This window comes from Streptomyces flavusporus (genome assembly GCF_046267975.1).
Taxonomy (GTDB): Bacteria; Actinomycetota; Actinomycetes; order Streptomycetales; family Streptomycetaceae; genus Streptomyces; species Streptomyces flavusporus.
Genome location: NZ_CP176503.1, coordinates 5,551,856 through 5,607,934, shown reverse-complemented (window position 1 = coordinate 5,607,934; position 56,079 = coordinate 5,551,856). Strand labels below are relative to the sequence as shown.

51 protein-coding genes and 2 pseudogenes (2 of these 53 only partly in view) are annotated in these 56,079 nt (G+C 70.0%); 27 read left to right on the top strand and 26 right to left on the bottom strand.

Annotated elements, in window-relative coordinates:
• The 3 genes from ACKTSN_RS26640 to ACKTSN_RS26630 all read left to right on the top strand — a co-directional run.
• A protein-coding gene (locus tag ACKTSN_RS26640) for a D-alanyl-D-alanine carboxypeptidase (RefSeq protein ID WP_409471422.1) crosses the window boundary here: on the top strand, positions 1-875 show its end. Its footprint begins 1,549 nt before the window's first position; only the last 875 of its 2,424 coding nucleotides appear in the window; its start codon lies off the left edge, out of view; its stop codon occupies positions 873-875.
• Positions 876-1,074: 199 nt separating this feature from the next.
• On the top strand, positions 1,075-2,910 hold the full coding sequence (locus ACKTSN_RS26635) for an MFS transporter (RefSeq protein ID WP_409471421.1): 1,836 nt from the start codon (positions 1,075-1,077) through the stop codon (positions 2,908-2,910).
• A gap of 93 nt (positions 2,911-3,003) precedes the next feature.
• Positions 3,004-3,861 carry a hypothetical protein gene (locus ACKTSN_RS26630; RefSeq protein WP_409471420.1) on the top strand — a complete coding sequence of 286 codons (858 nt, stop codon included), beginning with the start codon at positions 3,004-3,006 and terminating at the stop codon, positions 3,859-3,861.
• Positions 3,862-3,891: 30 nt separating this feature from the next.
• Here the strand turns inward: ACKTSN_RS26630 and ACKTSN_RS26625 are convergent, their stop codons facing one another.
• The gene (locus ACKTSN_RS26625; RefSeq protein WP_409471419.1) at positions 3,892-6,327 is read right to left on the bottom strand and encodes a SpoIIE family protein phosphatase; all 2,436 of its coding nucleotides are present in this window, start codon (positions 6,325-6,327) and stop codon (positions 3,892-3,894) included.
• A 362-nt stretch (positions 6,328-6,689) separates the two neighbouring features.
• On the opposite strand from ACKTSN_RS26625, the gene ACKTSN_RS26620 reads away from it, so the two are divergent.
• The 3 genes from ACKTSN_RS26620 (at position 6,690) to ACKTSN_RS26610 (ending at position 8,877) form a co-directional block, all read left to right on the top strand.
• Positions 6,690-6,926, top strand: coding sequence for a response regulator transcription factor (locus ACKTSN_RS26620; protein WP_409471418.1), 237 nt, complete (start codon positions 6,690-6,692; stop codon positions 6,924-6,926).
• Between the two features lie 591 nt (positions 6,927-7,517).
• A complete protein-coding gene (locus tag ACKTSN_RS26615; protein ID WP_409471417.1) occupies positions 7,518-7,742 on the top strand; it encodes a hypothetical protein in 225 nt (74 codons plus the stop codon).
• 127 nt (positions 7,743-7,869) lie between these two features.
• Positions 7,870-8,877 (top strand): IS110 family transposase, encoded by a 1,008-nt coding sequence (locus ACKTSN_RS26610; protein ID WP_409467772.1) that lies wholly within the window; start codon positions 7,870-7,872, stop codon positions 8,875-8,877.
• An 855-nt stretch (positions 8,878-9,732) separates the two neighbouring features.
• Here ACKTSN_RS26610 and ACKTSN_RS26605 read toward each other — a convergent pair.
• A complete protein-coding gene (locus tag ACKTSN_RS26605; protein WP_409471416.1) occupies positions 9,733-11,832 on the bottom strand; it encodes a protein kinase domain-containing protein in 2,100 nt (699 codons plus the stop codon).
• A 209-nt stretch (positions 11,833-12,041) separates the two neighbouring features.
• Between ACKTSN_RS26605 and ACKTSN_RS26600 the strand changes: the two are divergent.
• Positions 12,042-12,440, top strand: a pseudogene (locus ACKTSN_RS26600) (transposase family protein); the annotation flags it as partial.
• 107 nt (positions 12,441-12,547) lie between these two features.
• Here the strand turns inward: ACKTSN_RS26600 and ACKTSN_RS26595 are convergent.
• On the bottom strand, positions 12,548-13,024 hold the full coding sequence (locus tag ACKTSN_RS26595) for a hypothetical protein (RefSeq protein WP_409475132.1): 477 nt from the start codon (positions 13,022-13,024) through the stop codon (positions 12,548-12,550).
• A 363-nt stretch (positions 13,025-13,387) separates the two neighbouring features.
• Between ACKTSN_RS26595 and ACKTSN_RS26590 the strand changes: the two genes are divergently transcribed.
• Positions 13,388-13,477: a hypothetical protein gene (locus tag ACKTSN_RS26590; RefSeq protein WP_409471415.1), complete on the top strand. Its 90-nt coding sequence runs from the start codon at positions 13,388-13,390 to the stop codon at positions 13,475-13,477.
• Positions 13,478-13,936: 459 nt separating this feature from the next.
• Here the strand turns inward: ACKTSN_RS26590 and ACKTSN_RS26585 are convergent, their stop codons facing one another.
• Positions 13,937-14,356, bottom strand: coding sequence for a hypothetical protein (locus tag ACKTSN_RS26585; RefSeq protein ID WP_409471414.1), 420 nt, complete (start codon positions 14,354-14,356; stop codon positions 13,937-13,939).
• Positions 14,357-15,100: 744 nt separating this feature from the next.
• Positions 15,101-15,229, bottom strand: a complete 129-nt coding sequence (locus tag ACKTSN_RS26580) for a hypothetical protein (protein WP_409475131.1) — start codon at positions 15,227-15,229, stop codon at positions 15,101-15,103.
• Positions 15,230-15,302: 73 nt separating this feature from the next.
• On the opposite strand from ACKTSN_RS26580, the gene ACKTSN_RS26575 reads away from it, so the two are divergent.
• Both ACKTSN_RS26575 and ACKTSN_RS26570 read left to right on the top strand, forming a co-directional pair.
• Positions 15,303-16,091, top strand: a complete 789-nt coding sequence (locus tag ACKTSN_RS26575; protein ID WP_409471413.1) for an SDR family oxidoreductase — start codon at positions 15,303-15,305, stop codon at positions 16,089-16,091.
• Between the two features lie 150 nt (positions 16,092-16,241).
• On the top strand, positions 16,242-17,813 hold the full coding sequence (locus tag ACKTSN_RS26570) for a sodium:solute symporter family protein (RefSeq protein ID WP_409471412.1): 1,572 nt from the start codon (positions 16,242-16,244) through the stop codon (positions 17,811-17,813).
• A gap of 23 nt (positions 17,814-17,836) precedes the next feature.
• Here the strand turns inward: ACKTSN_RS26570 and ACKTSN_RS26565 are convergent, their stop codons facing one another.
• Positions 17,837-18,952 carry an ADP-ribosylglycohydrolase family protein gene (locus ACKTSN_RS26565; RefSeq protein WP_409471411.1) on the bottom strand — a complete coding sequence of 372 codons (1,116 nt, stop codon included), beginning with the start codon at positions 18,950-18,952 and terminating at the stop codon, positions 17,837-17,839.
• Positions 18,953-19,073: 121 nt separating this feature from the next.
• Entirely contained in the window at positions 19,074-19,568 is a 495-nt protein-coding gene (locus ACKTSN_RS26560) for a hypothetical protein (RefSeq protein WP_409471410.1), read from the bottom strand.
• Positions 19,569-19,959: 391 nt separating this feature from the next.
• Between ACKTSN_RS26560 and ACKTSN_RS26555 the strand changes: the two genes are divergently transcribed.
• Positions 19,960-20,388: a hypothetical protein gene (locus ACKTSN_RS26555; protein WP_409471409.1), complete on the top strand. Its 429-nt coding sequence runs from the start codon at positions 19,960-19,962 to the stop codon at positions 20,386-20,388.
• Between the two features lie 139 nt (positions 20,389-20,527).
• Here the strand turns inward: ACKTSN_RS26555 and ACKTSN_RS26550 are convergent, their stop codons facing one another.
• Complete coding sequence (locus tag ACKTSN_RS26550; protein WP_409471408.1) at positions 20,528-21,373, bottom strand: IS5 family transposase; 846 nt, start codon at positions 21,371-21,373, stop codon at positions 20,528-20,530.
• Between the two features lie 287 nt (positions 21,374-21,660).
• Between ACKTSN_RS26550 and ACKTSN_RS26545 the strand changes: the two genes are divergently transcribed.
• Positions 21,661-21,984, top strand: a complete 324-nt coding sequence (locus ACKTSN_RS26545; protein ID WP_409471407.1) for a transposase family protein — start codon at positions 21,661-21,663, stop codon at positions 21,982-21,984.
• Complete coding sequence (locus ACKTSN_RS26540; RefSeq protein ID WP_409471406.1) at positions 21,936-22,625, top strand: ISL3 family transposase; 690 nt, start codon at positions 21,936-21,938, stop codon at positions 22,623-22,625. The genes ACKTSN_RS26545 and ACKTSN_RS26540 overlap by 49 nt, the downstream gene beginning before the upstream one ends.
• Here the strand turns inward: ACKTSN_RS26540 and ACKTSN_RS26535 are convergent.
• The gene (locus tag ACKTSN_RS26535; protein WP_409471405.1) at positions 22,525-22,956 is read right to left on the bottom strand and encodes a hypothetical protein; all 432 of its coding nucleotides are present in this window, start codon (positions 22,954-22,956) and stop codon (positions 22,525-22,527) included. The two genes, ACKTSN_RS26540 and ACKTSN_RS26535, sit on opposite strands and share 101 nt — an antisense overlap.
• Positions 22,957-23,452: 496 nt before the next feature.
• Here ACKTSN_RS26535 and ACKTSN_RS26530 point away from each other — a divergent pair, with 496 nt between their 5' ends.
• The gene (locus ACKTSN_RS26530; protein WP_409474924.1) at positions 23,453-23,938 is read left to right on the top strand and encodes a GNAT family N-acetyltransferase; all 486 of its coding nucleotides are present in this window, start codon (positions 23,453-23,455) and stop codon (positions 23,936-23,938) included.
• 174 nt (positions 23,939-24,112) lie between these two features.
• Positions 24,113-24,946, top strand: a complete 834-nt coding sequence (locus tag ACKTSN_RS26525) for a GNAT family N-acetyltransferase (protein WP_409471404.1) — start codon at positions 24,113-24,115, stop codon at positions 24,944-24,946.
• A 17-nt stretch (positions 24,947-24,963) separates the two neighbouring features.
• Here the strand turns inward: ACKTSN_RS26525 and ACKTSN_RS26520 are convergent, their stop codons facing one another.
• The 3 genes from ACKTSN_RS26520 to ACKTSN_RS26510 form a co-directional block, all read right to left on the bottom strand.
• The gene (locus tag ACKTSN_RS26520; RefSeq protein WP_409471403.1) at positions 24,964-25,542 is read right to left on the bottom strand and encodes a hypothetical protein; all 579 of its coding nucleotides are present in this window, start codon (positions 25,540-25,542) and stop codon (positions 24,964-24,966) included.
• A gap of 74 nt (positions 25,543-25,616) precedes the next feature.
• Complete coding sequence (locus tag ACKTSN_RS26515; protein ID WP_409471402.1) at positions 25,617-28,202, bottom strand: bifunctional FO biosynthesis protein CofGH; 2,586 nt, start codon at positions 28,200-28,202, stop codon at positions 25,617-25,619.
• 38 nt (positions 28,203-28,240) lie between these two features.
• The gene (locus ACKTSN_RS26510; protein WP_409471401.1) at positions 28,241-29,089 is read right to left on the bottom strand and encodes an LLM class F420-dependent oxidoreductase; all 849 of its coding nucleotides are present in this window, start codon (positions 29,087-29,089) and stop codon (positions 28,241-28,243) included.
• A 57-nt stretch (positions 29,090-29,146) separates the two neighbouring features.
• On the opposite strand from ACKTSN_RS26510, the gene ACKTSN_RS26505 reads away from it, so the two are divergent.
• On the top strand, positions 29,147-30,646 hold the full coding sequence (locus ACKTSN_RS26505) for a CehA/McbA family metallohydrolase (RefSeq protein WP_409474923.1): 1,500 nt from the start codon (positions 29,147-29,149) through the stop codon (positions 30,644-30,646).
• A gap of 87 nt (positions 30,647-30,733) precedes the next feature.
• Here ACKTSN_RS26505 and ACKTSN_RS26500 read toward each other — a convergent pair whose 3' ends face one another.
• Positions 30,734-31,549, bottom strand: a complete 816-nt coding sequence (locus ACKTSN_RS26500) for an endonuclease/exonuclease/phosphatase family protein (protein ID WP_409471400.1) — start codon at positions 31,547-31,549, stop codon at positions 30,734-30,736.
• An 82-nt stretch (positions 31,550-31,631) separates the two neighbouring features.
• Here ACKTSN_RS26500 and ACKTSN_RS26495 point away from each other — a divergent pair, with 82 nt between their 5' ends.
• Entirely contained in the window at positions 31,632-32,039 is a 408-nt protein-coding gene (locus tag ACKTSN_RS26495; RefSeq protein WP_409471399.1) for a nitroreductase/quinone reductase family protein, read from the top strand.
• Between the two features lie 3 nt (positions 32,040-32,042).
• Here ACKTSN_RS26495 and ACKTSN_RS26490 read toward each other — a convergent pair whose 3' ends face one another.
• From ACKTSN_RS26490 to ACKTSN_RS26465, 6 genes are all read right to left on the bottom strand, one after another.
• Entirely contained in the window at positions 32,043-33,488 is a 1,446-nt protein-coding gene (locus tag ACKTSN_RS26490) for an aldehyde dehydrogenase family protein (protein ID WP_409471398.1), read from the bottom strand.
• The gene (locus ACKTSN_RS26485; protein ID WP_409471397.1) at positions 33,485-35,215 is read right to left on the bottom strand and encodes an N-acyl-D-amino-acid deacylase family protein; all 1,731 of its coding nucleotides are present in this window, start codon (positions 35,213-35,215) and stop codon (positions 33,485-33,487) included. The genes ACKTSN_RS26490 and ACKTSN_RS26485 overlap by 4 nt, the downstream gene beginning before the upstream one ends.
• Before the next feature lie 94 nt (positions 35,216-35,309).
• Positions 35,310-36,428, bottom strand: coding sequence for an LLM class flavin-dependent oxidoreductase (locus tag ACKTSN_RS26480; protein WP_385510983.1), 1,119 nt, complete (start codon positions 36,426-36,428; stop codon positions 35,310-35,312).
• A 101-nt stretch (positions 36,429-36,529) separates the two neighbouring features.
• Positions 36,530-37,300: an SDR family NAD(P)-dependent oxidoreductase gene (locus tag ACKTSN_RS26475; RefSeq protein ID WP_409471396.1), complete on the bottom strand. Its 771-nt coding sequence runs from the start codon at positions 37,298-37,300 to the stop codon at positions 36,530-36,532.
• Positions 37,301-37,309: 9 nt separating this feature from the next.
• Positions 37,310-38,230, bottom strand: a complete 921-nt coding sequence (locus tag ACKTSN_RS26470) for an LLM class F420-dependent oxidoreductase (RefSeq protein ID WP_409471395.1) — start codon at positions 38,228-38,230, stop codon at positions 37,310-37,312.
• Positions 38,227-39,450, bottom strand: a complete 1,224-nt coding sequence (locus tag ACKTSN_RS26465; RefSeq protein WP_409471394.1) for an amidohydrolase family protein — start codon at positions 39,448-39,450, stop codon at positions 38,227-38,229. The genes ACKTSN_RS26470 and ACKTSN_RS26465 overlap by 4 nt, the downstream gene beginning before the upstream one ends.
• Before the next feature lie 267 nt (positions 39,451-39,717).
• Here ACKTSN_RS26465 and ACKTSN_RS26460 point away from each other — a divergent pair, with 267 nt between their 5' ends.
• On the top strand, positions 39,718-42,666 hold the full coding sequence (locus ACKTSN_RS26460) for an AfsR/SARP family transcriptional regulator (protein WP_409471393.1): 2,949 nt from the start codon (positions 39,718-39,720) through the stop codon (positions 42,664-42,666).
• 217 nt (positions 42,667-42,883) lie between these two features.
• Entirely contained in the window at positions 42,884-43,072 is a 189-nt protein-coding gene (locus ACKTSN_RS26455; protein ID WP_409471392.1) for a hypothetical protein, read from the top strand.
• A gap of 144 nt (positions 43,073-43,216) precedes the next feature.
• Here the strand turns inward: ACKTSN_RS26455 and ACKTSN_RS26450 are convergent.
• Positions 43,217-43,653 (bottom strand): annotated as a pseudogene (locus tag ACKTSN_RS26450) (ATP-binding protein).
• A complete protein-coding gene (locus ACKTSN_RS26445) occupies positions 43,650-43,889 on the bottom strand; it encodes a hypothetical protein (protein WP_409471391.1) in 240 nt (79 codons plus the stop codon). The pseudogene ACKTSN_RS26450 and the gene ACKTSN_RS26445 overlap by 4 nt, the downstream one beginning before the upstream one ends.
• A 140-nt stretch (positions 43,890-44,029) precedes the next feature.
• Here ACKTSN_RS26445 and ACKTSN_RS26440 point away from each other — a divergent pair, with 140 nt between their 5' ends.
• From ACKTSN_RS26440 to ACKTSN_RS26425, 4 genes are all read left to right on the top strand, one after another.
• Complete coding sequence (locus ACKTSN_RS26440; RefSeq protein ID WP_409471390.1) at positions 44,030-44,881, top strand: helix-turn-helix domain-containing protein; 852 nt, start codon at positions 44,030-44,032, stop codon at positions 44,879-44,881.
• Positions 44,862-45,068 (top strand): DUF397 domain-containing protein, encoded by a 207-nt coding sequence (locus tag ACKTSN_RS26435; protein WP_409471389.1) that lies wholly within the window; start codon positions 44,862-44,864, stop codon positions 45,066-45,068. The genes ACKTSN_RS26440 and ACKTSN_RS26435 overlap by 20 nt, the downstream gene beginning before the upstream one ends.
• Positions 45,069-45,238: 170 nt before the next feature.
• Positions 45,239-46,057, top strand: a complete 819-nt coding sequence (locus ACKTSN_RS26430; RefSeq protein WP_409471388.1) for a hypothetical protein — start codon at positions 45,239-45,241, stop codon at positions 46,055-46,057.
• 272 nt (positions 46,058-46,329) lie between these two features.
• A complete protein-coding gene (locus tag ACKTSN_RS26425; RefSeq protein ID WP_409471387.1) occupies positions 46,330-46,782 on the top strand; it encodes a phospholipase in 453 nt (150 codons plus the stop codon).
• A gap of 94 nt (positions 46,783-46,876) precedes the next feature.
• On the opposite strand, the gene ACKTSN_RS26420 is transcribed toward ACKTSN_RS26425, so the two are convergent.
• Complete coding sequence (locus ACKTSN_RS26420) at positions 46,877-48,466, bottom strand: FadD3 family acyl-CoA ligase (protein ID WP_409471386.1); 1,590 nt, start codon at positions 48,464-48,466, stop codon at positions 46,877-46,879.
• A 93-nt stretch (positions 48,467-48,559) separates the two neighbouring features.
• Here ACKTSN_RS26420 and ACKTSN_RS26415 point away from each other — a divergent pair, with 93 nt between their 5' ends.
• Genes ACKTSN_RS26415 through ACKTSN_RS26405 form a run of 3 tightly spaced genes read left to right on the top strand, consistent with a single transcriptional unit; the run spans position 48,560 to position 50,899 of the window.
• Positions 48,560-49,708, top strand: a complete 1,149-nt coding sequence (locus tag ACKTSN_RS26415; RefSeq protein ID WP_409471385.1) for a lipid-transfer protein — start codon at positions 48,560-48,562, stop codon at positions 49,706-49,708.
• Positions 49,709-49,718: 10 nt separating this feature from the next.
• The gene (locus ACKTSN_RS26410) at positions 49,719-50,129 is read left to right on the top strand and encodes a Zn-ribbon domain-containing OB-fold protein (protein WP_409471384.1); all 411 of its coding nucleotides are present in this window, start codon (positions 49,719-49,721) and stop codon (positions 50,127-50,129) included.
• The gene (locus tag ACKTSN_RS26405; protein WP_409471383.1) at positions 50,126-50,899 is read left to right on the top strand and encodes an enoyl-CoA hydratase/isomerase family protein; all 774 of its coding nucleotides are present in this window, start codon (positions 50,126-50,128) and stop codon (positions 50,897-50,899) included. The genes ACKTSN_RS26410 and ACKTSN_RS26405 overlap by 4 nt, the downstream gene beginning before the upstream one ends.
• A 3-nt stretch (positions 50,900-50,902) precedes the next feature.
• Here the strand turns inward: ACKTSN_RS26405 and ACKTSN_RS26400 are convergent, their stop codons facing one another.
• The 3 genes from ACKTSN_RS26400 to ACKTSN_RS26390 all read right to left on the bottom strand — a co-directional run bounded on the left by ACKTSN_RS26400 (position 50,903) and on the right by ACKTSN_RS26390 (position 54,960).
• Positions 50,903-51,484, bottom strand: a complete 582-nt coding sequence (locus tag ACKTSN_RS26400; protein WP_409471382.1) for a hypothetical protein — start codon at positions 51,482-51,484, stop codon at positions 50,903-50,905.
• 187 nt (positions 51,485-51,671) lie between these two features.
• A complete protein-coding gene (locus tag ACKTSN_RS26395; protein WP_409471381.1) occupies positions 51,672-54,047 on the bottom strand; it encodes a PQQ-binding-like beta-propeller repeat protein in 2,376 nt (791 codons plus the stop codon).
• Between the two features lie 178 nt (positions 54,048-54,225).
• Complete coding sequence (locus ACKTSN_RS26390; protein ID WP_409471380.1) at positions 54,226-54,960, bottom strand: VOC family protein; 735 nt, start codon at positions 54,958-54,960, stop codon at positions 54,226-54,228.
• 122 nt (positions 54,961-55,082) lie between these two features.
• Between ACKTSN_RS26390 and ACKTSN_RS26385 the strand changes: the two genes are divergently transcribed.
• On the top strand, positions 55,083-55,730 hold the full coding sequence (locus tag ACKTSN_RS26385) for a TetR family transcriptional regulator (RefSeq protein ID WP_409471379.1): 648 nt from the start codon (positions 55,083-55,085) through the stop codon (positions 55,728-55,730).
• Positions 55,731-55,788: 58 nt separating this feature from the next.
• On the opposite strand, the gene ACKTSN_RS26380 is transcribed toward ACKTSN_RS26385, so the two are convergent.
• Positions 55,789-56,079: the 3' portion of an acyl-CoA dehydrogenase family protein gene (locus ACKTSN_RS26380; RefSeq protein WP_409471378.1), read on the bottom strand. It continues 921 nt past the right edge of the window; 291 of the gene's 1,212 nt are visible here — the last part of the coding sequence; the start codon falls outside the window, past its right edge; its stop codon occupies positions 55,789-55,791.

The following is a 56,079-nucleotide window of genomic DNA, read 5'->3' as shown; positions in this document are numbered from 1 at the left end:
CCGCCGAGAAGGAGGGCGGTTACGACCAGCAGGGCGAGTCCACGCTGAACACCGTCAAGAAGGGCGACCAGCTCACCGAACGGCAGGCGATCTCCGCCATCATGATTCCCTCCGCGAACAACATCGCCCGCCTGCTGGCGCGTTGGGACGCCGGTTCCGAGGAGGCGTTCGTCAAGAAGATGAACGACACCGCCAAGGAACTCGGCATGAAGAACACGACGTACACCGACCCCTCCGGTCTGCAGGAGTCCACGGTCTCCACCGCCGAGGACCAGGTGAAGCTGGGCAACGAGCTGGTGCGGATGCCGGCGCTGGTGGAGATCACCAAATTGCCGGAGTGGACAGACCCGTCCGGCCAGAAGTGGCGCAACTGGAACACCCTCGTGCCGTACGACGGCGCCATCGGCATCAAGACCGGCACCACCACCGCGGCCGGCGGCAACCTGCTCTTCGCCGCCACCAAGGAGGTCGGCGGCGAGACGGTCACCGCCGTCGGCGCGATCCTCGGTCAGCACACGGCGCCGATCATCGACACCGTGAACGCGGTCAGCAAGACCGCGATGCTCGGCACGCAGGACGCCCTGACCTCGGCGAAGATCCTGAAGAAGGGTGACGTCGTCGGGTATGTGGACGACCAGCTCGGCGGCCGTACGCCGGTCGTCGTGACCGAGGACGTCGCCGCGGTCGGTTGGGCGGGGCTGAAGGTGGAGCTGTCCTTCGCCTCCGACGACGTACCGCACACCGCGAAGGCCGGCACCAAGGTGGGCACGCTCACCGTGGGTGACGGCAGTGGTGGCGCGGTGGAGGTGCCGGTCGCCCTGCAGTCGGACCTGTCCGAGCCGGGCTTCACGGCCAAGCTGACCCGCATCGCCTGATTCCCGCAGTCCCGGCGCACCCCGTCGGCGAGGCCCTCCTCCGGGGGCTCGTCGGCGGGGTGCGTGCTAGCGTCACGAATCGGGACAGGGTGCCCACGTGCCCAACGGGCGCGGAAACCCCCGGCCACAGCGCCGAGAACCGGCCGGGAACGGCACGTACGGCCGCGAACAGAAGACGGGAGACGGGGAGTGCCAACAGGTGGCCACTGCGGAGCCGACACGCACCGACGACACCGGTCCGGGCCGGGGATCAGGCCCGCGAATACGCGGGCGCGCGGAACAGCCGGACGGGTCCGGCCGACCGGGCTGGTCAAAGGTGGCCGCCGCTCTGCGTGAGCGGCTGACCCGGCACCCCGTCCTCGTCGCCACCGGCCTCTCCGGAATCCTCCACGTCATCTGGTTCTTCACGTTCGCGAACAGTGGCGGCGACCTCGCGGCGCAGGACGCCTGGGCCGAGTTCGTCGGCCGGCATCCGGACTCGGCGTACAACCTCGCCTGGTACGGCGGTATGCACCCGGTGTCGTACAGCGTGGTGTCGCCGTATCTGATGTCGGTGCTCGGGGTGCGGACCACGATGATGATCGCGGGGACGCTGTCCGCGGGGCTGCTGACGCTGATACTGGTGCGCAGCCGGGCGGTCCGGCAGCCGCTCGGGCCGGCGCTGGCGGGGGTGTACGCGCTGCTGTGCAACGCGGCGTCGGGGCGGGTGACGTTCGGGCTGGGCACGATGTTCGCGCTGGGCGCGGTGGCCGTCGTGTTCTGCTGGCCGTACCGCTGGCGGTACAAGCGGTGGGCGAAGGCGCTGTGCGCGGCGCCGCTGGCCGCGCTCGCCACCATGTCCTCACCGGTCGCCGGTCTGTTCGTGGGTCTGGTGGCGGTGGCGCTGTTCCTGCAGAAGCGGCGGCCGGGCGCGTGGGCGCTGGGGCTGGCGCCGAGCGCCGTGGTGGCGGTGTCCGCGTGGGCGTTCCCGTTCTCCGGCACCCAGCCGATGTCCTTCGGGTCGGCGTCCCTTCCGCTGCTCTACGCGGTCTTCGTCGTCCTCCTGGTCCCGCACGACTGGAAGACCGTGCGGATCACGGCCGCCGTGTACGCCCTCGCGGTGCTGCTGGTGTGGCTGATCAGCTCGCAGATCGGCTCGAACATCACCCGGCTGGCGATGCTGTTCGCCGGGGTGGCGCTGCTGGCGGCGCTGCCGTTCACGGTGCCGCGGTCGCGCAAGTGGTACGCGATCGTGGTGGCGTTCGCCGGTTTCGTCGCCTGGATCGGCTTCAAGTCGGTCGACGACGTCGTCCACACGACACCGGCGGCGTCCTGGGCACGCGAGCTGGCGCCGCTGGTCAACCAACTCCAGGAGGCCGGCGCCGAGAAGGGCCGCGTCGAGGTGGTCCCGGCCCGCTCGCACCGCGAGGCCTCCGCCCTCGCCCCGTACGTCAACCTGGCCCGCGGCTGGAACCGCCAGGCCGACATGAAGCGCAACCCGCTCTTCTACGACGACACCCTCAACTCGGCGAACTACCACGAGTGGCTCAAGCGCTGGGCGGTGCGCTACGTCGTCCTGCCCAAGGACGACCCGGACGGCGACGGCGGTGAGCGGGAGCGCGAGCTGGTGCAGCGCGGGCTGCCGTATCTCAAGCAGATCTGGGGCGACGCCAACTGGCAACTGTTCGCGGTCGACGACCCGACACCGCTGGCCGATCCGCCGGCCACCGTCGAGCGGGCCGAGCAGGGTGAGATGACCCTCCATGTGACACAGCCGGGCCGGGTCCTGATCCGCGTCCCCTACTCCCCCTGGCTCAAGCTCGTCGACGCCGAGGGCAACGGGGTCGAGGCGCCGCAGGAGACAGAGGCGTCCAAGGACCGCCCCGACGGCGCCCCGAAGACGTACCACAACGTGAACGGCTGTCTGATGGAGACGGAGGAGGACGCGGAGGGCGACAAGTGGACGGTGCTGCTCGCTCCGCGGGCCGGGACGTATCGGCTGGCCTCGCCCTACGACCTGCCGCGCGGGACGCCGTGTCCTCAGGAGCTGCGGTGACGCTCAGCGCAGCCCGACCTGCTTGACGAACTCCGGGCGAAGTCGGACGGAATCGCCCTCCCGATCTGACGTGACGTCAGCTAGACCGGACGTATGACAGACGACGCGGCACACACAGCCGATACCCGCAGCGACATGTACGCGGAACTGGCCGCCGTCGGCCCCTACGGAGCCGACCTCGGGCACGCCCTGATCACCATGGTCGAGCCGCACCCCGGCCGGGAGCGCGAGTACAACCGCTGGTACGAGGACGACCACTACATCGCCGGCGCGATGGCCATGCCCTGGATGTACGCAGGACGCCGCTGGGTGGCCCCCCGCGAACTGCAGCTCCTGCGCTACCCCGAGAAGTCCGCCGTCGCGCAGCCGGTCACGGCGGGATGCTACATATCCGTCTACTGGATCACCGCGGGCCGCTACGCCGACCACATGCGGTGGACCGTCGGCATCAACAAGCGCCTCAACCGCGACCACCGCGTCTTCCAGGACCGCACCCACATCTTCACCGCCTTCCAGGACCACACCACGACCGTCTACCGCGACGGCGACCACGGCCCGCGTGACATCCACGCCCTCGACCACCCCTACGCCGGGCTCGTCGTCCAGGTCATCGACGCCGGCTCCCCCGGCAGACGCGAGGAACTGCTCGCCTGGCTGCGCGACGACCACCTCCCGAAACGGCTGGCGGGCTCCCCCGCGGCCATCGTGACCGTCTTCACGCCGACGCCGCTGCCCCTGGACCGGATGACCTACGTCAAGCAGGTCGAGGGGGTCGGGACCCGACTGACCCTGCTGTGGTTCCTCCAGCACGACCCACGCGACGCCTGGCGGGACCACTTCACGGACCTGGACACGGCAGTCACCGCCTCGGGGCTGGGCGACGTCACGTTCGTCGCACCCTTCATCCCCACCATCCCGGGGACGGACCGCTACGTGGATGAGCTGCGGTGACCCCCTTCCGGGTCGCCTGAATCCCCACTCTCAGCTCCCGGTCAGGGACTGCTCGGCCCAGATGGTCTTGCCGGCGGGGGCGTGCCGGGTGCCCCAGCGGCGGGCGAGCTGGGCGACCAGCAGCAGGCCGCGCCCGCCTTCGTCGAAGATCCGGGCACGCCGCATGTGCGGGGTGGTGCTGCTCGAGTCGGAGACTTCGCAGATCAGGGTGTTCTTCTCGTGAATCAGCCGGAGCTTGATGGGCGGCCGGCCGTAGCGGATGGCATTGGTGACGAGTTCGCTGACCATCAGCTCGGTGACGAACTCGGCGTCGGTGAGTCCCCAGGCCGCCAGCTTGCCGGTGGCCAGCTGGCGGGCCCGGGCGACGTCGGCGGGGTCGCAGGCCAGGTCCCAGGCGGCGACCCGGTCGGGGTGAAGGGCCCGGGTGCGGGCGATGAGCAGGGCGATGTCGTCGTCCGGGCGGTGGGTCAGCAGGGCCGTGAGTACCTGGTCGCAGACCGACTCCGGTGTCGGGGCGGGTCGGGCGAGGGCGGCGAACATCTTGTCCAGGGCCTCGTCGATGTCGCGGTCGCGGATTTCGAGCAGACCGTCGGTGTACAGGACGAGGAGGCTGCCTTCGGGCAGTTCGGTCTCGCTGGTCTCGAACGGCAGACCGCCCAGGCCCAGCGGCGGACCGGCGGGGACGTCGAGGAGGTACACGGCGCCGTCCGGGGTGACCACGGCTGGCGGGGGGTGGCCGGCCCGGGCGAGGGTGCAGCGGCGGGAGACCGGATCGTAGACGGCGTACAGGCAGGTGGTGCCGATGCCTCCGGCGGTCTCGGCGGCGCCGCCCGTGACGGCCTCGTCGGTGGACAGGCGGATGACGAGGTCGTCCAGGTGGGTGAGCAGCTCGTCGGGCGGCAGGTCGACGTCGGCCAGGGTGCGCACCGCGGTGCACAGCCGGCCCATGGTGGCCGAGGCGCGCATGCCGTGGCCGACCACATCGCCCACCACGAGGGCCACCCGCGCGCCGGACAGCGGGATCACGTCGAACCAGTCGCCGCCCACACCGGCTCGGCCGCCGGCAGGCAGGTAGCGGGAGGCGATCTCGAGGGCCGCCTGGTCGGGCAGTGTCTGCGGGAGCAGGCTGCGCTGCAGGGTCATGGTCGTGGTGCGATCGCGGGTGGGTCGGCGGGCGTTGTGGATGCCGACGGCCGCCCGGGCCGTGAGCTGCTCGGCAAGCCACAGGTCCTCCGGTGTGAAGGGCTCCGGGCTCCGGTGACGGCCGAAGAGGGCCACGCCGACCGTGGTGTCCTGTGAGCGCATCGGCACCACCATCAGTGAGTGTGTCCCCACCTCGCGGATCCGGGCGGCCTGGGGGTCCTCGCCCGCCCACCGGGCGACGGCGAAGTCAGCCATCACGTACAGGGCGCCACGGCCCTGGGCCAGGCATTCGGCCACGGGTGACAGTGCCGGGTAGGCGGTCGTCTCGCCCGCCCCGGCCACGGACTCGGGGTGCTCGTCGAGGACCGACTGCACCGCGGTGCGGCGCAGGGTGACGGCCCCGGCCAGCAGGGCGGAGGACAACTCCTCGCCGCTTCCGGGGACCTCGAGCAGGTCGACGACGGTGAAGTCGGCGAGGCGGGGGACGGCGGCGTCGGCCAGTTCCTGTGCGGTGCGTGCGATGTCCGAGGTGGTGCCGATGCGGGCGCCGACGTCCTTCAGCAGGAGCGTGTGCTGCCGGGCGGGCGGCTCCTGCGCCCTGTGGTGCGCCGCCAGGCATACGGCGCGCACCCGGCCGTCCGTGTCTTTCATCGGGGTCAGCGAGGTCGGCCGACCGTGCTGCGGGCCCGGCGGCGTCGCGGGGCGGATGTCGGCCTGCAGGTACTGCGACTCGCCGGTCTCGAAGGCCAGGCGCATCCTTCTGTCGGCCTCCTCGCTCGCGGGATGCGGCGCGATCTCCGGCAGACGCAGCCCGCGCATCTCGGTCTCCGTGAAGCCGAGCGCGCGCTCCATGGCGGCGTTCGCCCGCACCAGTCGCAGATCCGTGTCGAAGACCGCCAGGCCGCAGGGGGACTGGGTGAACACCCATTCCCCCAGCGCCTTTTCGCCGGGGGTGCTGGGCCGGCCCGCCACGGCGGACACCACGAGCCACTCGTCGGCCTGCCCGCCGGGCGGGTGCCGGTTGGCGAGCAGTCGCAGCCGAAGCCGGCTGCCGTCCCGGTGCCGCACCGCCACGCTGCCGCTCCACCTGTCCCGCCCGGGCGCCGCCCGCCGCGCGCTCCCGCCGGGGGCGTCGGCGAGCAGGTGGGCGGCGGGGCGCCCCACGACCTGCGGGGGCTCGTAGCCGAGCAGCCGCCGTGCCCCCTCGCTCCACCCCGTCACGATGCCCTGCGCATTGACGGTGGCCGCGGCCGTGTACGCCGACTCGCCGAAGTCGTCCGCCCTGTCGGGCCGCTCACCAGGAGGAGTGGGAAGTCGCTCCATCGCCGCTCATCTCGCCCTCGCTAGATCCTTTCCCCGCAGCCCCCACGGGAACCTGCACGGCCAGGGCCCTACTGACAAGCATGATCCTGCGAGGCACCCAGCACCAACCCAACTCCGTCACGAGGGGGCCAGGCGGCTGCGGGCGAATCAGGCGACAGGAAGCCGGTCGGCGCGCTGCCCCGCCCCCCGCCCCGGCCGGGCGGCCCGGAAAAATCTTCAGAAAGTGCGCACGGCATGGAACCGCGTCCCGAGCTCTCCGCGTGAAGTACGGCAATAGCGACATCTCTGTACATATCAACCACTTCCAGAGTGTGAGCAGTGACGACCGAGCCGGCCCATCGGAGGAAAGTCCCCGTAATCCCATGAGCTCCACACCCACGCCGTACAACGAAGCCCTCACAGCCGCTCAGGCCCCGCTGGCGCCGCGTGAGCAGGAGGTCCTGCGGCACATCGCCGCAGGGCGCACCTACGCTCAAACGGCCCGTCGCATGGGGCTTTCCCGGCACACGGTCGACGCCTATCTGCGCCGCATCCGGGCCAAGCTCGGCATCAACAGCACGGCAGAACTCATGCGGCTGGCCATCACCCTCGGGCTATGACGCCCGGCCGCCGGATCGCCTGGCCGCCCCGCACCGCAGTGAGGTCGGGTGCTGCCTAGCGGCAGTTGTGCGGGCTCCTACCGGACGCCTCCGGCTCCATCAAGTCCCGAGTTGTCGAGGATTCTGCCGCTCGCCGAACCGCCGGTTCATCCCTGCAAGGCGGTCCCGGCCAGAACCGATCCGCCGGCCATCGCCCCGAATTCCCCGGGCGCGTCGGAAAACCCCTCGGTGCCAGGAGGAGAAAACCCCATGGCCCACGACGTTCACACACAACGACGCACAGGCCAAGCGACGGAGCTTCCGCCTCGCCATGGTCTTCGCCTCGACCGCTTTGATCTCCGGGAGCGCCATCCTTCCGGCGACCGCCGCAACGACGGCCGTGAGCCAGCCCAAGGTCGGGAGCGTCGTCACCGACGGCGGGAAGCCGGCTTCCGCAGTTGAGAGGCAGGCAAGAGGGAAGACCTGCGGAAAGTCACCAATGTCATGGAATGTCCCGATACTGCGACAAGTCCCCAATGGCCGTTGACCCCCTCATGGCCGAGCTTCCACGCTGGTGGGTAAGCAGCCCATCCACCCCCAAAGGAGATCATCATGGCAACAAGCACCCGGAGGCGCCTCCGACACCTCGTCGGCGCGTCCTTCGCTGCTGCGCTGCTCGCCGGAACAGTGGGCGCGGCGAGCGCCGAGGCGGTGCCTCAGACACCGAAGGCCACGGCAGAGTCGTTGAGCGCGGCACCACACGAGACCTGCACGGATTACCACTACGACAAGAACGGCAAGATCATCTGGGACCCGCCGGGCTGCACCCCGCCGTGAGGTGAGGCAAACACCACTGCCCTCGCGTTTTCACAGACCTGACCCTATGAGGGCCGGGCCCCCTTCCCTGCTCAGCCCGGCGATACCTATCGTCCGGGTATGTACGGGCTCAGGAAGGAGGCCCTCGATGTCTGTCTACGTCGGTATCGACGTGCACCGCAAGCGGTCACAGATCGCGGTGGTCGAGGACGACGGTGCGGTGCGGGCCAACCGCAACGTGCCCAACGGGGTCGAACCGGTCCTGTCGGTGATCGGGGATCTGCCGATCGGCGCCCCGGTCGCCTTCGAGGCCGCCTACGGCTGGGGCTGGCTGGTTCAGCTGCTGGAGGACTACGGCTTCGAGCCGCATCTGGTCCACCCGCTGCGCTGCAAGGCGATCGCCTCCGCGCGGCTGAAGAACGACAAGGTCGACGCGGCCACCCTGGCCCAGCTGCTGCGCGCCGATCTGCTGCCGGAGGCGTGGATCGCCCCGCTGGATGTGCGGCAGCAGCGCGCGTTGGTGCGGCACCGCTGCCAGCTGGTGCGGTTGCGCACCCTGCTGCGCAACCGGGTCCACGCCGTCCTGGCGGACTACGGCTGCGACCGTCCCGGCAGCTGTTTCACCGCTCCGGGCCGCATCTGGCTCGACAGCCTTGATCTGCCCGACGCCTCGCGCCGCGTGGTCGACGACCTCCTGGTCCTGATGGACGCCCTCAAGGAGCCGATCGACACGGTGGACCGGCAGCTGCTCGCCACCGCACGGGGCGACCCCCGCATCAAAGCGCTCACCCGGCTGCCGGGGGTGGGCGTACTCACCGCGCAGGTCATGGTCACCGAGATCGGTGACGTCACCCGCTTCCCCTCCGCCCGCAAGCTCGCCGCCTGGGCCGGACTGACCCCCACCGTCCGCGCCTCGGACCTGACCGTGCGGCACGGACACATCTCCAAGCAGGGCTCCAACTGGCTGCGATGGATCCTGTGCGAGGCCGCACAGAGCGCCAAGCGGTCCCCGCAGTTCGCCCCCGCCTACCAGCGCCTGGCCCGCCGCCGCGGCAAGAAGATCGCCACCACCGCGATCGCCCGAAAACTGCTCACCCACGCCTACCACCTGCTGCGCGCCGTCCCGGCCCGGCAGGACCACCGGGGGGCGCGATGACAGCAGCACACGACAACCGCCACAGGCGGTCGCAAACCCCGGGCGAGCTCGCAAAACACCATGAGACGGCCCTGTGGCCGCGCTCGATGACCTGACTGAGCAACCCGGATCCCCGCACCATGGTCATGGCGCCGGCCTGCGGCCGGACGCCGAATGGGTGTGTGTGAGACCACTCCGCCGACCAGCCGGTACCGGGGATGACAACGACCGTTTCTGCCAACATCCGTGACGCTTCCTCGGCCTCCATTCTCGGCCGCCGCTCGTCGGCGTCCAGCTCGTTCGTCCTCGCCCCGCTCGTCCCTCGCGGGGCTCCGGGCGCTCCAACTGGACCCCTCCCACGCGGCGGCCCCCCACAAAGACCGCGAGGAAGGTCCGCAAGGAAAAACGCCCCGGCATCCCACCGAAAAGCCGCAGGCGGGGGCCGTCTACGCCCCCTTGACAGGCCCGGCCCTCATGGGTGGTGTTGTGACCGACCAGCAGCCTCACACTTTCCCGAAGTGTGCCGTCCAAGGCTTGATCGAAAACCCGAGACACGCTTCTGACGTGCAACACCAGGACCTGTTGAGGGTCCTGGTGTTGCACGTCAGAAGCACTTGCACGATTCCCCTGTGCCGCGTACGCATCGGCATCGCCGAACACCGGCCCCTGCCCGCGGACAGCGAACTGGCCCAGGCCAGCACCGTCCTGGCCTGCGCCTGGCAAGACGCCATGGGAGACCGCCGCCGAGCAGGCCACCGGACAAAGAACGTGCCAACGCCTGCGCGGGTCAGTCGCGCTTCCAGGGGAGACGTTTCCTTGTCCGGGCGGGTGGCCATGCTGCTGGTCCGCCGAATCGACCGGGCTCAGTCCTGAGTTTCAGACGTCCTCGAACGTGATCACCGACACCAAACCCGAGATGGAGTTGGCCACGTAGACCCGCCCATCCACGGACACCACCACCCCCTGCGGGCCGCGGTCGACGGAGACGGAGGGGCCCATCTTGCGGTTCGTCGCGGTGTCGATCACCGACACCGAACCCGAGCCCCCGTTGGTCACGTAGGCCCGGTCCCCAATCGAGGACACCGCCACCCCTGCCGGGCCGCGACCGACGGGGATGGGGTCGCCCATCTTGCGGTTCGTCGCGGTGTCGATCACCGATACCGAACCCGAGCTGAAGTTGGTCACGTAGACCCGGTCCCCGATCGGCGACACGTCCACCCCCTGCGGGCCGCGGCCGACGGGGATGGGGTCGCCCACCGTGCGGTTCTTCACGGTGTCGATCACCGACACCGAACCCGAGCCCAAGTTGGTCACGTAGACCCGGTCCCCATTCGGCGACACGTCCACCCCCTGCGGGCCGCGGCCGACGGGGATGGGGTCGCCCACCGTGCGGTTCTTCGCGGTGTCGATCACCGACACCGAACCCAAGCCCAAGCTGGTCACGTAGACCCGGTCCCCATTCGGCGACACCGCCACCCCCTTCGGGTCGCGGCCGACGGGGATGGGGTCGCCCACCGTGCGGTTCTTCACGGTGTCGATCACCGACACCGAACCCGAGCTCTTGTTGGCCACGTAGACCCGGTCCCCATTCGGCGACACCGCCACCCCCTCCGGGCCGCGGCCGACGGGGATGGGGTCGCCCACCGTGCGGTTCTTCGCGGTGTCGATCACCGACACCGAACCCAAGCTCTTGTTGGTCACGTAGACCCGGTCCCCGATCGGGGACACCGCCACCCCCTCCGGGGAGCCGCCAACCCGGATCGAGGACACGGATGTTTCTGGACCCTGCGCCAGGTAGATGCCGACGCCCCCCGCGGCCAGCGCCATCGCCACCACCCCCGCGATGAGCCCGGCCCGCCGGCGTCCGAGTCTCGACAGGCCGGGCCGCGGCCGGACCTCGTCACCTTTGTGCGGCGGCGGTTCCAGGGGCGGGCCGGTCGGTTCCTCCGGCTCGGCCGGCGGCAGTCCCCGGGGCGGACCGGTCGGTTTCTCCGGCTCGGCCGACGGCAGGAGCTCGGTCGGCGGGGACGGCTCCGGGAGGCGCGGCGACTTCGGGCCGGTCGGTTCCTCCGGCTCGGCCGACGGTATGACCGAAGGGGAAGGGCCGGGCTGGGCAGCGATGGAGGTGAGCCGCCGGGTGGCCTCGTCGCCGTCCATCCGCTGCGCGGGATCCTTGGCCAGCAGCCCGAGGAGGACCGGGGTCAGCTCCGTTGCCCGGCTCGGCGGGGTGGGGAACTCGGACAGCACGGCGCTCAGCGTGGTGATGGCGGAGTCGCGGTCGAAGGGGCCGGTCCCCTCGAGCGCGAAATACAGGGTGGCGCCGAGTGAGAACAGGTCGCAGGCCGGGGTGGGCACCTCTCCGTGGGCCCGTTCCGGGGCCATGAAGCCCGGGGTCCCGAGGAAATCCGCGGTGGCGGTCAGGCGCTCTCCGGAGCTCGGCTCCAGCGAGATGCCGTAGTCGATCAGCAGCACCTGGCCGCCCTCCATGGGGTGGGAGGGCTGCGGGCCGGGGTGGGCCAGCAGGACGTTGGCCGGTTTGACGTCCCGGTGCAGGATGCCGAGCCGGTGACCCTCCTGCAAGGCGTCGAGGACCGCCAGCCCGATCCGGGCGACGTCGGCAGGCGGCAGCGGCCCCCGCTCGCGCACCACCGCGTCCAGGTCCATGGCGCCGGGGACGAATTCCATGACGATCCACGGCAGGCTGTCGGCCTCCAGGATGTCGTACACAGTGACCACATGGGGGTGGTTGCGCAGCCGAGCAGCGTGCTGCGCTTCGCCGCGGGCCCTCGTGATCCGGGCGCTCACCTCTTCTTCTGGGATGTCCGGCGGCAGGACGATCTCCTTGAGCGCGACCTCGCACATCAGTCGCTCGTCATACGCCTGCCACACCCGTCCCCTGCCGCCAGTGCCGAGCCGACGCAGGAGCCGGTAGCGCCCGGCGATCACGCGCCCGGCGGCCTCGTGCACTCCCGTCATGGCGTTCCCTCTTCCAGGGCGGCCCAGCAGGGTCCCCGGCGAGCGTTACGGCCCCTCTTCAGGTATTTCATATCGCCTGAAGAGGGGCAAGTCACCCAGAACGGGTAGCCCGCGTATGTCCTGTGCGGCGGTGTCCGGATCACGGGAAAGCGCAAGCCGGATGACATCGATCGCTGCCGCGTACCCGGCCCGACGACGGGCGTGGACCTGTGGTGGTCCGGGAAGCACAAGCACCACGGCGGCAACATCCAGGTGCCGTCCGCCCCGACGGCTTTTCGATCTGGACTTCCCCAGTCCGCCCCGGCCGCGAGCACGACTTCTCCTGTGCGCGCGCCCACGGCCTGCTCGGGACACTCGACCGGACCGCCGCCGACGGGCTGCTGCCCTCGACCGACACCGGCCACGAAGGCGCACCCGTCTCCTTCCGGAGGCCGCACAAGAAGCCCAAGGGCGGCAAACTCACCGAAGACCAACAGCAGTTCAACAAGGTCATCGGCGCGATCCGGGCTCTGGCCGCGAAGGCCAACGCCGGCCTGAAGACCCGCTTCAAGGCACTGCGCCGCGTCAGTCTCGCACCCCAGTGGATCAGCGGCATCGTCGCCGCCGCTCTCGTCCTGTTCCACTTCGAGAAAGGCCGTGTCGCACAACCCGACGGAACCCGCCACGATCCTGTGGCGGGTTCCGTTGTCAAGGCCGATCAGCACGTGTGGCGTGTTCAGCCGATCGAGTTCGACTGGGTGTTGCCGTCGTTGTCGTCGCCCTCGATCGAGTTCTCCTGGGTGTTGAAGTCGTTGTCGTCGCCCTCGATCGAGTTCTTCTGCTCGTTGAAGTCGTTGCCGCTGCCCTTGATCGAGTTCTCCTGCTCGTTGAAGTCGTTGTCGTCGCCCTCGATCGAGTTCTCCTGGGTGTTGAAGTCGTTGTCGTCGCCCTCGATCGAGTTCTTCTGCTTATTGAAGTCGTTGCCGCTGCCCTTGATCCGGTTCTTCTGCTCGTTGAAGTCGTTGCCGCTGCCCTTGATCCGGTTCTTCTGCTCATTGAAGTCGTTGTCGCCGCCCTGCACCACGCTCACCGCAGCGTTCGGCGTCTGAGGCACCGCCTCGGCGCTCGCCACGCCAACCGTTCCGGCGAGAATCGCAGCAACACAAGAACCGCCGACGATGTGGAGGACGCGTACGCGAATGTTTGCAGCCATGATGTTTTCTCCTTGAGTGAATTTGATTCGCTTTTTGAAGTGCAGCAAGCCGAGATTTCTACTTGCCTTTTGCGCCACCTCGATGTGACGCCCCGGCGAACCGCCTGAAACAACATTCGCCCACCGCAAGAAACAAGCAAAGCTACGGAAACTCGGGGCTTGACAGGATCAATACGAGAAGTTAGATTCTGCGGTTTTTCGGCGTCGGCTGCGAAGCAGGGCCCGGCGAGAGTCCTGATCGCCCGGTTTGATCATGTAGCGCGCGCTGAACGCGGCGCCCTCGCTCTCTCCCGCCGAGATGGTGGTGCCACCAGGGCTGCTCATGCGCCGACCCGGGTTCCTGATCCGCGCGATCGGCGCGGGGTGCGTTTCAAGCTGGTGACACTGCTCGCCGTGGGCGTGTGCGCAATGACGTGCGCGGGGCACCACTCGCTGACGGCGATCGCTGAGTAGGTCCGCCGCTGCGGCCAGGACGTAACTGGCCTGCCTGGGCTGCCCGTTCGATCCGTTCGCCGGTCTCTTCCGGGCGCCGGGCGAGCGGATCCTGCGCGACGTGTTCGCCCGGGTGGACCCGGGCGCATTGACCGCGGCCGGATTCGCGCGTCCGGCCGCGCCGACTCCCGCACCTGTCGGCGTGCTCGGCCCTGACGGCGCCCCCGAGCGTGAACAGCGCCGCGCCCATCGGGCGCGGTAGCCATGACCGACCTCATGGCCCGCCGCCTCACCGGCGAGAACACCGTCTCCTGGCGCGATCCGACACCGCGGGATCAAACGCAATCCACGGGATGGAACACCGGGAGACAACGACCTCCAAGCGGGTGGTGCGGTCTCAGGGATCCCGGAGACGACGGAACCCGCCACGGTCCTGTGGCGGGTTCGCCTCGTCGAGGCCGATCAGCGCGTGTGACGTGTTCAGCCGATCACGTTCGTCTGGGTGTTGAAGTCGTTGTCGTCGCCCTCGATCACGTTCGTCTGGGTGTTGTCGTCGTTGCCGTTGCCCACGATCACGTTTGTCTGGGTGTTGAAGTCGTTGTCGTCGCCCTCGATCACGTTCGTCTGGGTGTTGTCGTCGTTGCCGTTGCCCACGATCACGTTCGTCTGGGTGTTGAAGTCGTTGTCGTCGCCCTCGATCACGTTCGTCTGGGTGTTGTCGTCGCCCTTGCCGTAGTTTTCCTTCTCGTTCTTGCCCTTGTCGTGGCCGTCGTCGCCATGGGAGACGCTGCCCTTCGACGCGCCGAATTCAGCCGGGGCAAGAGAGCTTGCGGCGGGGGCGGAGATCGCGAGAGCCGCGGCTACAGTCGCGGAGACGAAGAAGGTGCGAGTAATGCGCATGGGGAGACATTCCTTTCGCCACAACTGCGATGGCCGGCACGGCACCGGCTCATCGGGAATCGCAGTAGCGACGTGATCACCCTTAACCGAATACGGGTCGCGCACCACTGGAAGAAGTAGCATTCGAGTGACATCGTGGGCTCTTCGAGTGGGTTGGGACGAAAAAACTACCCGTTTGGTAGCACCCGTTTCCACTGATTTGTCATCACCTTGGGTAAGGGCCGTGCCCGGAAGTCACGGCTTCGGATTCCGGCAGTGAACCGTTGCGTACAGGCAGCCGGTCGGTGCGACCTGCTCACCACTCCCCCGTTGATGTGCGCCTTCGCGGCAATCGAGGGAACGGACCGCCTCCGCGGAGTCGTCTCGCAAGGACGTGGACACCACCCAAGCCCGCTAAAACCACTGGTGGCGTCCGGAACCGACCTCCCATCGGTGCCCGCGAAGCCTCCAGGACGGCAACCCTGGAAGCTTTCGTATGCCCGGCTCCAAGTGCCCAGCACGGCTCGACCCAGGTCGAAACGGAACACCGTCAGGGTCGCCCCCCCGTGATGACACCGCCCGACCCGGGCCATCCCGGTGTCAGACCAGAGGGATTGCCTCTGCTTGCCTCCGAGTGGCCCGGGGCGAACCCGGGTCGAATCAGAGCGATTACCTCTGACTGCCTCCGATCGCCTCTGCAACCCGTCCTAGCAGGTCACAGCCGCTTCGACTCCCATAAGCCCAGGTAAGAAAGGTGCAGCGGATTTACCAGCGGTTGTAGGCGTACTCGTGGCCCGGATGCGGTTCCACCATGGTGATCAGGGCGTGGCCGGGGCGGACGCCGTACAGGCCCACGGCGGCCAGTTCGGCGTACAGCCCGCTACGGGTGTCCATGGCGTTCCCCTTTTCTCGCGCCCCCCATACCCTGACGCCCCGTCAGACAATGCGCCAGAGCCGGGAGTCTGCGATGTCACTGCTGGAGGGAAAGACCGTGGTCGTCTCGGGGGTCGGCGCCGGACTGGGTCACCAGGTCGCGGCGGCGGTCGTACGGGACGGCGGGAACGCGGTGCTGGGTGCGCGGACGGAGGAGAACCTCGCCAAGAGCGCGGCAGCGATCGATCCGCACGGGGCGCACACGGCGTACCGGGCGACCGACATCACCGACGAGGGGCAGTGCGAGGAACTGGCCGGGCTGGCGCGGGAGCGGTTCGGGGGGATCGACGCGGTCGTCCATGTCGCCGCCCGGGACAGCTACTTCGGCGGGCTGGAGGACGCCGACTTCTCGGCCTGGCTGTCGGTGATCGACGTCAACCTGCTGGGGACGCTGCGGATGACGCGGGCATGTCTGCCGGGGCTGAAGGAGGGCGGCGGGGGTTCGGTGGTGTTCGTCGGGACACAGTCGGCGGTGGCGGCTCCGTCGCAGGTGCGGCAGGCGGCGTACGCGGCGTCGAAGGGTGCGTTGACGAGCGCGATGTACTCGCTGGCGCGGGAGTTGGGGCCGTATCGGATCCGGGTGAACACCGTGCTGCCGGGGTGGATGTGGGGGCCGCCGGTGCAGGCGTACGTGCGGTTCACCGCGCACACCGAGGGGGTGCCGGAGGACGAGGTGCTGGGGCGCCTGACCCGGCGGATGGCACTGCCGGAGCTGGCCACGGACGGGGATGTGGCGGACGCGGCGGTGTTCCTGGCCTCGGACCGGGCGCGGGCCATCACGGGGCAGTCGCTGCTGGTCAATGCGGGGGAGTTGATGCGCTGACCGCACTCCTACGAGGTTCATGTTCGTGAACGAAGGTCACCCGACAGAACATTTTTGCCTGCTCTTGACCTTCCCCTTGCTTGTCGTGTCCGCGTCGCCGCACTCACGATGAGCGGGCCGTTCACAAGGCGGACCCTGGAAGGGTGGCACATGAACAGTCTCGACTGGGCCGTGCTCATCGGCTACTTCGGCGTCATGGTCGCGATCGGCATCTGGTCGCACAAGCGCGTGGACAACGTGAGCGACTTCTTCACCGCCGGCGGGAAGATGCCGTGGCGGCTGTCCGGCATCTCGCACCACATGTCCGGATACAGCGCGGTGATGTTCACCGGGTACGCAGGCATCGCCTACACCTACGGCGTGACCTCCTTCGTGACGTGGTCCTTCCCGATCGCGCTGGGTATCGCCATCGGGTCGAAGCTGTTCGCACCGCGCATCAACCGGCTGCGCTCGCGGCTGCATGTGGCATCCCCGCTCGAATATCTGAAGAACCGTTATGACCTCAAGACCCAGCAGGCGCTGGCCTGGTCGGGCATGCTGCTGAAGATCGTGGACGTGGGCGCGAAGTGGGCGGCGATCGCGACCCTGTTGTCGGTGTTCACCGGGGTCTCCCTGAACGAGGGCATTCTCATCACCGGCGGTATCACGGCCGTGTACTGCACCATCGGCGGCCTGTGGGCGGACGCGCTCACGGAGCTGGGGCAGTTCATCATCCAACTCCTCGCCGGCATCGCGATGTTCGTCGCCGTCGTGGTCGAACTCGGCGACTACGGCGGGTTCTTCGGCGTCTGGGACCGGCCGGAGCTGGACGGACACGAGAAGCCGCTGGTGGGGCCGTACGGGACGGTCTTCCTGCTCGCCTTCCTCTTCATCAAGCTGTTCGAGTACAACGGCGGCATGCTCAACCAGGCCCAGCGGTACATGGCGACGCCCACTCCGCGGGAGGCGGAGCGCTCGGCCCGGCTGTCGGCGGTGCTGTGGCTGGTCTGGCCGCTCGTGCTGTTCTTCCCCATGTGGATGTCGCCGCTGCTGGTGGAGTCACAGAAGCCGGACGGCTCCGACTCCTACGCCCTGATGACCGAACAGCTCCTCCCGCACGGCCTGTTGGGTCTGGTCATCGTCGGCTTCTTCTCGCACACCATGGCCATGTGCTCCTCCGATGCCAACGCGATCGCCGCCGTCTTCACCCGGGACTGCGCGCCCGTGGTGTGGGCCAGGGCCCGGTCGTGGAGCGAGCGCCAGGGCCTGGTCGTGGCCCGCGTCGCCACCGTCGTCTTCCTCGGGCTGTCCATGGCGGCGGCCACGCAGGTCAACTCCCCCACGTTCAAGGACATCATCACCGTGGTGATCAAGTGGGTCGCCGGCCTGATGGGCCCGATGGCCATCCCGATGATGCTGGGCCTGCTGCGGCCGTTCCGCCGCTCCGGACCGACCGCGGCGCTCGTCAGCTGGTCGATGGGTCTGCTCGCGTTCTGGCTGGTCAACTACCCGATCAACTGGAACGTCGAGGGCGGAGTGCCGCTCCAGTACCAGGTGTCCGTGCCACTGGCGGTGTCGCTGGTGCTGTACATCCTCATCGGATACATGAAGCCCGAGGACACCCCGGAGCGGCTGGCGATCATCGAGCGGATCAACACCGACGGGGACGGGGCGGCGGCGGCCGCGGTCCCGGCTCCCGCCGGGGCGGTGGACGACGTGGTGCGTACGACGACGAAGGATTGACCTGTGTCACAGGGTGCTCGGACTCACGCCCGCGGATAGCGCGTCAGCCATGCCGGTGACGCGCCCGCCGGGCCGTGCAGGGCCGGGCCCTGGGTCATCTCCATGGCGAAGTCGTCGGCCAGCTCCAGGATCGTGGGGCGGCCCTCCAGCTCGACCAGCCAGGCCGGCGGCAGCGCCGTCTCGCCGTGCAGGGCACCGAGGAGGCCGCCGGTGAGGACGCCGGTCGTGGCGGAGGGACCGTCGTGGTTGACGGCGAGACGCAGCCCGTGCCGTACGTCCTCACCGACCAGCGCGCAATAGACGGCGGCGGAGACAACCCTCTCCGCTGTACCCTCCCCCGCCAGGTCGGCCACCCGCGCCGGCGACGGGATCCCCTGCCGTACCGCGCCCAGCGCGTGCTGCAACGCCTCCGACACCGGCTGATGCCCCGGACGCGCGGCGAGCAGGGCGAGCGCCCGCTGCACGGCACCGTCCAGGCTGTCGCCCCGCGCCAGCGCATGCACGATCACGGCGTACGCGCCCGCCGCAAGGTAGGCGGTGGGGTGGCCGTGGGTCTGGGCGGCGCACTCCACGGCGAGCTGCACGACCAGTTGCGGCTCCCAGCCGACGAGCAGTCCGAACGGCGCGGAACGGGCCGCCGCCTCGGGGCCGGCCTCACCGGGGTTCTTCGGCACATCCAGCGTGCCCATGACCTCGTCGCCGAGGCCCAGCAGCAGGGCGCGGGCCGGGTCGCGGCGGGCGTACAGCCACTCCTCGCGGGCCAGCCAGCCGTCGTCCTTGCGACGCAGGTCCGGTCCCCAGTCCCGCTGGGTGGCGGCCCAGCGCAGATACGCCCGGTGCAGGTCGGTCGGCGGATGCCAGGCACCGGTGTCCCGGCGCACCTGGGCGCGGATCAGCCCGTCGACGGTGAACAGCGTGAGCTGGGTGCGGTCGGTCACGGCGCCACGCCTGCCGTACGCGGGCGCAAGATCGACGACTCCCTCCGCGCCGTGCACCTCCCGTATCCCGTCCAGCGTCAGCCCGTCGACCGGCGCACCGAGCGCGTCCCCGACGGCCACGCCGAGCAGCGTGCCACGCACCCGACTGCGGAAGTCCTGCTGCTCGGTACGGCCCCAGACGGCGCCGGCTGTCGCGTCCACCAGACCTCCCGAGGGCACCGTCCGTACGTACGACAGCTCAGCACTGTATTCGACCGGGGGCGGTCGGATCAGGGGGCGGATCGATATGCGAGGCCTGACCTAAGTAGTCACAAACGATCTATTATGAGCCGTACCACGTCACTGCCTCTGCCTCCGCCGCCTCGCGGATCACCCGAATCTCGGCGACCGCGTCGGACGGGTCCTGGTCGCCGCTGTCCACGATTCGCTCCAGCTCCCGCAGACGCTCGGCCCGCACGGGGTGGGCCTTGCGGTCCTCGACGAGGTAGCGGGCGTGCTCTTTCTGCGCGTGCGGGGCGTCCACGGTGACCGTGGCATCGGCCAGGTCCGTGTCGTCCACGGTATCCAGCAGCGGGGCGAACTTCGGGATTCCGTTCGTCTTGGCGCCGAGCTCGCGCAGGGCGGTGGTGAGAGCTCGCCGTGGGGGGCGGCGGTCATGGCGAATGCCCGGCTGCCGTCGGCGCGGACCGCCCCGCGCAGGCACTGCTGTCCGCCGCGAACGTCTGGCGGCGCGGTGGTGGCTGCTCGCCCGTGCGGTGGGCCGCGCCCGATGGGCGCGGCGCTGTTCACGCCCGGGGACGCCGTCAGGGCCGAGCATGCCTGGCGGGCGCGGGAGTCAGCGCGGCCGGGCGCGCGAATCCGGCCGCGGTCAACGCGCCCGGGTCCACCCGGGCGAACACGTCGCGCAGGGCCCGTTCGCCCGGCGCCCGGAAGAGACCGGCGAACGGATCGAACGGGCAGCCGGGGCGGGCCGGTTACGTCCTGGCCGCAGCGGCGGACCCACTCAGCAATCGCCGTCAGCGAGGTGCGCCCCGCGCACGTCATTGCGCACACGCCCACGGCGAGCAGTGTCACCGGTTTGACCGGACGATCAGGACTCTCCCCGGGCCCTGCTTCACAGCCGACACCGAAAGGCCGGGGAATGTAACTTCCCGTATTGAGCCTGTCAAGCCCCGAGATTCAGTAGCTTTGCTTGTTTCTTGCGATGGGTGAATGTGGTTTTAGGCGAATCGCCGGCGCGCCGCATCCAGGTGGCGCAAAAGGCAAGTAGAAATCTCGGCTTGCCGCACTTCAAAAAGCGAATCAAATTCACTCAAGGAGAAAACATCATGGCTGCAAACATGCGCGTACGCGTCCTCCACATCGTCGGCGGTTCTTGCGTTGCTGCGATTCTCGCCGGAACGGTTGGCGTGGCGAGCGCCGAGGCGGTGCCTCAGACGCCGAACGCTGCGGTGAGCGTGGTGCAGGGCGGCGACAACGACTTCAACGAGCAGAAGAACCGGATCAAGGGCAGCGGCAACGACTTCAACGAGCAGAAGAACCGGATCAAGGGCAACGGCAACGACTTCAACACCCAGGAGAACTCGATCGAGGGCAACGACAACGACGGCAACACCCAGTCGAACTCGATTGGCTGAACACGCCACACGTGCTGATCGGCCTTGACAACGGAACCCGCCACAGGATCGTGGCGGGTTCCGTCGTCTCCGGGATCCCTGAGACAGCACGACCTGCTGAGAGGACGTCTGGTTCGTGCAGTTCGCGGGTGATTGGGGTTTACACGTCTCGCCAGGTTGGGGTGGTTTCGCCGGTTGCGCGTTTGGCGAGGGTGGAGATCGCTGCGAGGCGGATCATGCTCTCGGAGTGTTCGGGTTTCGTCTCGTAGCCGCGGGCAAGTCGGCGGTGCATCATGATCCACCCGAAGCTGCGTTCCACCACCCAGCGTCGTGGCAGCACGGAGAAGCCTTTGCCCTGTGTGTTCCTTGGTACGACGTCGACGTCGATGCCGAGTTTTGCGCCGTGTTCGACGGCCTGGGTCTTGTAGCCGGTGTCGGCCCAGGCCTTGGTGATGGTGGGGTGGGTGGCCGCGAGGCGGGTGAGGAGTTGTTTGCCGGCTTCGTTGTCGGAGATGCCGGCCGCGGTGACCGTGACCAGCAATAACAGGCCGAGTGTGTCGGTGATGATGCTGCGCTTGCGGCCGACGATCTTCTTTCCGGCGTCGGTGCCCTGGGTGGCGGCGGGCACGGCGTGGGCGGTCTTGACGGACTGCGAGTCGATGACACAAGCGGTCGGCTCGGGATCGCGGCCCTCCTTCTCGCGGACCAGGCGGTGCAGGCGGACGCCCAGCTTCTCGATGATGCCGTCGCCACTCCAGGAGCTGAAGCAGGCGAAGACGGTGGTGTGGGGCGGGAAGTCGTGCGGCAGGTAACGCCAGGCGATGCCGGTGCGGTTGACGTAGAGGATCGCGTTCATGACTTCCCGCAGGTCCGTGACCTTGCCGCCCAGATTGAGCGAGGTCTTCTGCCGCTCGGCCCGCCACGCGGTCAGGACCGGCTCCATCAACTCCCAGCGGGCATCGGACAGGTCGCTCGGATACGCCTTGCGTGGCGGCTGTGAGGCCATGACCACACTGATACGGTCCGCGACCTTGTGGGCCTATCGCTCGATCGGGCGACAGGGCGAAGACGGTCCCGGCATTTTCGAACCGAACAGGGCCTATCGGAATGAAACAGGTAAATACGCGGGGACGGCAACCGGATCACTCTGGAGAGGATCCGGGGCAAACAATAAATATCTCCACATCCCTGGCGGCCAACAGAACACCTATATGCAGAGCAAACCGATGAAAACGTCCTCTCAACGGCCTGGCCATTGAGAAGGTCGAGCGGCTCGCGGACGGCATCCGGCGGGTGTACCCGACCACCGCGGACGAGGCCGCACGGGCCTGCCCCTCCTGCGGGGTGTTCGCCGTACGCGTCAAAGGCTTCGTGCAGACGCGCCCACGGGATCTGCCCTTCGGCGAACGGAAGCTGGAGCTGGTGTGGCGCAAGCGCCGCTGGTACTGCACCGAGCCTGCCTGCCCACGCCGGAGCTTCACCGAGCAGGTGAGCCAGGTCCCGGCCGGGCGAGGATCACCGAGCGGCTGTGGAACGCGGCCGGGCGGCGGGTGCGTGACGCGGGTTCCATGGTCGTCCAGGCGGCCCGGGACCTGGGCCTGTCCTGGCCCACGGTGATGGACGCCTTCCGCGCCGCCGGGCAGGCTGTGACGGCTGCGGCCCTCGAACCGGTCGAGGTACTCGGGATCGACGAGACCCGCCGGGGCCGCATGCAATGGCGCCAGAACCCGCAAACCGGCCGGTGGGAGCCCGCAGCCGACCGCCGGCACACCGGCTTCGTGGACGCTTTCGGCGTCCAGGGCCTACTCGGGCAGGTCGAGGGCCGCGCTCCCTCCGACGTGCCGGCCTGGCTCGCCACGACGCCGCTGCCTTGGCGCCGGCAGATCCGCTACGTCGCGATCGACATGGCCCCCGGCTACCGGGCCGCGATCCGTACCGGGCTACTCCACGCCACGATCGTGGTCGACCACTTCCACGTGGTCCAGCTCGCCAACAAGATGCTCAACACCGTCCGGCGCCGGACCACTGCCGCCCCGCGTGACCGACGCGGACGGGCCTGCGACCCGGAGTGGAAGGCCGCGTCGCATAACCCGACGGAACCCGCCACGATCCTGTGGCGGGTTCCGTCGTCAAGGCCGATCAGCACGTGTGGCGTGTTCAGCCGATCGAGTTCGACTGGGTGTTGCCGTCGTTGTCGTTGCCCACGATCGAGTTCGACTGGATGTTGCCGTTCACATTGCCATTCCCGTTGCCGTTGACGGTGTTGTTGTCCCCGATGACGACGATGGTGACGGAGCCGTTCCCACTACCAGGCTTGGTGCTGCCGTGGCGCTTGTACTTGTTGTACTTGTTGTACTTCTTGTACTTCTTGTACTTCTTGTGCTCGCCGTGACCGCCGTGACCGCCGTGGCCACCGTGGCCACCGTGGCCACCGTGGCCACCGTGGTCGACTGCAGCCGTGGTCACGGTGCCGGCATGCGGCGTCGCCGGGGCGGCGAACGCACTGGTGGGCATCAGCACACCTCCTGCAGCCAGGGCGGTCGAGGCGGTAGCCACCAGAAGGCGCTGCGTCCGAGAGGTGCGGGGCATGGGAATTCTCCTCCAGCGAGAAAGGTCGGGGGTTTGCCGAACGGCCCTGTCAGTTCACGGGCCTTTCTCCGGCGGGACACATGTCCCGTACGTCGCATCGCCAAGGTCGTTCCGGACGATGCGGGTGGGCCGGCTGCTCTGCGTGGGCCCATGTCTCAAGTAAGCCCTGGCAGACGAATCGCGTCATGCCGCTGAAATTCGGGACTTGACAGCTGATGATCCCGATAGGGGCCATGGCCGCCGATCGACACGCGTCTCCACCCGCACAATCTCCCCGTCCGCGGAAGATGCCCCTGGTGCCGTGACTGGGGGCGTTCACCGGGTGGGGTTGTGGTGGTGGATGATGTCGCGGGCTGGTTGCCGGACCGCTTCGAAATCGCTGGACGCCTTCGGGTCAGTCGGCGAGCATTCGCAGGTGACAGATGAAGCCGATCACCTGAGGCTGCTCACGCGGAGCCCGAGACGTATCCGTTTTGTCGAGCTGTCCGGCGGGGTGATGTCCGCTTTGCTGGATGGAGACCTGTCCGGAGCCAGCAGGATGGCCGGGGTTTCGCTGACCGAGTACTTCGTGACCGACAGAGCACGGTGGCTGTGGCAGTTCCGGCTCGACCAGATGGCCGCCGATCCCGGCCATGCGCGGTGGATGGTGCGGCAAGCGGTCGTCGGCGACAAGGGTCTCGTCGTCGGACATGCCGGGTTCCACGGACCGCCCGATGAGGTCGGCATGGTCGAGATCGGCTATTCCGTCGCTCCCGACTTCCGTCGCCAGGGATATGCCCGATCCACGCTGATCGAGTTGCTTCGCCGGGCAGCAGCGGAAACCGCAGTCACAACCGTGCGGGCGACGATCAGCCCCGACAACGTGGCATCCCTGGCCACGATCGCGGGCTTCGGCTTCGTCGAGGTCGGAGAGCAGTGGGATGAGGAGGACGGTCTCGAACTCGTCTTTGAGGTCCCTGCCTCCCGTGTTCCACCCGCATGACGGGAAGGTTCGCGGCAGAACGCTGAGCTGTGACCATGGCATCCGGCAGGGCATTCGCGGTGCGCCACCGCAAGTAGCGGTGCACAGGTTGCGCGCTACCGAGCCGCGCCTGAGGCTTGCTCCAAAGGGGATCAGGACGGGAGATTCGGTATGGGTCTCAGGCTGCGGCCGGGTATGCCCGAGGATGCTGAGGCGTGCGGGCGCATCTGTTTCGAGGCGTTCCGGGATATTTCGGCCGAGCACTCCTTTCCCACGGACTTCCCCGCTCCCGATGCCGCGGTCGGGGTGGTGTCGATGCTCCTGGGCCATCCCGGCTTCTACTCGGTGGTGGCCGAATCCGACGGCCAGGTCGTGGCCAGTAACTTCCTCGATGAACGCTCGCCGATCGCCGGCGTCGGCCCCCTCACCGTCGCTCCCGCCCTGCAGGACAAGGGAGTGGGACGCGCACTCATGCTGGACGTGATGCGTCGTGCTGAGGAGCGCGGGGCGCCCGGCGTTCGTCTGTTGCAGGCCACCTACAACAGACGCTCCCTCTCTCTGTACGTCAAGCTGGGTTTCCAGGTGCGTGACGTGGTCGCCTGTATGCAGGGCACTCCGCCCGACGAGGAGGTCGACGGCTACCGGGTGCGGCACGCGACCGATGGCGACGCGGATGCCTGCAACGCTCTGTGCCGGCGGATCCACGGGCATGACCGCGCCGGGGAGCTGACCGATGCCCTCCGGCAAGGCACCGCACTCGTGGTCGAGCATGCGCACCGCATCAGCGGCTACGCCACTGACCTGGCCTTCTTCGCCCACGCGGTCGGCGAGAGCAACGAGGACCTGAAGGCGCTGATCTCAGCAGCCGAGGCTTTCGGCGGATCCGGCGTCCTGATCCCCATGACCAATCCCGAGCTCTTCCGGTGGTGCTTGGAGCGGGGACTCCGCGTGACGGGGCCCCTGACCGTGATGACCACCGGCCTCTACAGCGCTCCCCAAGGCGCCTATCTGCCCTCGATCCTGTACTGAAGAGCAGGAACGGCCCGCTACTCGACCACCGCCACCGTCGTCCCCGCCGTCCCGAACGTCCACAGCGCCGAGCTGTCGGACGTCTTCATGCGGATGCCGCCGGTCTGGACGCCGGACGCGGCCGGTGGGGGCGACGAGCCGTCGACCGCGGCGGAGAAGGCGATGTTGACGCCGGACTTGGCGGCGAAGTACACGATGTGCTCGATCTCCACGCCGTCGGAGCCCGTGGTGGCCTCCTCCGTCCGCGTCCCGACCGTATACGTGCCGGGGTCGGGGGCGACCGTGCCGGGCCACACGGTGAACGTACGGCGGGCGCTGTCGCTCGCGTCGACCAGCCATACGCGCCGCTCACCGAGGGAATAGACGATGCGTCGCCCGGTGCCGGAGCCGTCCGGTACCGCGGCGGGCCGGGATTCCGTCGGCGCGACCGAGGGCTGCGCGCTCGCGGACGCCGAAGGGCCGGGCCGGGCCGCCGTGGCCGTGGGCCGGGGCCCCTGCTCGGCCTGGACGGTCAGGACGGCGACCCCCGCGATCGCCCCCACGGTCAGGCCGGTGACCCAGGCCCACGAGGGAAGCCGTCGGGCAGGCACGGGCACGCATCTCCTCAGTCTCCGACCCCCGGTGCCGGGGGTCGGATCATCGTACTGTGGGGGGGCCGAGCCCCCATCCCTCAGTCCAGCACCGGCAGCAACTCCGGCAGATGCCCGTCCGAGGCCGCCGCCGCCCGCTGCCGCTCCTGCGGCACCTCGCCGTACAGCGTCGTCCGCGGCTTCGCCGGGCGGCCGGCCGCCTCGGCTACGGCCACCAGGTCGCGCACCGACTTGTACGAGCCGTAGGAGGAGCCCGCCATGCGGGAGATCGTCTCCTCCATGAGTGTGCCGCCGACGTCGTTCGCACCGGAGCGGAGCATCTCCGCCGCGCCCTCCGTGCCCAGCTTCACCCAGCTGGTCTGGATGTTGGGGATGTGCGGGTGGAGGAGGAGGCGGGCCATTGCCGTCACCGCGCGGTTGTCCCGCACGGAGGGGCCGGGGCGCGCGATGCCCGCCAGGTACACCGGCGCGTTGGTGTGGATGAACGGCAGCGTCACGAACTCCGTGAAGCCGCCCGTCCGTTGCTGGATGCCGGACAGGGTGCGCAGGTGGCCGAGCCAGTGGCGGGGCTGGTCGACATGGCCGTACATCATCGTCGACGACGACCGGATGCCCAGCTCGTGCGCCGTCGTGATCACCTCGACCCAAGTCGCGGTCGGCAGCTTGCCCTTGGTCAGGATCCAGCGGACCTCGTCGTCGAGGATCTCCGCCGCCGTGCCGGGGATGGAGTCGAGGCCGGCCTCCTTGGCCGCCGTCAGCCACTCGCGGATCGACATGCCGGTGCGCGTGGCGCCGTTCACGACCTCCATCGGGGAGAAGGCGTGCACGTGCATGCCGGGGACCCGGTCCTTCACCGCCTTCGCGATGTCGAAGTACGCCGTCCCGGGCAGGTCCGGGTGGATGCCGCCCTGCATGCAGACCTCGACCGCGCCCACGTCCCACGCCTGTTGGGCGCGGTCGGCCACCTGGTCCAGCGACAGCGTGTACGCGTCGGCGTCCGTGCGGCGCTGGGCGAAGGCGCAGAAGCGGCAGCCCGTGTAGCAGACGTTGGTGAAGTTGATGTTCCGCGTGACGATGTACGTGACGTCGTCGCCGACCGCCGACTTACGGACGTCGTCGGCCACCGCGCACAGCGCGTCCAGCGCCGGCCCGTCCGCGTGCAGCAGCGCCAGCGCCTCCTCGTCGGTCAGCCGGGTCGGGTCGTCGGTCGCCACCCGCAGCGCCGCACGCACATCCGTGTCGATGCGCTCCGGTGTCATACCGGGGGCGGCCGCCTCGCGCAGGGCCTCCCAGTCGCCGTAGACGACGTCGAAGTCCTCCCGGCGGTCGCCGGTACGGCCCTCGGTGTCGATCGTGGTGTGCAGGTCCGTTCGGCCCGACGCCGTGAACGCCTCCTCCGGCTCCTGCCACGGGTGGCCCTCCACCACCGCGTCCGGGCGGGCGAGGCCGGTCTCCGGGTCCGCCAGCGCGCGGACGTGCGGCAGCAGTCGTGGGTCCAGCCAGGGCTCGCCGCGCGTGACGAACTCCGGGTACACGCAGAGACGTTCCCGCAGTTCGAAGCCGGCCGCGCGGGACTTCTCGGCGAGTTCCTCGATCTGCGGCCAGGGGCGTTCGGGGTTGACGTGGTCGATCGTCAGCGGCGACACGCCGCCCCAGTCGTCGATGCCGGCGCCGATCAGGCGCTCGTACTCGGCATCCACGAGGTTCGGCGGGGCCTGGAGGCAGGCCGACGGGCCCATGATGTGCCGGGCGACCGCCACCGTGGCGACCAGCTCGTCCAACTCCGCGTCCGGCATGCCGCGCATCGCGGTGTCCGGCTTGGCGCGGAAGTTCTGGATGATCAGTTCCTGGATGCCGTGGTACGAGCGGGAAACGCGGCGCAGCGCGAAGAGGGACTCGGCGCGTTCCTCGTACGTCTCGCCGATCCCGATGAGGAGCCCGGACGTGAAGGGGACGGAGGAACGCCCGGCGTCCTCCAGGACGCGCAGGCGTACGGCGGGTTCCTTGTCCGGGGAGCCGTAGTGCGGACCGCCGGGCTCGGACCAGAGCCTTTCAGCGGTCGTCTCCAGCATCATGCCCATGGACGGGGCCACCGGCTTCAGCCGCTGGAAGTCGGTCCAGGTCATGACCCCGGGGTTGAGGTGGGGCAGCAGGCCCGTCTCCTCCAGGATGCGGATGGAGATGGCGCGGACGTAGGCGATGGTGTCGTCGTAGCCGTGCGCGTCGAGCCATTCACGCGCCTCCGGCCAGCGGTCCTCGGGCTTGTCGCCGAGGGTGATCAACGCCTCTTTGCAGCCCAGCGCGGCGCCGCGCCGGGCGATGTCGAGGACCTCGTCGGGGGACATGAACATCCCGTGTCCCGCCCGGCGCAGCTTGCCGGGCACGGTGACGAAGGTGCAGTAGTGGCACTTGTCCCGGCACAGGCGGGTGAGGGGAATGAAGACGCTCTTCGAGTACGTGATGACGCCGGGGCTGCCGGCCGCCTCCAGGCCCGCGTCCCGCACCCGGGCGGCGGACGCGGCGAGGTCCTCGAGGGCCTCGCCGCGGGCTTGTAGCAGAACCGCAGATTCCGTCACATCGAGCGCGACGCCGTCCCGGGCGCGCTTGAGGGCGCGACGCAGGGAGTTCTCGGTGGGTCCAGTTCCGGAAGTCGCGGAAGTCGTCATCCTTCGAGCATACGGTCGAGGTGATCAGGTCCGGGCGGTCAGTCCAGGAAGCCGCCGTACCCGTCCAGCGCCCGCAGCACCTCCGCCTCCCCGGCCGGCGGCAGCTGTACGACGACCTCCTCGATGCCCAGCTCCGCGTAGTGCGCGAGCTTGCCCGGGGTGGGGTGGACGGCGTACGGCACGACCTGCAAGGCCTCCAGGGCGCGGCCCGCGTCGGCCCATGCGGCGCGCAGCAGGGGCAGCGACTCGGACAGGCCGCGCCCGCCGATGGGCAGCCACCCGTCGGCGTACTCGCAGATGTGCGCGAACAGCTTCGGCCCGGCGGCACCGCCGATGAGCGTGCGCGGCCCGACGACCGACCCGCGCGGCTTCTGCACCGGCTTGGGGTACGCGAAGCTGGCCCGTACGCTGCCGAACTCACCCTCGTACGCGGTCGGTTCCTCCGCCCACAGCGCGCGCATCAGCGCCATCCGGTCCCGGACCAGCTCACGCCGCGTCCGCCATTCCACGCCGTGGTCGGCGGCCTCCTCGACGTTCCAGCCGAAGCCGAGGCCGAGGGTGAAGCGGCCGCCGGAGAGGTGGTCCAGGGTGGCGATCTGCTTGGCCAGGTCGATCGGGTCGTGCTGGGCGGCCAGCGTGATGCCGGTGCCGAGACCGAGGCGTTCGGTGACGGCGGCGGCCTGGCCGAGCGCGACGAAGGGGTCGAGGGTGCGGCCGTACTCGGGCGGCAGCTCGCCGCCCGCCGGGTACGGACTGGTCCGCTCGACGGGGATGTGGGTGTGCTCGGGCAGGTACAGCCCGGCGAAGCCCCGCTGCTCCAGCTCACGGGCGAGCCGGGTCGGGGTGATGGTCTCGTCGGTGAGGAAGACGGTGACGGCGATTCGCATGACCCATCTCTACCCGGGGATACCTCGACTGTCCATACCGACCGGTCGGCAGGTCTTCTGCAGCCTGCGCGTGCGGCGCCGGTCGTGACGGGAGCGGCGGCCGCCCTTACGTTGGGTGGCGTGACCTTCGCGAGCGGCGCCGAGGCCGCGGACGGCGACCAGGAGACGCGGACGGTACGGGGCACCCTTCCGACTGGTTCGCCCGACTTCGTGTACGTACCGCTGGACATCCCCTCGGGGGTACGGGAGCTCAAGGTCGCGTACACCTACGACCGGCCCTCCGTCCCAGCCGGCACCGTGGGCAACGCCCTCGACATCGGCATCTTCGACGAACGCGGAACGGAGCTGGGCGGCCGGGGCTTCCGGGGCTGGTCGGGAGGGGCGCGCACGGAGTTCTTCATCCGCGCGGACGAGGCGACGCCCGGCTGCATCCCGGGGCCGGTCCGCCCCGGCACCTGGCACATCGCGCTGGGCCCGTACACGGTGGCGCCGCAGGGGCTGACGTACGAGATCACGATCACGCTGACCTACGGCGAGCAGGGCACCGTCGTGGACCCGGTCTACCCGCCGGAGCGGGCGAAGGGCCGGGGCCGGGACTGGTACCGGGGCGACTGCCACCTGCACTCCTGGTACTCCGACGGCCGCCGCACCCCGGCGGAGATCGGGGCCCTCGCGCGTGCGGCGGGCCTGGACTTCATCAACACCTCTGAGCACAACACGCATGCGTCCCACGCCCATTGGGCCGACGTGGCGGGCGACGACCTGCTGATCCTGCTGGGCGAGGAGGTCACGACCCGCAACGGTCACGTGGTCGCCCTCGGCACGGAGCCCGGCACCTTCATCGACTGGCGTTACCGGGCCCGCGACAACCGCTACGGCCGTTTCGCCCGCCAGATCCGCCGCGCCGGGGGCCTGGTGGTGCCGGCCCACCCGCACGCCACCTGCATCGGCTGCAACTGGAAGTTCGGCTTCGGCGAGGCGGACGCCGTCGAGGTGTGGAACGGGCCGTGGACGCCCGACGACGAGATGTCGCTGGCTGACTGGGACAGCATGCTGGTGTCGTCGGTGCGGAACGGGCGTGACTGGGTCCCGGCGATGGGCAACAGCGACGCCCACCGGGACCCGGATGTCGTCGGCCGCCCGCAGACCGTGGTGCTGGCCGACGATCTCACCCGGGAGGCGATCCAGGACGGCATCCGCGCGGGCCGCTCGTATGTCGCCGAGTCCAGGAACGTCGTCCTGTCCTTCACGGCTTCCGGCGGGCGGGGCGAACACGCAGGCATCGGCGAGCGGTTGGACGTGGACCACGAGACACCGGTGACCATCCGCCTGGAGGTCAGCGGTGCCCCACGCTGCACCGTCCGGTTCGTCACCGACCAGGGGGTGCTGCACACGAGTGCGCCGCTGCCGGTGGCCGGTTCAGGAGTCGTGGAATGGCGTACAACTCCTTCGTACGCGGCTTACGTACGGGCGGAGTTGCGGCACGAGTCAGCGCTGGGGCCGTTGCCGGGGGCGTTGGCGGCGTTCACGAATCCGATCTTCCTGGGGAGTGCGTGACGCGGGCGGCCTTCAGCGGACGGTGACCTCGTAGCGGAAGTACACCGGGTCGGCGGGAAGTTGGCAGGCCGTCTGAGAAACCCGAGGTCAGGTCCCGGCGAGGTCGGCGACGACGGCGGCGTGGTCGGAGGGCCAGACGCCGTCGACCGGGGCGTCGCCGGCCCGCCGGATGCCCTGCACATGGCCGAGTCCGTCCGGGCCGGGCGGGCCGATGTGGATGTAGTCGATCCGGACCGCCGGGTCCCGGCGCCCGACATACGGGTTCGCCGGGTCCCAGGTGGACGACGGGGCGGCCGGGTCGGCGTACTCCCAGGCGTCGATGAGGGACTGGCGGGGGACGGCCGGAGCCGTCTTGTAGCCGCCGAAGAGGCGGATCTCGTCGGAGTCCGGCCAGGCGTTGAAGTCTCCGGTGACGACCGGCGGGAACGGCGTGTCGCCGCGGTGTTCGGCGACGAACCCGGCGAGTGCGGTGACCTGTCGGCAGCGGGTGGCCGAGGCGTGCAGGGCGGAGGTGAGGTGGGTGGTGAAGAAGGGCACCTCGTAGGCGGGGGTGGCCAGCCGGGCGTGCAGGGCGAGCCGGCCGTCGTCGACGTCCGCCGGGGCGGGGAGCGGGAGGACGTCCTGCTCGGTGACGGGCCAGCGGCTGAGGACAGCGTTGCCGATGCCGACGCGCTCGTCACCGATCCGGCGCTGCCAGCGCTCCGGGGCGTGCGACGGGGCCCAGGCGCAGTGCAGGCCGAGTTCCCCGGCGAGCCACTCGGCGAGGTTCTCGCCGTCCGCGTCCCACACCTCCTGGAGGCCGACGACATCGGGGCGCAGTTCCCTGAGTGTGGCGAGGATCGCCTTCTGCCGTTCTGCCCAGGGGCCGAACCGCCACCATAGATTCCAGGTCACGACCCGCATGGCCCACCCGCCCTCGTCGCACCGTCCGAGGGACCATTGAATCAACAACCGCCCCGGCCACGACACAGGAGCCGCACGGACCATGACCCGTCTCGCCGACCTCAGATTCCGCGCCGCCACGACCGTCCAGCGCCGCCTCGCCAATCCGCTGATGCGCCGTCTCCCCCTCCACGCGGTCCTGGAGACCACCGGCCGCACCTCCGGCCTCCCCCGCCGCACACCGGTGGGCGGACGCCGCGTCGGTGACTCCTTCTGGCTGGTGTCGGAGTTCGGCGAGCGGTCCCAGTACGTCCGCAACATCCGGGTCGACCCGCGGGTCCGGGTGCGGATCAGGGGGCGATGGTACGAGGGAACAGCTCACCTCCTCCCCGACGACGACCCCGTCGCCCGGCTGCGCAGCCTGCCGCGCCTCAACAGCGCGGCGGTCCGGGTGATCGGGACGCAGCTGCTCACGGTGCGGGTGGATCTGGCGGACCGCGGCCGTCGCTGACCCTCACCCCGGCCACACGATCGCCTGCACCTCGCTGTACGCGTGCAGCGCGTACGAGCCGACGTCCCGGCCGACGCCGCTCTTCTTGAAGCCGCCGAACGGGGCCTCCATGTTGCGGCCGACGGTGTTCACGCCGACTCCGCCGGCCCGCAGGCGGCGGGCGACGCGGAAGGCTCTGGCCACGTCGCCCGACCACACGTAGTCGATCAGGCCGTAGTCGCTGTCGTTCGCCAGGGCCACCCCCTCGTCCTCCTCGTCGAAGGGAATCACGACGACCACCGGGCCGAAGATCTCCTCCCGGGCCACCCGCATGTCGTTCGTGCAGTCGGCGAGCAGGGTCGGTGCCACGTAGAAGCCCCGGTCGAGTGCGGGCCGTTCACCACCCGTCATCACCACCGCACCCTCTTTACGGCCCAGTTCGACGTACGACTCCACCCGCTCCCGGTGCTCCGCCGAGATCACCGGCCCAACGACCGTCGACGGGTCACGCGGATCGCCGGCCTTCAACCGACCCGCGTACGCGGCCAGTTGCTCGACCAGACGGTCGTACACCCCGCGCTGCGCCAGCACTCGCGTCGGCGCCGTGCAGATCTGGCCGCTGTAGAAGGAGAACGTCGTGCCGATCCCGGACACCGCCGAACCGAGGTCCGCGTCGTCGAAGACGACCGCCGCTCCCTTCCCGCCCAGCTCCATCAACTGCCGTTTCACGGACCGCCCGCACACCTCGGCGATGCGCTGCCCGACAGCCGTCGAGCCGGTGAAGCTCACCATGTCCACATCGCCCGACTCGACGGCGGCCTCCCCGACCTCCACCGACCGTCCCGAGACAACGTTCACGACCCCGCGCGGCACACCCGCCTCCGCCAGCGCCTCCGCCATCCGGTACACCGACAACGGATCCTGCGGCGCCGGTTTCACCACCACCGTGTTGCCCATCGCCAGCGCCGGGGCGACCTTGCCCGCCGGGTTCGCCCAGGGGTTGTTGTACGAGGTGATGCAGGTGACGACCCCGACCGGCTGCCGTACCGCCAGCGCGCCCATCACGCCGGCCTTCCCCATCGGCCCGGCCTCGTTGATCTGCGGCGGGATCGCCCACTCCGCCGGCTCCACGCGCGCGTACCGACGGAAGCGGGCCGCACCCACGCCCACCTGCATGCCGCGGGCCGTCCCCGTCGTCGCCCCGGTCTCGGCCCGGGCCAGCTCTGCATACGGCACCAGACGGCTCCGGATGATGTCCGCAGCCCGCGCCAGGACCGCCGCCCGCTCCTCCGCGGGGGTGCGCGACCAGGGCCCGAAGGCCTCGCGGGCCGCGGCGCAGGCCGCGTGCACCTGATCCCGCGAGGCCTCCGGCGCCCAGCCGACGATCTCCTCGGTCGCGGGGTCGATTACGGCGTAATAGCCGCCCTCCGGCTCGACCCACTCCCCGCCGACGAACAGCCGCTGGCTCACCGCGTGCTCACCGTCCGCGTGTCCCGCCCCGAGCGCAGCACCCGCCCCGGTACCGCCCCGCTCACCACGTCGTCCCGGATCGCCTCGACCCCGTTGACCCAGACGGCCCGTACACCGAGCGCCCTGGAGTCCAGGCGCGGGCTGTCTCCCGGCAGGTCGTGCACCAGGGTGGCCGTACCGGCGTCGATGCGCTCCGGGTCGAAGAGGACGAGGTCCGCATGCCAGCCCTCCGCCACCCGGCCCCGCTCCCGCAGGCCGAACAGCCGCGCCGGGTCGTCCGTCAGCATCTTCACCGCCTGCTCGAGCCCGACGAGCTTCCGCCCGCGCAGACAGTCCCCGATGAACCGGGTGGTGTACGGCGCCCCGCACATCCGGTCCAGATGGGCGCCCGCGTCGGAGCCGCCCAGCAGGACGTCCTCGTGCTGCCAGGTCTCGGCGCGCAGCGCCCAGGACGCCGGGTCGTTGTCGGGGGGCATGGGCCACAGGACCGTACGGAGGTCGTCGTTCGCGCAGATGTCGACCAGGCAGGCGAAGGGGTCCTGGCCGCGTTCCGCCGCGATGTCCCGGACGACCCGGCCGGTCAGCCCGGCGTTCGCCTCGCTGTACGTGTCGCCGATGACGTACCGCCCGAAGTCCGCCAGCCGCCGGAAGACGCCGGCTTCCTTGGAATCCGCCCGCTTCAGCATCTCGGCCCGCACGGCGGGATCCTTCAGCTTCGCGATCCGCTCGGGCACGGGCAGGCCCAGGACCGGGCCCCAGCCGGGGATGAGGTTCAGCGCGCAGAACGTGCCGAGGGACATGTTCATCGGCGTGAGGATCGGCATGGTGAGCGCCACCACCCGGCCGCCCGCCTTGCGCGCCCGTTCACTGGCGAGGAGCTGGCGGGGTACGCGCTCGGGGACGGCCGCGTCGATGGTCAGGACGTTCCAGTTCAGCGGCCGACCCGCCGCCGCGCTCATCTCCACGAACAGATCGATCTCGGCGTCGCTGAACTGGTCCAGGCAGCCCGCGACGATCGCCTCGATCTGCGTGCCCTCGTGCTCGCCGACCGCCCGGGACAGGGCCAGCAGCTCGGCGGGCTGCGCGTGCCGGGAGGCGACCGGGTTCCCGTCGCCGTCGGAGTGGGTGGACGACTGGGTGGTGGACAGGCCCCACGCCCCCGCGTCCATCGCCTCGTGGAACAGCCGGAGCATCGCCGCGAGCTGCTCCTCACTCGGCTGCCCCCCGACTGCCTCCGGCCCCATCACGTACCGCCGCAGCGCGCAGTGCCCCACCATGAACCCGGCGTTGACGGCGATCCGCCCCTCCAGGGCATCCAAATACTCACCGAAGGTGTGCCAGCTCCACGGCGCCCCTTCCTCCAGCGCCACCAGCGACATGCCCTCGACCTTGGACATCATGCGGCGGGTGTAGTCGGCGTCCTCGGGGCGGTCGGGGTTGAGCGGGGCGAGGGTGAACCCGCAGTTGCCGGCGGCGACCGTGGTCACCCCGTGGTTGAGGGAGGGGGTGGCGTACGGGTCCCAGAACAGCTGGGCGTCGTAGTGGGTGTGCGGGTCGACGAAGCCGGGGGCGAGGACGAGGCCGGTGGCGTCCTCGACCGACCGGGACTCCTCGGTGATCGTGCCGACGGCGGCGATACGCCCGTCCCGTATGCCGACGTCGGCGGTGTACGCGGGCGCGCCCGTTCCATCGACGACGGTCGCGCCTTTGATGACGTGATCGAGCATGAGCCTTGCCTCCTGACTCCGGGCCGGTGGAGATACCTAGGGGCGCGGGGAACTGCGCGACCAGCCACAAACAACCGGCAGCCGCGAACGCTCCTCAGCCAGCCCTCCGGAACCGCGTAGTCCGATGCACGGGATCCGTGTCGATCTTCGGGATCACGTGCTCCCCGATCAGCCGAATCGTCTGCAGTGTCTCCTCCTTCGGCACCCCCACCGGCAGCCCGAAGCTCAACTGATCGGCCCCGGCCTGCTCCCACCGCTTGCACTGCCGCAGCACCTCGTCGGGGTCACCGCAGACCAACAGCTCCTCCTCGATGAGGACTTCGACGAACTCCTCCGTGTACTCGGGGAGCGTCTCCGGCCACACCGGGAAGCCCTCGGGGCGCGGGAAGGTGTCGTGGTACCGGAACACCAACGACGGCAAGTAGTGCAGCCCACCGTTCGCAGCGATCCGTATCGCCTCCTCATGCGTCGGCGCGCAGATCGCGGTGGTCGTCACCATCACGTTGTCGTTGACGAAGTCCCCGATCGGCTCGGCCTCGACGACCGCGGTCTTGTACTGCTCCAGCACCCACTCCATGTCGGAGACCTTCTGCACGCTGAAGCCGAGCACGCCGAGCCCCTTGCGGGCGGCCATCGCATACGAGGGCGGCGACCCGGCCGCGTACCACATCGCCGGGTGCGACCTGCCGTACGGCTTCGGCAGGACCTTCCGCGGCGGCAGCGACCAGTGCTTGCCCTGGAAGCCCGCGTACTCGTCCTGGAGCCACATCTTGGGGAACTCGGCGATGGTCTCTTCCCAGATCTCCTTCGTGTAGTTCATGTCGGTGATCCCCGGGAGGAAGCCGAGGATCTCGTGGCTGCCCGCGCCGCGTCCGCTGCCGAACTCGAAGCGGTTCTCGGTGAGATGGTCGAGCATGGCGACCTTCTCGGCGACCTTCACCGGGTGGTTGACCTGGGCGAGCGGGTTGAAGATGCCGGAGCCGAGGTGGATGCGCTCGGTGGCGTGGGCGAGGTAGCCGAGGAAGACGTCGTTGGCGGAGAGGTGGGAGTACTCCTCCAGGAAGTGGTGCTCGGACGCCCAGGCGTACTTGAACCCGGACCTGTCCGCCTGGATGACGTACTCGGTCTCCTCCATCAGCGCCTTGTGCTCGGCGAGCGGGTCGGTCTCGGCGCGCTTGCCCACGTATCCCTGTACAAAGAGCCCGAATTCCAAGGAGGTTCACCGTCCCGGGTCTTTTCTGATACACCGTCAGATTCCTTCACTGCCGCCGACTGTGGCACCGGGGGTGCGCACCGTCAATAGCTGACGTGCCGTCAGATGACGCTGACGCCGGCCAGCCACCCCCCGTCGATCACGAACGGCTGCCCGGTGATGTACGAGGAGTCCTCGCAGGACAGGAACAGCGCCAGCCGCGCCACCTCCTCCGGCCGTCCGATCCGCCCCAGCGGCACCAGCCTGCGGTACAGCTCGTCCAGGGCCTGCGAGGTCTGCACGGGGTCCGCATCCGGGTCCAGGAGCGCCGGGTTGGACATCGCGGTGTCGATGGCGCCCGGGCACATGGCGTTGACGCGGATGCCCCGGTGGGCCAGCTCCAGGGCGGCGACACGGGTGAGGCCGATGACGGCGTGCTTGGTGGCCGCGTAGGTGCCGACGGCCGCCATGCCGGTCATGCCGGTGTAGGAGGCGGTGTTGACGATCGTGCCGCCCGTCTCGAGGTGGGGTGCCACGGTCTTCACACCCAGAAAGCAGCCGACCTGGTTCACCTGCACGACCTGCATGAACTCGTCGAGGGGCGTGTCCACGAGGGCGTTGAAGCGCAGGATGCCGGCGTTGTTGACGAGCCCGTCGACCCGGCCGTACGCCTCCTTGGCGGCGGCCACCGCGGCGCGCCAGTCGTCCTCCCGCCCCACGTCGAGATGGACGTACCGGGCTCCGATCTCCTTGGCGAGCGCCTCGCCCGCGTCGTCGAGGACATCGGTGACGACGACCTCGGCGCCCTCCTCCCGGAACAGCCGGGCCTCCTGCTCCCCCTGCCCGCGCGCCGCACCGGTGACGATCACGACACGTCCGTCCAGCTTGCCCATGCGTTCTCCTCACAGGTACGGAGCCACGTCGGCGCCGAATGCGGTCATCTGGTCGGTGAGTTCGACGCGGCTCCGGCTGCGGAACCGCACCTGGATCTGGTGCACGCCCATCGCCCGGTAGGCCCGCAGCGACTCGGCGAGGGCGGCGGGGGTGCCGGTGAGGGTGCGGCGACCGACGTCCCAGGTGGGACGGCCGACGTAGAGCGGCTCGGTGAGGGCGCCGATGGTGAGGGGCGTGTCGATGCCGGCCTGAGCCCGCTGTGCTGTCAGCCGGGCGATCTGTCCGGGCAGCCGGTCCCGCGGGTCGCCCTGCGGCAGCCAGCCGTCGCCCTTGAGCGCGGCCCGGCGTACGGCGGCGGGTGAGGAGCCGCCCACCCAGAGGGGAACGCTCGGCTGGGCGGGCCGGGGACGCTGGCCGAGATCATGGAACTCGTACAGCTTGCCGTGATGTGCGGGGAACTCGTCCGGGCCGAGGGCGGCCCGGAGGGCGTCGATGGACTCGTCGAGTACGGCGCCGCGCTGCCGGAAGTCCACCCCGAGCGCCTCGAACTCCTCCGGCACATGCCCGGCGCCGACCCCCAGGATCAGGCGCCCCCGGCTCAGGTGGTCGAGGGTGGCGTACTGCTTGGCCGTGATCAGGGGGTGCCGTAGTCCGACGACGGCGACATGGGAGAGGAGCCGGACGCGTTCGGTGACCGCCGCCAGATGGGCGAGGGTGGCCACGGGGTCGTACCACACCGTGCTCATCGCGGGCGCGAGCCGGCGCGGGATGGCGACGTGGTCGCAGCAGGCGACGTAGTCGAACCCGCTCCGGTCGGCGACGCGGGCGATCTCGATGAGGTCCTCGGGTCCGGCCGCGGCCTCCCAGGGCTCGGTGTAGAGGGTGCTCTGGGACTGGACGGGGAGCTGGATGCCGTAGCGGAGGCTCATGGCCCGCCCCACAGGCCGTCGTCGGTCAGCCCGAGCAGCTCGATGGCGTTCCGCCGGACGATCCGTTCCACTGTGCCGGCGTCCAGATGCCCCATCTGCGCCTCGCCGACCTCGCGGGACTTCGGCCAGGTGGAGTCGGAGTGCGGGTAGTCGGTCTCGTAGAGGACGTTGCCGACTCCGATGGAATCCAGGTTGCGGAGCCCGAAGGCGTCGTCGAAGAAACAGCCGTAGACGTGCTCGGCGAACAGCTCGGACGGCGGCCGGTGCACCTTGTCGGCGACACCGCCCCAGGCGCGGTTCTCCTCCCAGACGACGTCGGCGCGCTCCAGGATGTACGGGATCCACCCGATCTGCCCCTCGGCGTACATGATGCGGAGGTTCGGGAACCGCTCGAACTTCCCGCTCATCAACCAGTCGACCATCGAGAAGCAGCAGTTGGCGAAGGTGATGGTGGAGCCGACGGCGGGCGGGGCGTCGGCGGAGGTGGAGGGCATACGGCTGCTGGAGCCGATGTGCATCGCGATGACCGTGCCGGTCTCGTCGCAGGCGGCGAGGAAGGGGTCCCAGTCGTCGGTGTGGACGGAGGGCAGGCCCAGGTGCGGGGGTATCTCGGAGAACGCGACGGCACGGACGCCGCGCGCCGCGTTGCGCCGGACTTCTGCCGCAGCCAGCCCGGCGTCCCAGAGGGGAATGAGGGTGAGGGGGATGAGCCGCCCCTGCGCCTCGGACCCGCACCACTCCTCCACCATCCAGTCGTTGTAGGCGCGGATGCAGAGCAGACCGAGCTCGTGGTCGGCGGCCTCGGTGAAGGTCTGGCCGCAGAAGCGGGGGAAGGTGGGGAAGCAGAGGGCGGACTGGACGTGGTTGACGTCCATGTCGGCGAGCCGGGCGGGGACGTCGTACGAGCCCTGCCTCATCTGCTCGTACGTGATGATCTCGAGCTTGATCTCGTCCCTGTCGTAGCCGACGGCGGTGTCGAGGCGGGTGAGGGGGCGGTGCAGGTCCTCGTAGACCCACCAGTCGCCGATCGGGCCGTCGTCGCCCGGTTGCCCCATGACGGGCTTGAAACGGCCGCCGAGGAAGGTCATTTCCTTCAGGGGCGCGCGGACGATGCGCGGCCCGGTGTCGAGGTACTTCTTCGGAAGCCGGTCCTGCCAGACGCCCGGGGGTTCGACGGTGTGGTCGTCGACGGAGATGATCTTCGGGAAGGAGGTGTCCATGGAGGCAAGGTAGCGCCGATCTGACGGACCGTCAGCAATGTCGGCAGCAGCCGGGCGGAAGCCGGGCGCGGTGGATCTCGGCGGAAGCGATCGCGGTGTATCTCACACCGCGCTTCGCGCTCAGTTCAGTGCGGGAGTGTGCGATGACGGTGTGAGGGCCTTGTGATGTCCGCATGCCTGGCTGTGACTGGGGCCTCGCACGGCTGACGCACCTGCCAGAAGCAAGGCAAACTGACAGGGTTGTTCAGATTGTCTAGGGGGACGGCGATGGACGAGGTACCTCGAGTGCCGAAGCAGAGGCGTCCGGGCTCTTCGGAGGAGCCGGAGACGCTGCGCTTCAGCGTGCTCGGGCCGGTGCGCGCCTGGCGCGGCGAGGAGTCACTGAACACCGGTTCCCCCCAGCAACGCGCCCTGCTGGCCGCGCTGCTGCTGCGCGAGGGCCGTACGGCGACCGCGGCGGAGCTGATCGACGCGCTGTGGGGCGAGGAGCCGCCGTCCCAGGCGCTGGCGGCACTACGGACGTACGCCTCCCGGCTGCGCAAGGTCCTGGACGCCGGCGTCCTGGTCAGCGAGTCGGGCGGTTACGTGATCCGCTCGGTCGCGGACGGGGCGCTGGACCTGGCGGTGGCGCAGGACCTGGCGGCGGACGCGGAGAAGGCGAAGAACGCGGGGGACCTGTGCCGGGCGCGCGAGCTGCTCGGGCGCACGGTGGCCCTGTGGGACGGCGAGGCGCTGGCGGGCGTACCGGGGCCGTACGCGGAGGCGCAACGGGTGCGCCTGGAGGAATGGCGCCTTCAGCTGCTGGAGTCCCGTCTGGACATGGACCTGGAACAGGGCTGCCATGCGGAGGCGGTCTCGGAGCTCACGGCACTGACGGCGGCGCATCCGCTCCGCGAACGGCTGCGTGAGCTGCTGATGCTGGCGCTGTACCGGAGCGGCCGGCAGGCGGAGGCGCTTGCCGTGTACGCGGACACGCGGCGGCTGCTGGCGGACGAGCTGGGGGTGGACCCGCGGCCGGAGCTGCGGGAGTTGCAGCAGCGGATCCTCCAGGCGGATCCTGGGCTGGCGGAACCGTCGGCACCGGTTGCCGAGCCCACGACAACCGTGGTCCGTCCCGCCCAGCTCCCTGCCACCGTCCCCGACTTCACCGGCCGTTCCTCCTTCGTGACCGAGCTGAGCGAGGTACTGGCATCGGCGGAGGCCCGGGTGATGGCGGTCTCGGCGCTGGCGGGCATCGGCGGCGTGGGCAAGACGACGCTTGCGGTCCATGTCGCGCACCAAGCGCGGTCGGCGTTCCCCGACGGGCAGCTGTACGTGGATCTGCAGGGTGCCGGTTCGCGGGCGGCGGAGCCAGAGACGGTCCTGGGCTCGTTCCTGCGGGCACTCGGCACGGCTGACTCGGCGATCCCGGACTCCCTGGAGGAGCGTTCGGCGCTGTACCGGTCGGTGCTGGACGGCCGACGGGTACTGGTGCTGCTGGACAACGCCCGCGATGCCGCCCAGGTACGTCCGCTGCTGCCCGGGACCTCCGGGTGCGCGGCACTGGTCACCTCCCGCGTCCGGATGGTGGACCTGGCCGGCGCCCACCTGATCGACCTCGACGTCATGTCCCCCGACGAGGCGCTGTCGCTGTTCACCAAGATCGTGGGCGAGGAACGGGTCGCGTCGGAACGGGAGGCCGCCCTCGACGTGGTGGCGGCGTGCGGCTTCCTGCCGTTGGCGATCCGGATCGCCGCGTCGCGACTGGCGGCGCGGCGGACATGGACGGTGTCCGTACTGGCGGCGAAGCTCGCGGATGAGCGACGCCGGCTGGACGAGCTGCAGGCCGGTGACCTGGCGGTGAAGGCGACGTTCGAGCTGGGCTACGGACAGCTGGAGCCTGCCCAGGCACGGGCGTTCAGGCTGCTGGGGCTGGCAGACGGGCCGGACATTTCGCTGGCGGCGGCTGCGGCGGTGCTGGACCTGCCGGTGGAGGAGACGGAGGACTTGCTGGAGTCCCTCGTCGACACCTCGTTGCTGGAGTCGGCGGCGCCTGGCCGGTACCGGTACCACGACCTGGTGCGGCTCTACGCGCGTGCGTGCGCGGAGAGGGATGAGCAGCCGCCGAGTGAGCGGGATGCGGCTATGTCGCGGTTGCTGGACTTTTATCTGGCTACGGCGGCGGGGGTGTACGCGATCGAGCGGCCGGGGGATCGGCTGGTGGACGACCTGGAGGCCACGGATTACCCGGGGCTGGTCTTCACCGACGGATCGGCGGCTCTGGACTGGCTCTACACCGAGGCGGCTCCGATACTGGCCTGCGTACGGCAGGCGGCGGGTACGGAGCGTTTACAGCGGGCGGTGGATCTGCTGTGGGCCTCCAGGGACCTGTCCGAGTCGGGCGCGAACTCCCACCAGTACGAGACCACAGCGGTGGCCATGCGCGAGGCAACGCAGGCGGCTGGGGACGTCCGCGCGGAGGGCAGGGCACGCAATACCCTCACCGGCGTTCTGCTCGTCTCCGGACGTATCCAGCAGGCCGCGCAGGAGGCACGGCTCGCCATGGAGTGCTCGACCGCGGCCGGAGACTCCACCGCCTCCAGCTGGGCGGCTCAGGATCGTGGGCTCATCGCACTTCACCAGCACCGGTACGCGGACGGCAAGGTCTTCTTCGACCAGGCCATAGAAGGCTTCCGGACAGCGGGCAACGGACTTTGCGAAGCGACCGCTCTGTGCAACCTCTCGCGGGCCCATATGGGGATGGGCAACACGGCCAAGGCCATCGAGTTCGCTCAGCACGGCCTCGCCGTGCACATCGAGGTGGGCAGCACGATGCGGCTGGCGAACGGGCACTACGCCCTGGGCGTGGCCCTGACCAAGGCCGACCGGCACGCGGAGGCGCTCAGCCAGTACTCGGAGGCCCTGACCATCTTCGTGGACCACCGGCAGCGGCTCTGGGAAGGGACCACCCACTTCAGGATCGCTGAAGCGCACATCGCAGCCCGTCGGCCCGCCCGGGCAGCCCAGCACGCCGAACAGGCCCTCGCTATCGGGTGCATCGGCGGCGACCGGATGCGGGGCAATGTCCTGACGCTCCTGGGACGAGCGCTGTCCACCCTGGGCCAGCTGGACCGGGCAAGGGCCTGCTGGCGCGAGGCACTCAACCTCTACGAAGAGAACGGCGCCCCAGAAGCCGACGAGGTACGCGCCCTCCTCACGCCGACTGCGGCGGCATAGAGAGCGGGCTTCGCACCGGGTGGTCACGGACGTTCAGCGTTCGTTTATCTCCGCCCGGCACTCTCTTACCTGTCACACCGTCGTGTCGGGGGGCAGACGGTCTGACCAGGAGCCCAGCAGGCTAGTGTGCGGCTCCGAACGCCCGTCCGGCAGCCCTCGGGGGAGCTTCTGGGCGGGCGTTCCTCACTCGTCATACACAGCAGAGGATGGCAAGCCAATGAGCGACAACAAGAAGGACGCGGACGCCACTCCGCTGGACAACAACATGCCCAGCGAGCCGGCGACGGAAGAGACCATCACCACGCTCGACAACAACATGCCCACCCCTCCGAAGGACTCGGGCATCACCACTCTGGACAACAACATGCCCACCCCGCCCGCCCGCGACCTCGACGGCGGCAAGTAAGGACCTTCATCCCAGCGGGGATCGGCCGCGACGGCGCGGAGGGGGAGCCGCCGCGGCCGATGTGCGTCAAAGGCGCCTTCACGCCGCCTCCTGTCCGAGAGTGTTCGATTCACTCGGACCATCACATCTCGCAGGACTGACCAGTCAGCGCTCAGTGCAAGAGACAGGTGGACCCGACTCCAAGGTCGGCCCCATCGCCATGCCGGCTTCGACAGGGACGTCCAGTTCGCACCACACGGTCTTGCCCGCCGCACACGGCTCCACACCCCACCGCGAAGCCACCGCGTCCAGCAGGGCCAGTCCGCGACCGGACTCGTCGCCGGCCGTGGCGTGCAGCAGAACGGGAAGTGCGCGCGGCTCGGGATCGGTGACCTCGACGCGGGTACGGCCTTCTGACCGATCACCCGTACGCACACCGGGACCCCCTCCCCGACATGCCGGATGACGTTGCCTACCAGTTCCGTGACACACAACTGGACATCGACGCAGGGCACGCCCAAGTGGTCGCGCACGGCGCGGCGCAGTTCGGGTACGGCCTCGGGGAGGGCGAGGAGGTCGAGCTGGAGGCAAGGACCGCTCAACGCTGGGCCGCCTTCCGGAGAACCTCCGCCAGCGCCCGCGCGGTGCCGATGTTGCAGTTGCCGAGCGAGATCAGGCCGGCCGGGGGCCGGTACGAGCCCGCGAAGCTCGACAGGTCGACGCGGAGGGAGGGCAGCGTGATGCCGTGGGCGGCGAGGGCGTCGCGCAGTTCCTCCGCGCAGAGGGTCATGTCGTAGGCCGTGGAGTTGTCGGGGGCCGACGTGTGGGGCGGCTGCATCGACGTACACCTTTCCGTGCGCTCTGTGATGAATCAGTCACACCTTGACGCCGGGCCCCGTAGCGTAAAAGGGGTTCGGCTTCCCGGGCGCGAACTGCAGAAGCGCGTACGGCTGTTGTGGAATCGGCGGTGAGGGCAGGGTGCGGCGCAAGGACATCGACGGGTCGGAGAGCGTGCCGAGCTTCTACGGCAAGGAGTTGCGGTGGAAGCGGGAGCAGGCGGGGCTGACGCTTCAGCAGTTGGCGGAGGGGAGCTTCTACGGGCTGAGTCACCTGAGTGAGATCGAGCGCGGGGAGCGTCGTATGCCGCGTGATCTCGCGGAGCACGTGGATCTGGTGCTCGGGACCGACGGGTTCTTCGCGCGGCGGTGCGAGGACGTGCGGAAGGCTCGGCGGAGGGGGCACGCCAAGTATTTCGAGAGGGTTCTCGAGGCCGAGCGGCATGCAGACGTCATCGAGGAGTGGTGCCCGACGCTCTTCCCCGGACTGCTCCAGACCGGGCCGTACGCCCGCGCCGTGGTCCGGGCCACACACCCCCTGGAGTCGCAGGAGAAGACGGACGAGAAAGTACAGGCCCGCCTCGCCCGGGCCCGCCTCTTCGACGACGACACGAAGATCCCCGAGTACTGGGTGATCCTCCACGAGTCGCTGCTCCGGCTTCCCATCCTTCCCCCGGCGGAGATGGCCGAACAGCTGGACCGCGTAGTGGAGTTGGCCCGGCAGCCCCGGATCACTCCACAGGTCCTTCCGTGGAATTGCGGCACGCATCCGTTCATGGTCGGCACCGCGATGCTCATGTCCTTCCCCGACGCCCCGCCGCTGGTCTATACGGAGTCCCTCCACACGGGGGACACCATCGACGATCCGGCCCTCGTACGGGAGTACCGCAGGTCGTACGATCGGCTAAGGGCCGCCGCTCTGCCGCCGGAGGCGTCCCTCGCCTTGATCGAGGAAGCGGCTGAGGACTACCGAAATGGCAAGCAACGACGTTGACTTGAGCACCGCCCGCTGGAGGAAGAGCACCTACAGCAACGGCAGCGGCGGAAACTGCGTCGAGGTCGCCGACGGCCTCCCCGCCCTGGTCCCCGTACGCGATTCAAAGCAGGCCGAGAACAGCGGCCCTCTCCTCCTCTTCCGAGCCCACGCCTGGACCACGTTCCTCACCTCCTTGAAGCACTGAGCACCTCGCAGCGAAGCTGCCAGTTATCCACAGGGCGTGCAGAAACCAGGGAAGCTTGCGACCTTTGGCAGGTGGAGCGAAGGGCATTGCGGGAATTGGCGGAGGAGGGTGTCCTCCTCACCTCGCGCGCGCTCACAGCCGGTTGGCCTCGGCGTTCTCTCTTCCGGCGGTTGCGCTCGGAGGGGTGGGCGCAGGTCCGGAGTGGAGCCTGGGCCGAGCCCGGGCAGGGCCTCGACCTCGTCGTGCGACTGAGGGCCGCCCAGCTGTTGAACCCTCAGCTCGTCGTGAGCCACTGCTCGGCTGCTCAGCTCTGGCAGATCGAGACGCTGGACTCGGAACGTCCTGATCACCACCTGGAATTCACCGACCCCGGGCTCACCGTCCGGCAGGTGCTCACGGGTGTACGCGTACACCGCATCTCCCTCGCCGAGGCCGACGTCGTCGAGCAACGGGGACTGCGTGTCACGGACGTCCCCCGCACTCTCGCCGACCTCCTCCGGGCCGGCCCGAGGGACGACGCCCTCGTCGCCGTGGAATCCGCGCTGAGCTACCGCAGGGTCGGCCCGAGCCGCCGCGCACCGCTCATCGCCCCAGCCGGAATCGCCGTCGCGCTCGAAGCGCCGCTTCTGGGTGCCGCCAGGGCACGGCAATGGCTGCGGCTCGTGGATCCCCGGGCCGGCTCACCGGCGGAGACCATCGCCCGTCTGCGCATGCTCGACGCCGGGCTCCGACCGGAGACTCAGGCCGAAGTACGGACCCGGGACGGGCGCCGCCGCTACCTCGACTTCCTGTTCCGGGACGTCGGGCTGGCCGTGGAGATCGAGGGCTACGCCTTCCACGGCACCCGCGAGGCCCACCGACGGGACGTGGCTCGCTTCAACCAACTCCTCCAGTGCCCCGAGGTCCGACACCTCCTCCGCTTCACCGCCGAGGACGTCTTCCACCGCCCGGCCTCAATGATCGCCCAGATCCGCACACTCCTCCCCTGACCCCGGTTCCGCCAGGGATTGGAGGATCTGTGCCACCTCCGAGGGTGCATACGGCCGTCCGTCCTGGGCCTTTTCCCATCCGGGGTGGCACAGATCCTCCAATCCCCTTGTTCTCTGCGGGCCTTCGGAGGTTCATGTTCCGATCGGTCGTCGCATACCAGCGTTAATTGAGGATTTGGGGATGTGGGGTGGGGAAGCGATTTCGCGATGGGCAGTCTCTTGTCATGAACCTGTTGCCCGATGGGCGGGCAGCAGCCTCATGGAGGTGTGGGATGCACCGCAGACTCGCCACTGCTCTTGCCGCCTCGACTCTCTCCCTGGTCGCCGTCGTCGGTACCGCGACCGCCGCCACCGCCGCTCCGGCCGACAAGCCGCAGGTCCTCGCCAGTTGGACGCAGACCAGCGCGTCGAGTTACAGCACCTGGGCCGCCGCCCGTGCGAACCAGGCCGCCTGGTCGGCGTACGCCTTCGACTGGTCGACCGACTACTGCTCCTCCTCGCCGGACAACCCGTTCGGCTTCCCCTTCGCCATGTCCTGCGCCCGCCACGACTTCGGCTACCGCAACTACAAGGCCGCAGGCGCCTTCGACGCCAACAAGGCCCGCCTCGACAGCGCCTTCTACGAGGACCTCAAGCGCGTCTGCAACAACTACAGCGGCGGGACCAAGACCGCCTGCAACAGCACTGCGTGGACGTACTACCAGGCCGTGCGTGCCTTCGGCTGACCAACCACCGCGGGACGCCGTCGCCGGCCGGCGTCCCGCCGCACCACCGTCCGCCACCACGACCGACTTCTTTCCGGACGCCCCGAGTGACTCCTCACCCGCGCTCCCTCAACTCCCCCTTCACCACCTTGCCGCTCGCGTTACGCGGCAGCTCCCCCACGAACTCCACCGCCCGCGGCACCTTGTAGTTCGCCATCTCCCGGCGTGCCCATGCGATCAGGTCGTCCCCGGTCAGTACGGCCCCCGCGCGGCGTACCACGTACGCCTTGCCGACCTCGCCGAGGCGGGCGTCCGGTACGCCGATGACGGCGACGTCGGACACGTCCGGATGCAGACCGAGGACCTGCTCTATCTCCGCGGGGTAGGCGTTGAAGCCGCCGACGACGAACATGTCCTTGATGCGGTCGGTGATGCGCAGGTTGCCCGCCTCGTCCAGGACGCCCACGTCGCCGGTGCGCAGCCAGCCGTCCGGGGTCAGGACCTCCGCCGTGGCCGCCGGGTCCTCGAAGTAGCCGCGCATGACGTTGAAGCCGCGGACGAGGACCTCACCGGGGGTGCCGAGGGGAGCGTCGACCCGTACCTCCGTGCCCGGGACGGCCCGGCCGGACGTCGATGCGATCACCGTGGGGTCGTCGCCGCGGCGGCACATCGTGACGATGCCGCTCGCTTCGGAGAGGCCGTACGCCGTGAGGACCGTCTCCACGCCGAGTTCGCCGCGCAGCCGTTCGACCAGGCGGAGCGGGACCACGGCCGCGCCGGTCACCACCAGGCGCAGCGCCGACAGGTCGTGGGCGTCGCGGGAGGCGTGGTCGAGGAGGGACTGGTGGAGGGCGGGCGGGCCGGGGAGGACGGAGACGCGTTCCGCCGCGATGTTCGCCAGGGCGGTGGTCGCGGTGAACACCGGCTGGGGGATCATCGTCGCGCCGCGCATCAGACAGGCCAGGACGCCGGCCTTGTAGCCGAAGGTGTGGAAGAAGGGGTTCACGATGAGGTAGCGGTCGTCGTGCCGCAGGCCCGCCAGGTCGCTCCACACCTCGTATGCGCGGAGGGTCTGGGCGTGGGTGATCACCGCGCCCTTGGGGCGGCCGGTCGTGCCCGAGGTGAAGATGATGTCCGAGGGCCAGGACGGGTCGACCTGGGATGCGCGGGAGCGGACGGCGGACTGCCCCACCGCGTCGCCGCTCGCCAGGAAGTCCTTCCAGGTGCGGAAGTCGGCCGGGGCGTCGTCCGACAGGACCACCACCTGCTCCAGGGAGGGCAGTCCGGGCAGTGGGCCCCGGCCGTCACCGGGGCCCTCCCCCGCCGCGCGGCGCAGTGACGCCACGTACGACGTGCCCAGGAACGTGCCTGTCACGAACAGCAGGCGGGCACGGCTGCGCCGCAGGACGTCCGCCGCCTCCGTGCCCTTGAAGCGGGTGTTCAGCGGGACCAGGACCGCCCCGGCCGACACCGCGCCCAGCGCCGAGACGATCCAGTCCAGCGAGTTCGGCGCCCAGATGGCGACGCGGTCCCCGGGCGACACCCCGTTCGCCAGGCAGGCCGCGGCCGCGCGTTCCACGCGGGCGCCCAGTTCGGCGTACGAGATCCTCGTCCGGCCCTCCACGACCGCCTCGGCGTCGCCGTACCGTTCGGCCGCGCTCCGCACCAGCCCCGGAATGCCGCCCCACTCCACGTCTCCGCGCACACCGGCCTCCCGAACACGTAGCTGACTGACCGTCAGATTAGCGGTAGCCTGACGGACTGTCAGCAAGCAGGTCGCCGGTGTGGAGGTGTGCTCATGGCAGGGCTGAAGGACGCGACGGCCATCGTCGGGATCGGGCAGACCGCCTTCGCCCGGCAGCTCCCCGAGGACGAGCGGACCCTCGCCTGCCGTGCCGTCCTCGCCGCCCTGGACGACGCCGGGATCGCCCCGGGCGAGGTCGACGCCCTGGCCTCGTACACAATGGAGGAGACCGACGAGGTGGAGCTCGCCAAGGCCCTCGGGCTCGGTGACCTCACCTTCTTCGGCAAGGTCGGCTACGGCGGCGGCGGTTCCTGCGCCACCGTCGCCCATCTCGCCGCCGCCATCGCCACCGGGCAGGCCACGGTCGGGGTCGCCTGGCGGTCCCGCAAGCGCGGCAGCGGGCCGCGGCCCTGGACGAACACCACCGCCCAACTCCCCACACCCGCCCAGTGGACCCGCCCCTTCGGGCTGCTCCGCCCGGCCGACGAGATCGCCATGCTCACCCGCCGCTACCTGCACGAGTACGGCGCCACCCGCGATCACCTGTTCAACGTCGCCCTCGCCTGCCGCAACCGGGCCAACCAGAACCCCGCCGCGGTGATGTACGACCGCCCTCTCACCCGCGAGATGTACATGACCTCCCGCTGGATCAGCGAACCCCTCTGCCTCTTCGACAACTGCCTGGAGACGGACGGGGCGTTGGCCTGTGTCGTCGTATCGCGTGAGCGCGCCCGGGACTGTCGGCGCAAGCCCGTCTACGTCCACTCCGCCGCCCAGGGCCTGCCCGCCCAGCACCACGGAATGGTCAACTACTGGAACGACGACCCGCTCACCGGGCCCGCCTGGACCGCCGCCCGGCACCTGTGGAAGCACGCCGACTTCACCCCGCAGGACGTAGACGTCGCCCAGATCTACGACGCGTTCACGCCCCTCATACCGCTCTCCCTGGAGGGTTACGGCTTCTGCGACCGGGGTGAGGGCGGCGCCTTCACGGAGGGCGGCGCCCTGGAGATCGGCGGGCGGCTGCCGCTGAACACCGGGGGCGGCGGACTCAGCGAGGCCTACGTCCACGGGTTCAACCTGATCACCGAGGGCGTGAAGCAACTGCGGGGCACCAGTACCGCCCAGGTCCCGGGCGCCGCCACCTGTCTGGTCACCGCCGGCGAGGGCGTCCCCACCTCCGCCCTGCTGCTGAGGAACTGAGGAGTCGACCATGCTGAGCCCCGTCATCGACCCCGACGGCGCCCCCTTCTGGCGGTACGCCACCCAGGGCGAGCTGCGTGTCCAGGCCTGCGCCGGCTGCGGTGAACTGCGCTTCCCGCCCCGGCCCTGCTGCCCGCACTGCCAGTCGTTCGCGTCCGAGTGGCGCCGGATGTCCGGGCTCGGGCGGATCTGGTCGTACGTCGTCCCGCATCCGCCGCTGCTGCCCGACTACGCCGAGCAGGCGCCGTACAACGTGATCGTCGTCGAGCTGGCGGAGGCGCCGAGAATACGGCTGGTCGGCAACCTCGTCAGCCGTCCCGGCGCGCCCCTCGACTCCGTTCCGCCGGACCGGGTCCGGATCGGCGCGAGGGTCCGGGTCGTCTTCACCGATGCCGGGGTTCCGCAGTGGGTGTACGGATGAGCGGCCTGCGGGTCACCGCCGACAAGGACACCGGCCTCGCCGTCGTCACCCTCGACCGGCCCGAGCGGCTCAACGCCGTCGATCTTGCCATGGCCGACGAACTCGCCGCCGCGTGGCGGGAGTTCCGGTACGACGACGCCGTGCGGGCCGTCGTCCTCACGGGCGCCGGGGATCGGGCCTTCTGCACCGGCATCGACCGAAGCGCCGAGGTTCCCCAGCCCAACTCGCCGTACATGGCGGACGATCCGCTGCTGAGCGTGGGGCCGAAGGCGAACGACCTGTGGAAGCCGGTCGTCGCGGCCGTGGAGGGGATGGCCTGCGGCGGGGCGTTCTATCTGCTCGGGGAGGCGGAGTTCGTCGTCGCCGGGACGAATGCGAGCTTCTTCGACCCGCACACCACGTACGGCATGGTCAGCGCGTACGAGTCGATGCTGATGGCGCAGCGGATGCCGTACGGGGAGGTCGCCCGGATGGCGCTCATGGGTACTGCGGAGCGGATCTCGGCGCGGCGGGCGTACGAGGTGGGGCTGGTGTCCGAAGTCACCCCGCCCGGCGAGGCGTTGGCGGCGGCGACCGCCTGTGCCACGGTGCTCGCCGGATACCCTCCCGAGGCCGTCCAGGGGACCGTGCGGGCCCTGTGGGCGGCCAGGGAGGCGGCCCTGACGACGGCGTTCGCGCAGGCGCCGGCGCTGATCGCGCTGGGCAATGCGCCGGCGGGGCTGCAGACGGAGCTGTTCCGCGGCCGGCGCCGGGAGCACCGGACGCGGTGAGGACTACTCCTCCGGCTCGGCGACCTCGTCGACGTCGCAGCCGGCCACTTCGGCGGCGCGGCTTCTGTTGCTCGACTCGATGTCGACGGTGAGCTTGTCGCGGCCGGGCACTTCGAGGAACCAGGTCTCCTGCTTGACGGTGCCGCCCGCCCGGTTCTCGAAGGTGACGTCGACGGCGAAGGTGGCGGTGCTCGCGTTGGGGTTGGTGATCTCGACCCTGGAGTACGGGGCCTTGCCGGTGACGCACTTGACCCGCTTCACCGAGGCGTTCCGCAGCGTCTCGGCGGAGCCCGAGGAGCCGGAGGAGCCGGTGTTGTCGTCACCGTAGGAGTCGCTGTAGCCGCTGCTGCCGGACGTACCGCCGTAGTCGTCATCGTCGTCGTCCGTGCCCGACCAGGTACCTCCCCCGGACGTCGACGACGAGCTGTCGTGGTCCTGGCTGGAGCTGCTGCAACCGCCCCCTCCCCCGCCGTCGCTGCCGCCACTGCCGTGGCCGTGGCCGCGTCCGGTCGAGAAACCGGTCAGCGTCAGGACCACCAACGCCGCCATCGCCGTGAGTTTGAGTGTGCGCCCCCGAAGATCCATGCCGTCACGCTATCGGATCGTCTGTCACGGTCATGTCACCGTCTGGCGACCGTCGCGCACCCGCTGTAGCGTCGGGTGTGAGCACGGTGAAGACCGGTTGCTCGCCCGAGCGACGGCCGCCGTCGGGAACCCTTCCGTGCGCCCGGTACGACGGCCGTCCCGCGGCTCGGAGCATGACCGCAGGCTCTCAGGCTGTGCGGGCCGTGCCCGTGCCCTTCTCCGCGTCCAGCGCGTACACGCAGCGGTCCTTGCTGCACGCGTACACGATGCCGTCCTTGACGACCGGGGAGCCGGTGATCTCGCCGCCGGTGGCGAGTTTCCAGCGCAGTCGGCCGTCGTCGGCCTTCAGGGTGTACAGCAGGTGGTCGGTGGAACCGAAGTGGATACGGCCCTCGGCGACCGACGGTGCGCCCACGATGTCGCCGCCCGCCTGGAAGCGCCACTTGGGGGTGCCGGTGACCGCGTCCAGCGTGTACAGGCCGGTGCCGCTGCCGACGTGGACGTGACCGGCGGCCACCAGGACCGGTTCGACGGACGCCCGCGACTCGGTGGCGATGCGCCAGCGGTCGCGGCCGTCGGTGGCGTCGAGGGCGTACACCGTGCCGAGGTAGTCGGCGAGGTAGACGCCGCCGCCGGTGACCGCGGGGCCGGGCGCGAAGGCGGGCGGGGAGAGGAAGACCGCGGGGGCCTCGAAGTGCCAGCGCACGTGCCCGCCGGCCACGTCGATCGCGAGGACGCGGGTGCCCGCGGACACGTACACGTATCCGTCGGGCGCGGGGGCGACACGGACCGGTACGCCGCCGCAGGAGGCCGCGTCGCCGATCGGGTACGACCAGCGCTCGTCACCGGTGCGGGCATCCAGGGCGCGCAGCCGGGCGTCCTGCCAGACGTACACCGTGCCGTCGTGCAGGGCGGGCCCGGCCTCCGGGGACTCGAAGTCGCTCTGGCAGCCGGTGATCTCCCACAGCTTCTGGCCGTTCGCGGCCTCCCAGGCCTGCACACCGCCGCCGCGGGTGCCGGTGACGACGGTGCCGCGCTCGGCCTTCAGGGAGTACACCCAGGCGTCCGTCGACAGCCGCCACAGGTCGGCGCCCTCGCGGGCGTCCAGGGCGAAGAGGGTGGGGCCGTCGGAGGCGTGGATCCGTCCGTCGGCGACCGCCATCGACCAGGCCACGTCCCGGGTCTTGAAGCGGCGCCGTCCGGTGCCCACGTCCAGGGCGTGCACCTCGAAGGAGGTGACGTAGACGAGGTCGTCGGCGACGGCCGGGGTGCCCCAGACGTCGTTGGACATACGGAACCGCCAGGGGCGCCAGCCGGCCGGGTTCTCCGGGGGTGCGGGCTGCGGCGCCGGTACGGCGGGTTCGGCGCCGTTGACGCCGGGGCGGGGCTTGGCCCAGGACGCGGCCAGGCCCGCCTCGGGCGGGGGCGCCTTGACGGCGGCGGCGCGGGCGTCGGCGACGCGCGGGCCGGGGCCGATGGGTACCGCGGCGCCGGCCAGCCGTACGGGGCCGCCGTCGGGGGCGCCGACCGGGGCGGACACGGGTGCCGCGGGCGCCGGCGCCGTGTACGCGGGCGCCGGGACGACGGGGGCGTGGGGCGGCGGGGGCGGCACGGCGTGCGGCCGGCCGGAGCTGCGGCCCGAGCCGGAGGCGGGCTTGGCAGGGGGGCGGCCGCCCCGTCGGGACTCGATCAGGCCGACGGCCTTCTCGGGCAGCCACGCCGACGCCGTACCGCTGTCGTCGGAGCCGGAGCCGAACAGGTGCGGGGCGAGCTGGGCCTGGAGGTCGGCGGGGGTGGGGCGGGCCGAGGGGTCCATCTGCATACAGGACTCGATCAGCGGGCGCAGCTCGTCCGGCAGGCCTTCGAGGTCGGGTCCCTCCCGCAGCAGCATGAAGACGGTCTCGACCGGGTTGGCGCCGTGGAAGGGCGGGTGTCCGGTGGCGGCGAAGACGAGGGTGGAGCCGAGCGAGAAGACGTCGCTGGCGCCGGTGACGGAGCGGGAGTCCTTGGCCTGCTCGGGCGACATGTAGGCGGGGGTGCCGACGGCGACGTTCGTCATCGTCAGACGGGTGTTCGAGACGCCGGAGGCGATACCGAAGTCGATCACCCGGGGGCCGTCCTCGACGACGAGCACGTTGGAGGGCTTCAGGTCCCGGTGGACGAGCCCTGCGCCGTGGATGGACTGGAGGGCCTCCGCGACGCCCGCCGCCAGCCAGCGCACCGCCTGGGCCGGCATCGGCCCGCAGTCGTTCACTATCTCCTCGAGCGAGGGCGCGGGAACGTACGCGGTGGCCAGCCACGGCACGGCCGCCCGCGGGTCGGCGTCGACCACGGCCGCCGTGTAGAAGCCGGACACCGCGCGGGCCGCCTCGACCTCGCGCGTGAAACGGACGCGGAACAGCTGGTCCTCGGCGAGCTCCGTCCGGACGGTCTTGATCGCCACGCGCCGGCCGGACGCCGAGCGCGCGAGATAGACCAGCCCCATGCCGCCGGCACCCAGCCGTCCCAGCACCTCGAACGGCCCGATCCGCCGCGGATCGTGCTGCGTCAGCTGATCCACCACTTGCCTGCCACCTCCCCGTACGAGCCGCGTCACCCACATATGTACGCGACCCCGTGCAGCGTCTCACCACCGCACCGCCGTGGCGGCACGCACCCCGATTCTTCCTGTCCGGGCCACAGGTTGCGAACCCAGTGACATATCGGGTGTCTCTCCCTATATCGCGACAAAGAGTGGCAGGTCAGCGCTGTAGTACCGCGAATGAGGCCCCCTGGTCGTCCGAGGCCATGCCCACCGTTCCGTACGCAGTGTCGAACGGTCCCGCCTGGGCGCGGCCGCCGAGCCGGTTCACCGTCCCGAGTGCGGCATCGCAGTCCTCGACCCGGAAGTGGACCAGGAAGTGCGGCGGCATCTCGGCCGGGAAGACCTCGGTGAGCGGGGCGCGGCCGAAGTCGGGCTCGGCGTCCGGGCCGACCAGGGCGTCGGTGAACAGGCCCTCGTAGAAGGCGCCGGCCGCCTCGGGGTCGCGGGCGTACAGCTCGACCCGGGCGAAGCTGCCGGGCTCGTGGCGCTGCCCGAACCCCTGGTGCGTCCCCGGCTGCCACAGACCGAAGACCGCACCTTCGGGGTCGGCGGCGAGCGCGGCGACGCCCAGTTCGCCGACCGGGATCGGTGCGGTTACGATCTGGCCGCCGGCCGCCAGGATCCGCCGGCTCAGGGCCTCGGCGTCCGGCGTCGCGAAGTACACCGTCCAGACCGTGGGCAGGCGGCCGTCCGGCTTGTGCGCGAGCCCGGCGACGGGCTCGCCGTCGTGGTACGCCCACACGGTCCCGCCGTACGACTCCCCGAAGGTCCACCCGAAGAGCTCACCGTAGAACCGTTTTCCCGCCTCGACGTCGGCGAGCTGTGCGTCCACCCAGCAGGGGACGCCCTCCGTGTACGCCGCTTCACGCGCAGATGCCCCATTTTCAGCCATGCTGTCAAGCTAACGCTCCTCGCCGTACCCCACCCACCAGCCACACCACCCTCATTTCCCCCATGCACCCCATTTGCAGTCGGCCGAATCGCGCCCCGATCACGCCTCGGTAAGCTGACGACATGACAGGACAAGTGCGTACCGTCGACGGCCGCGTGGCCGGTCGGCGTGGGCAGGCGACCCGGCAGAAGCTGCTCGACTGCCTCAGCGAGATGCTCAGCTCCTCCCCCTACCGGGACGTCAAAGTCATCGATGTCGCCAGGAAGGCGGGCACTTCGCCCGCGACCTTCTACCAGTACTTCCCGGACGTCGAGGGCGCCGTCCTGGAGATCGCCGAGGAAATGGCCGCCGAGGGCGCCGGGTTGACGGAGCTGCTGGCCGGCCGTTCGTGGACCGGCAAGGCCGGCTGGCAGACGGCTCAGGAACTCGTCGACGGTTTCCTGGAGTTCTGGCGGAAGAACGACGCGATCCTGCGCGTCGTCGACCTCGGTGCGGCCGAGGGCGACAAGCGGTTCTACAAGATCCGCATGAAGATCCTGAACTCGGTCAACAACTCCCTGGTCGACGCGGTCACCGAGTTGCAGTCCAAGGGCCGGGTCGACAAGGACGTGAACCCTGCGGCGATGGCCGGTTCGATCGTCGCGATGCTCGCGGCGGTCGCCTCGCACCAGAAGGGCTTCCAGTCCTGGGGCGTCAAACAGGCCGAACTCAAACCCAATCTGGCGCTGCTGGTACACCTGGGCATCACCGGCCGAAAACCGACCAAGTAGCCCGGAGCAACGGAAGACGCCTTTACCAAAACCCAAGTCCTGTCAGGCGGGCGGTGGTTCACTCACGTGGACCACCGCCCGCCATGTTGTTCGCGGCCGCCCTCCCCTCGAACAACTCCGCCGCGTCGGCGGCGTGCGCACGCAGCCGATGGACGGGCCCGAAGAGCAGCTCGTCGCCGGCGGCGCGCTTGAAGTACAGGTGCGCGTCGTGCTCCCAGGTGAAGCCGAGGCCGCCGTACAGCTGGATCCCCTCGGCCGCGGTGGTGCGCAGCGCCTGGAGGGCCTGGGCGAGGGCGAGCCCGCCGACGGCCTCACCGCGGCTGGTCGCCCAGGCCGCGTAGTACGCCGC

What these genes read in the sequence shown, in the direction of transcription:
- ACKTSN_RS26540 (WP_409471406.1), top strand. Translation starts at nt 21,936, where the DNA reads ATGGTCGTCCAGGCGGCCCGGGACCTGGGCCTGTCCTGGCCCACGGTG.
- ACKTSN_RS26595 (WP_409475132.1), bottom strand. Translation starts at nt 13,024, where the DNA reads ATGGCTGCAAACATTCGCGTACGCGTCCTCCACATCGTCGGCGGTTCT.
- ACKTSN_RS26455 (WP_409471392.1), top strand. Translation starts at nt 42,884, where the DNA reads ATGAGCGACAACAAGAAGGACGCGGACGCCACTCCGCTGGACAACAAC.
- ACKTSN_RS26485 (WP_409471397.1), bottom strand. Translation starts at nt 35,215, where the DNA reads ATGCTCGATCACGTCATCAAAGGCGCGACCGTCGTCGATGGAACGGGC.
- ACKTSN_RS26390 (WP_409471380.1), bottom strand. Translation starts at nt 54,960, where the DNA reads ATGGCTGAAAATGGGGCATCTGCGCGTGAAGCGGCGTACACGGAGGGC.
- ACKTSN_RS26385 (WP_409471379.1), top strand. Translation starts at nt 55,083, where the DNA reads ATGACAGGACAAGTGCGTACCGTCGACGGCCGCGTGGCCGGTCGGCGT.
- ACKTSN_RS26500 (WP_409471400.1), bottom strand. Translation starts at nt 31,549, where the DNA reads ATGCGGGTCGTGACCTGGAATCTATGGTGGCGGTTCGGCCCCTGGGCA.
- ACKTSN_RS26405 (WP_409471383.1), top strand. Translation starts at nt 50,126, where the DNA reads ATGAGCGGCCTGCGGGTCACCGCCGACAAGGACACCGGCCTCGCCGTC.
- ACKTSN_RS26620 (WP_409471418.1), top strand. Translation starts at nt 6,690, where the DNA reads ATGAGCTCCACACCCACGCCGTACAACGAAGCCCTCACAGCCGCTCAG.
- ACKTSN_RS26460 (WP_409471393.1), top strand. Translation starts at nt 39,718, where the DNA reads ATGGACGAGGTACCTCGAGTGCCGAAGCAGAGGCGTCCGGGCTCTTCG.
- ACKTSN_RS26510 (WP_409471401.1), bottom strand. Translation starts at nt 29,089, where the DNA reads ATGCGAATCGCCGTCACCGTCTTCCTCACCGACGAGACCATCACCCCG.
- ACKTSN_RS26445 (WP_409471391.1), bottom strand. Translation starts at nt 43,889, where the DNA reads ATGCAGCCGCCCCACACGTCGGCCCCCGACAACTCCACGGCCTACGAC.
- ACKTSN_RS26630 (WP_409471420.1), top strand. Translation starts at nt 3,004, where the DNA reads ATGACAGACGACGCGGCACACACAGCCGATACCCGCAGCGACATGTAC.
- ACKTSN_RS26605 (WP_409471416.1), bottom strand. Translation starts at nt 11,832, where the DNA reads ATGACGGGAGTGCACGAGGCCGCCGGGCGCGTGATCGCCGGGCGCTAC.
- ACKTSN_RS26585 (WP_409471414.1), bottom strand. Translation starts at nt 14,356, where the DNA reads ATGCGCATTACTCGCACCTTCTTCGTCTCCGCGACTGTAGCCGCGGCT.
- ACKTSN_RS26575 (WP_409471413.1), top strand. Translation starts at nt 15,303, where the DNA reads ATGTCACTGCTGGAGGGAAAGACCGTGGTCGTCTCGGGGGTCGGCGCC.
- ACKTSN_RS26410 (WP_409471384.1), top strand. Translation starts at nt 49,719, where the DNA reads ATGCTGAGCCCCGTCATCGACCCCGACGGCGCCCCCTTCTGGCGGTAC.
- ACKTSN_RS26560 (WP_409471410.1), bottom strand. Translation starts at nt 19,568, where the DNA reads ATGCTCGGCCCTGACGGCGTCCCCGGGCGTGAACAGCGCCGCGCCCAT.
- ACKTSN_RS26530 (WP_409474924.1), top strand. Translation starts at nt 23,453, where the DNA reads ATGTCCGCTTTGCTGGATGGAGACCTGTCCGGAGCCAGCAGGATGGCC.
- ACKTSN_RS26415 (WP_409471385.1), top strand. Translation starts at nt 48,560, where the DNA reads ATGGCAGGGCTGAAGGACGCGACGGCCATCGTCGGGATCGGGCAGACC.
- ACKTSN_RS26615 (WP_409471417.1), top strand. Translation starts at nt 7,518, where the DNA reads ATGGCAACAAGCACCCGGAGGCGCCTCCGACACCTCGTCGGCGCGTCC.
- ACKTSN_RS26525 (WP_409471404.1), top strand. Translation starts at nt 24,113, where the DNA reads ATGCCCGAGGATGCTGAGGCGTGCGGGCGCATCTGTTTCGAGGCGTTC.
- ACKTSN_RS26400 (WP_409471382.1), bottom strand. Translation starts at nt 51,484, where the DNA reads ATGGATCTTCGGGGGCGCACACTCAAACTCACGGCGATGGCGGCGTTG.
- ACKTSN_RS26570 (WP_409471412.1), top strand. Translation starts at nt 16,242, where the DNA reads ATGAACAGTCTCGACTGGGCCGTGCTCATCGGCTACTTCGGCGTCATG.
- ACKTSN_RS26550 (WP_409471408.1), bottom strand. Translation starts at nt 21,373, where the DNA reads ATGGCCTCACAGCCGCCACGCAAGGCGTATCCGAGCGACCTGTCCGAT.
- ACKTSN_RS26580 (WP_409475131.1), bottom strand. Translation starts at nt 15,229, where the DNA reads ATGGACACCCGTAGCGGGCTGTACGCCGAACTGGCCGCCGTGGGCCTG.
- ACKTSN_RS26425 (WP_409471387.1), top strand. Translation starts at nt 46,330, where the DNA reads ATGCACCGCAGACTCGCCACTGCTCTTGCCGCCTCGACTCTCTCCCTG.
- ACKTSN_RS26475 (WP_409471396.1), bottom strand. Translation starts at nt 37,300, where the DNA reads ATGGGCAAGCTGGACGGACGTGTCGTGATCGTCACCGGTGCGGCGCGC.
- ACKTSN_RS26535 (WP_409471405.1), bottom strand. Translation starts at nt 22,956, where the DNA reads ATGCCCCGCACCTCTCGGACGCAGCGCCTTCTGGTGGCTACCGCCTCG.
- ACKTSN_RS26495 (WP_409471399.1), top strand. Translation starts at nt 31,632, where the DNA reads ATGACCCGTCTCGCCGACCTCAGATTCCGCGCCGCCACGACCGTCCAG.
- ACKTSN_RS26610 (WP_409467772.1), top strand. Translation starts at nt 7,870, where the DNA reads ATGTCTGTCTACGTCGGTATCGACGTGCACCGCAAGCGGTCACAGATC.
- ACKTSN_RS26470 (WP_409471395.1), bottom strand. Translation starts at nt 38,230, where the DNA reads ATGAGCCTCCGCTACGGCATCCAGCTCCCCGTCCAGTCCCAGAGCACC.
- ACKTSN_RS26435 (WP_409471389.1), top strand. Translation starts at nt 44,862, where the DNA reads ATGGCAAGCAACGACGTTGACTTGAGCACCGCCCGCTGGAGGAAGAGC.
- ACKTSN_RS26515 (WP_409471402.1), bottom strand. Translation starts at nt 28,202, where the DNA reads ATGACGACTTCCGCGACTTCCGGAACTGGACCCACCGAGAACTCCCTG.
- ACKTSN_RS26465 (WP_409471394.1), bottom strand. Translation starts at nt 39,450, where the DNA reads ATGGACACCTCCTTCCCGAAGATCATCTCCGTCGACGACCACACCGTC.
- ACKTSN_RS26625 (WP_409471419.1), bottom strand. Translation starts at nt 6,327, where the DNA reads ATGGAGCGACTTCCCACTCCTCCTGGTGAGCGGCCCGACAGGGCGGAC.